At 63.4% G+C, this 51,367-nt stretch carries 48 protein-coding genes and 1 pseudogene (1 of these 49 only partly in view); 23 read left to right on the forward strand and 26 right to left on the reverse strand.

Annotated elements, in window-relative coordinates:
* Both P9272_RS19525 and P9272_RS19530 read left to right on the forward strand, forming a co-directional pair.
* A protein-coding gene (locus P9272_RS19525; protein ID WP_040982459.1) for a hypothetical protein crosses the window boundary here: on the forward strand, positions 1-96 show its 3' portion. 90 nt of this gene lie to the left of the window's left edge; 96 of the gene's 186 nt are visible here — the last part of the coding sequence; the start codon falls outside the window, past its left edge; the stop codon is at positions 94-96.
* A gap of 311 nt (positions 97-407) precedes the next feature.
* A complete protein-coding gene (locus P9272_RS19530; RefSeq protein WP_278161806.1) occupies positions 408-1,373 on the forward strand; it encodes an alpha/beta hydrolase in 966 nt (321 codons plus the stop codon).
* A 1-nt stretch (position 1,374) separates the two neighbouring features.
* Here the strand turns inward: P9272_RS19530 and P9272_RS19535 are convergent, their stop codons facing one another.
* On the reverse strand, positions 1,375-2,274 hold the full coding sequence (locus P9272_RS19535) for a LysR substrate-binding domain-containing protein (RefSeq protein WP_127863404.1): 900 nt from the start codon (positions 2,272-2,274) through the stop codon (positions 1,375-1,377).
* Positions 2,275-2,491: 217 nt separating this feature from the next.
* Between P9272_RS19535 and P9272_RS19540 the strand changes: the two genes are divergently transcribed.
* The 3 genes from P9272_RS19540 (at position 2,492) to P9272_RS19550 (ending at position 4,410) form a co-directional block, all read left to right on the forward strand.
* On the forward strand, positions 2,492-2,677 hold the full coding sequence (locus P9272_RS19540) for a hypothetical protein (RefSeq protein ID WP_128258098.1): 186 nt from the start codon (positions 2,492-2,494) through the stop codon (positions 2,675-2,677).
* Positions 2,678-3,026: 349 nt separating this feature from the next.
* A complete protein-coding gene (locus P9272_RS19545; RefSeq protein WP_108702985.1) occupies positions 3,027-3,161 on the forward strand; it encodes a hypothetical protein in 135 nt (44 codons plus the stop codon).
* Positions 3,162-3,408: 247 nt separating this feature from the next.
* On the forward strand, positions 3,409-4,410 hold the full coding sequence (locus tag P9272_RS19550) for a GlxA family transcriptional regulator (RefSeq protein WP_278161807.1): 1,002 nt from the start codon (positions 3,409-3,411) through the stop codon (positions 4,408-4,410).
* A gap of 20 nt (positions 4,411-4,430) precedes the next feature.
* Here the strand turns inward: P9272_RS19550 and P9272_RS19555 are convergent, their stop codons facing one another.
* The 9 genes from P9272_RS19555 to P9272_RS19595 form a co-directional block, all read right to left on the reverse strand.
* Positions 4,431-5,222, reverse strand: coding sequence for an ABC transporter ATP-binding protein (locus tag P9272_RS19555; RefSeq protein ID WP_278161808.1), 792 nt, complete (start codon positions 5,220-5,222; stop codon positions 4,431-4,433).
* A complete protein-coding gene (locus tag P9272_RS19560; RefSeq protein ID WP_278161809.1) occupies positions 5,219-5,995 on the reverse strand; it encodes an ABC transporter permease in 777 nt (258 codons plus the stop codon). Before P9272_RS19560 ends, P9272_RS19555 begins: the two co-directional genes overlap by 4 nt.
* A 163-nt stretch (positions 5,996-6,158) precedes the next feature.
* A complete protein-coding gene (locus P9272_RS19565) occupies positions 6,159-7,046 on the reverse strand; it encodes an ABC transporter substrate-binding protein (protein WP_278161839.1) in 888 nt (295 codons plus the stop codon).
* 198 nt (positions 7,047-7,244) lie between these two features.
* On the reverse strand, positions 7,245-8,087 hold the full coding sequence (locus P9272_RS19570) for a DUF1194 domain-containing protein (protein WP_128258102.1): 843 nt from the start codon (positions 8,085-8,087) through the stop codon (positions 7,245-7,247).
* A gap of 177 nt (positions 8,088-8,264) precedes the next feature.
* Positions 8,265-9,206 carry a phosphoribosylaminoimidazolesuccinocarboxamide synthase gene (locus P9272_RS19575; protein WP_278161810.1) on the reverse strand — a complete coding sequence of 314 codons (942 nt, stop codon included), beginning with the start codon at positions 9,204-9,206 and terminating at the stop codon, positions 8,265-8,267.
* 59 nt (positions 9,207-9,265) lie between these two features.
* Positions 9,266-10,108, reverse strand: a complete 843-nt coding sequence (locus tag P9272_RS19580) for a site-2 protease family protein (RefSeq protein ID WP_278161811.1) — start codon at positions 10,106-10,108, stop codon at positions 9,266-9,268.
* Positions 10,109-10,230: 122 nt separating this feature from the next.
* A complete protein-coding gene (locus P9272_RS19585; RefSeq protein ID WP_278161812.1) occupies positions 10,231-12,792 on the reverse strand; it encodes an FAD-dependent oxidoreductase in 2,562 nt (853 codons plus the stop codon).
* A gap of 339 nt (positions 12,793-13,131) precedes the next feature.
* The gene (locus P9272_RS19590; RefSeq protein ID WP_042645040.1) at positions 13,132-13,395 is read right to left on the reverse strand and encodes a hypothetical protein; all 264 of its coding nucleotides are present in this window, start codon (positions 13,393-13,395) and stop codon (positions 13,132-13,134) included.
* 361 nt (positions 13,396-13,756) lie between these two features.
* On the reverse strand, positions 13,757-16,246 hold the full coding sequence (locus P9272_RS19595; protein WP_278161813.1) for a mechanosensitive ion channel family protein: 2,490 nt from the start codon (positions 16,244-16,246) through the stop codon (positions 13,757-13,759).
* 193 nt (positions 16,247-16,439) lie between these two features.
* Between P9272_RS19595 and P9272_RS19600 the strand changes: the two genes are divergently transcribed.
* From P9272_RS19600 to P9272_RS19620, 5 genes are all read left to right on the forward strand, one after another.
* Positions 16,440-17,699: a sarcosine oxidase subunit beta gene (locus tag P9272_RS19600; protein ID WP_278161814.1), complete on the forward strand. Its 1,260-nt coding sequence runs from the start codon at positions 16,440-16,442 to the stop codon at positions 17,697-17,699.
* 12 nt (positions 17,700-17,711) lie between these two features.
* A complete protein-coding gene (locus P9272_RS19605) occupies positions 17,712-17,990 on the forward strand; it encodes a sarcosine oxidase subunit delta (protein ID WP_128258108.1) in 279 nt (92 codons plus the stop codon).
* Positions 17,987-20,980 (forward strand): sarcosine oxidase subunit alpha, encoded by a 2,994-nt coding sequence (locus P9272_RS19610; protein WP_278161815.1) that lies wholly within the window; start codon positions 17,987-17,989, stop codon positions 20,978-20,980. The genes P9272_RS19605 and P9272_RS19610 overlap by 4 nt, the downstream gene beginning before the upstream one ends.
* A 7-nt stretch (positions 20,981-20,987) precedes the next feature.
* Entirely contained in the window at positions 20,988-21,575 is a 588-nt protein-coding gene (locus P9272_RS19615; protein ID WP_347404058.1) for a sarcosine oxidase subunit gamma, read from the forward strand.
* Between the two features lie 222 nt (positions 21,576-21,797).
* Positions 21,798-23,180: an MFS transporter gene (locus P9272_RS19620; protein ID WP_278161817.1), complete on the forward strand. Its 1,383-nt coding sequence runs from the start codon at positions 21,798-21,800 to the stop codon at positions 23,178-23,180.
* A 27-nt stretch (positions 23,181-23,207) separates the two neighbouring features.
* Here P9272_RS19620 and P9272_RS19625 read toward each other — a convergent pair whose 3' ends face one another.
* On the reverse strand, positions 23,208-23,912 hold the full coding sequence (locus P9272_RS19625) for a nitroreductase (protein ID WP_128258111.1): 705 nt from the start codon (positions 23,910-23,912) through the stop codon (positions 23,208-23,210).
* Between the two features lie 235 nt (positions 23,913-24,147).
* Here P9272_RS19625 and P9272_RS19630 point away from each other — a divergent pair, with 235 nt between their 5' ends.
* From P9272_RS19630 to P9272_RS19650, 5 genes are read left to right on the forward strand one after another with little or no spacing between them, the layout of a single operon-like run.
* Positions 24,148-24,735, forward strand: a complete 588-nt coding sequence (locus tag P9272_RS19630) for an XRE family transcriptional regulator (protein ID WP_278161818.1) — start codon at positions 24,148-24,150, stop codon at positions 24,733-24,735.
* Between the two features lie 20 nt (positions 24,736-24,755).
* Entirely contained in the window at positions 24,756-27,209 is a 2,454-nt protein-coding gene (locus tag P9272_RS19635; RefSeq protein WP_278161819.1) for an FAD-dependent oxidoreductase, read from the forward strand.
* On the forward strand, positions 27,206-28,105 hold the full coding sequence (locus P9272_RS19640) for a homocysteine S-methyltransferase family protein (RefSeq protein ID WP_278161820.1): 900 nt from the start codon (positions 27,206-27,208) through the stop codon (positions 28,103-28,105). Before P9272_RS19635 ends, P9272_RS19640 begins: the two co-directional genes overlap by 4 nt.
* Positions 28,105-29,286 (forward strand): pyridoxal phosphate-dependent aminotransferase, encoded by a 1,182-nt coding sequence (locus tag P9272_RS19645; protein ID WP_128258114.1) that lies wholly within the window; start codon positions 28,105-28,107, stop codon positions 29,284-29,286. Before P9272_RS19640 ends, P9272_RS19645 begins: the two co-directional genes overlap by 1 nt.
* Positions 29,283-31,730 carry an FAD-dependent oxidoreductase gene (locus tag P9272_RS19650; protein WP_278161821.1) on the forward strand — a complete coding sequence of 816 codons (2,448 nt, stop codon included), beginning with the start codon at positions 29,283-29,285 and terminating at the stop codon, positions 31,728-31,730. Before P9272_RS19645 ends, P9272_RS19650 begins: the two co-directional genes overlap by 4 nt.
* A 45-nt stretch (positions 31,731-31,775) precedes the next feature.
* Here P9272_RS19650 and P9272_RS19655 read toward each other — a convergent pair whose 3' ends face one another.
* Genes P9272_RS19655 through P9272_RS19685 form a run of 7 tightly spaced genes read right to left on the reverse strand, consistent with a single transcriptional unit; the run spans position 31,776 to position 38,358 of the window.
* Complete coding sequence (locus P9272_RS19655; protein ID WP_128258116.1) at positions 31,776-32,363, reverse strand: NAD(P)H-dependent oxidoreductase; 588 nt, start codon at positions 32,361-32,363, stop codon at positions 31,776-31,778.
* Positions 32,363-32,944 (reverse strand): NAD(P)H-dependent oxidoreductase, encoded by a 582-nt coding sequence (locus P9272_RS19660; RefSeq protein WP_278161822.1) that lies wholly within the window; start codon positions 32,942-32,944, stop codon positions 32,363-32,365. The genes P9272_RS19655 and P9272_RS19660 overlap by 1 nt, the downstream gene beginning before the upstream one ends.
* A complete protein-coding gene (locus P9272_RS19665; protein WP_278161840.1) occupies positions 32,944-34,341 on the reverse strand; it encodes an FAD-binding oxidoreductase in 1,398 nt (465 codons plus the stop codon). The genes P9272_RS19660 and P9272_RS19665 overlap by 1 nt, the downstream gene beginning before the upstream one ends.
* Entirely contained in the window at positions 34,341-35,642 is a 1,302-nt protein-coding gene (locus tag P9272_RS19670; protein WP_278161823.1) for a cytosine deaminase, read from the reverse strand. The genes P9272_RS19665 and P9272_RS19670 overlap by 1 nt, the downstream gene beginning before the upstream one ends.
* Positions 35,643-35,678: 36 nt before the next feature.
* Positions 35,679-36,530 (reverse strand): ABC transporter permease, encoded by an 852-nt coding sequence (locus tag P9272_RS19675; protein ID WP_278161824.1) that lies wholly within the window; start codon positions 36,528-36,530, stop codon positions 35,679-35,681.
* Positions 36,517-37,338, reverse strand: coding sequence for an ABC transporter ATP-binding protein (locus tag P9272_RS19680; RefSeq protein WP_278161825.1), 822 nt, complete (start codon positions 37,336-37,338; stop codon positions 36,517-36,519). The genes P9272_RS19675 and P9272_RS19680 overlap by 14 nt, the downstream gene beginning before the upstream one ends.
* A 15-nt stretch (positions 37,339-37,353) precedes the next feature.
* Complete coding sequence (locus P9272_RS19685; RefSeq protein WP_128258265.1) at positions 37,354-38,358, reverse strand: ABC transporter substrate-binding protein; 1,005 nt, start codon at positions 38,356-38,358, stop codon at positions 37,354-37,356.
* Positions 38,359-38,611: 253 nt separating this feature from the next.
* Between P9272_RS19685 and P9272_RS19690 the strand changes: the two genes are divergently transcribed.
* On the forward strand, positions 38,612-38,995 hold the full coding sequence (locus P9272_RS19690; RefSeq protein WP_278161826.1) for a RidA family protein: 384 nt from the start codon (positions 38,612-38,614) through the stop codon (positions 38,993-38,995).
* A gap of 65 nt (positions 38,996-39,060) precedes the next feature.
* Positions 39,061-39,858, forward strand: coding sequence for a creatininase family protein (locus P9272_RS19695; RefSeq protein ID WP_278161827.1), 798 nt, complete (start codon positions 39,061-39,063; stop codon positions 39,856-39,858).
* Between the two features lie 18 nt (positions 39,859-39,876).
* Here the strand turns inward: P9272_RS19695 and P9272_RS19700 are convergent, their stop codons facing one another.
* Both P9272_RS19700 and cobD read right to left on the reverse strand, forming a co-directional pair.
* Entirely contained in the window at positions 39,877-40,386 is a 510-nt protein-coding gene (locus tag P9272_RS19700) for a tyrosine phosphatase family protein (RefSeq protein ID WP_128258123.1), read from the reverse strand.
* A complete protein-coding gene (gene cobD / locus P9272_RS19705; protein ID WP_278161828.1) occupies positions 40,383-41,438 on the reverse strand; it encodes a threonine-phosphate decarboxylase CobD in 1,056 nt (351 codons plus the stop codon). Before cobD ends, P9272_RS19700 begins: the two co-directional genes overlap by 4 nt.
* Between cobD and cbiB the strand changes: the two genes are divergently transcribed.
* Positions 41,437-42,426: an adenosylcobinamide-phosphate synthase CbiB gene (gene cbiB / locus P9272_RS19710; protein ID WP_278161829.1), complete on the forward strand. Its 990-nt coding sequence runs from the start codon at positions 41,437-41,439 to the stop codon at positions 42,424-42,426. The genes cobD and cbiB overlap by 2 nt on opposite strands.
* Here the strand turns inward: cbiB and cobO are convergent.
* From cobO to P9272_RS19725, 3 genes are all read right to left on the reverse strand, one after another.
* Positions 42,423-43,037 carry a cob(I)yrinic acid a,c-diamide adenosyltransferase gene (gene cobO, locus P9272_RS19715; protein WP_027168966.1) on the reverse strand — a complete coding sequence of 205 codons (615 nt, stop codon included), beginning with the start codon at positions 43,035-43,037 and terminating at the stop codon, positions 42,423-42,425. The two genes, cbiB and cobO, sit on opposite strands and share 4 nt — an antisense overlap.
* 1 nt (position 43,038) lies before the next feature.
* Entirely contained in the window at positions 43,039-43,572 is a 534-nt protein-coding gene (gene cobU, locus P9272_RS19720) for a bifunctional adenosylcobinamide kinase/adenosylcobinamide-phosphate guanylyltransferase (protein ID WP_278161830.1), read from the reverse strand.
* Between the two features lie 131 nt (positions 43,573-43,703).
* Positions 43,704-44,390, reverse strand: a complete 687-nt coding sequence (locus P9272_RS19725; RefSeq protein WP_278161831.1) for a gamma-glutamylcyclotransferase — start codon at positions 44,388-44,390, stop codon at positions 43,704-43,706.
* Positions 44,391-44,492: 102 nt separating this feature from the next.
* Here P9272_RS19725 and P9272_RS19730 point away from each other — a divergent pair, with 102 nt between their 5' ends.
* Positions 44,493-44,909, forward strand: a complete 417-nt coding sequence (locus P9272_RS19730) for a Rieske (2Fe-2S) protein (RefSeq protein WP_128258129.1) — start codon at positions 44,493-44,495, stop codon at positions 44,907-44,909.
* Between the two features lie 60 nt (positions 44,910-44,969).
* Here P9272_RS19730 and P9272_RS19735 read toward each other — a convergent pair whose 3' ends face one another.
* Positions 44,970-46,169 carry an MFS transporter gene (locus P9272_RS19735; RefSeq protein WP_278161833.1) on the reverse strand — a complete coding sequence of 400 codons (1,200 nt, stop codon included), beginning with the start codon at positions 46,167-46,169 and terminating at the stop codon, positions 44,970-44,972.
* Positions 46,170-46,397: 228 nt separating this feature from the next.
* On the opposite strand from P9272_RS19735, the gene P9272_RS19740 reads away from it, so the two are divergent.
* Positions 46,398-47,399 (forward strand): DUF1624 domain-containing protein, encoded by a 1,002-nt coding sequence (locus P9272_RS19740; RefSeq protein WP_278161834.1) that lies wholly within the window; start codon positions 46,398-46,400, stop codon positions 47,397-47,399.
* On the forward strand, positions 47,396-47,875 hold the full coding sequence (locus P9272_RS19745) for an isoprenylcysteine carboxylmethyltransferase family protein (protein WP_278161835.1): 480 nt from the start codon (positions 47,396-47,398) through the stop codon (positions 47,873-47,875). Before P9272_RS19740 ends, P9272_RS19745 begins: the two co-directional genes overlap by 4 nt.
* Positions 47,876-48,120: 245 nt before the next feature.
* Here P9272_RS19745 and P9272_RS19750 read toward each other — a convergent pair whose 3' ends face one another.
* Together P9272_RS19750 and mgtE are read right to left on the reverse strand one after the other, a co-directional pair.
* Entirely contained in the window at positions 48,121-48,507 is a 387-nt protein-coding gene (locus P9272_RS19750; RefSeq protein ID WP_027168973.1) for a MerR family DNA-binding transcriptional regulator, read from the reverse strand.
* A gap of 145 nt (positions 48,508-48,652) precedes the next feature.
* On the reverse strand, positions 48,653-50,071 hold the full coding sequence (mgtE, locus tag P9272_RS19755) for a magnesium transporter (RefSeq protein WP_278161836.1): 1,419 nt from the start codon (positions 50,069-50,071) through the stop codon (positions 48,653-48,655).
* A 360-nt stretch (positions 50,072-50,431) separates the two neighbouring features.
* Between mgtE and P9272_RS19760 the strand changes: the two genes are divergently transcribed.
* Positions 50,432-51,103: a response regulator transcription factor gene (locus P9272_RS19760; RefSeq protein ID WP_278161837.1), complete on the forward strand. Its 672-nt coding sequence runs from the start codon at positions 50,432-50,434 to the stop codon at positions 51,101-51,103.
* A gap of 121 nt (positions 51,104-51,224) precedes the next feature.
* Positions 51,225-51,367: pseudogene (locus tag P9272_RS19765) on the forward strand (serine--glyoxylate aminotransferase); the annotation flags it as partial.

Here is a 51,367-nt window from a genome sequence, read left to right on the forward strand (position 1 = left end):
CCGGCGCATGTCCAGAAGGATATCGGCTGGCCGGCCTCACCGCCGAGCGACCCGCAGGCAGCACTGCATAAGCTGCTTCTGGGCACGCCGCGCTGATGACCTTCGCCGACAAATGCAAGCTGCTCGGCAGGCGATGGGGCCGCAACGCGGCCGCGGCGGCTGGTGACACCAAATTGCGCGCAGCGCTGCTGCCGAAGCGGCGCTAAGCAAATTCCAGGAAAAGCGGGCAGCGGCTGGCTTCGGCAACTTCGCCGTGGCCCATCCCGGAATTACTCAGAACAAGGAACCTACAGCACGGGATCACGCCGATGTGCCAGCGTGATTCCTTGACATTTCAAACTGAGGTACAATCTTCGCAGAGCGGGGGGAATTCTCTTAGTCGGCTCCGCCGAAGTTCGTGTATCCGCATGCCCAGTTTGAAAAGCCATCTCGTTTCGTTCGTTCTGCGGCACAGCCGCAAGAAGGCGTTTTCCAGTCCCGAGAACCTACAGCGCTGGATTGCCTACGCCCGCAAGACCGAAGACTATCATCCGCCGGCCTTGCTCAAGTCGCGGCTGGACATCACCGAGACCAAGATCGACGGCTTTCCCGTCTATGAGATTGCTCCGAAAGCGGGCGAACGCCGACGCATGCTTTACATGCATGGCGGGGCCTATGTCTTTCAGATCACCTCCTACCATTGGGGCCTGATCGCCGAGATGGCCGAGCGCCTCGGCTTCGGCATCACCGTGCCGATCTACCCAATTGCGCCCGAGCACGATTTCCACGACATGTTCGGCATGGTCGGCGACGTCTACCGGCGCATGCTCGAAGACACCGAGGCCGAGGACATCGTCTTCATGGGTGATTCCGCCGGCGGGAACATGGCCGTCGTGCTGACCATGATGGCGGCCGAGGAAGGCCTGCCCTCGCCGTCCCGTCACGTGCTGATCTCGCCCGGCCTCGACGTTTCGCTTGCAAATCCTGAAGTCTTCGAGGCCGAACGGCAGGATCCGTGGCTGGGTATTCCGGGTGGGCTGGAAGCGGTGCGGCTCTACAGCGCCGGTTTCGAGCGCTCGGACTGGCACATCAGCCCGCTTTACGGCGACTTATCCGTGCTGCCGAAGACGCTGCTGCTGACCGGTTCACGCGACATGCTGACCCCAGATAATCTCATCTTCGCCGAACGCGCGCGCGCCGTCGGCGTCGAGGTCGACCTGGTTTATGAAGAGGGCATGTTCCATGTCTGGCCACTGATCGAGATGCCCGAGGCGCGGCGCGCTCGCGACAGCATCGTGGCATTCCTCAACATCGCCCCAGAGGCGCGCAAGGCTCGCGCGCGGCGCAGAACGAAAGCTGCTTTCGCGGAGCGCTCGGCGCCGGCGGCCGAATAGCTCAGAACTTGCCGGTTTCGCGGAACAGTTCGAAGGTCGCGCGGATATGGTCGGCGACGGCCTTCACCGGCGCGCTCGCGTCGGGCGCCACCACCATGGCGAGATTGTAGGTGCCGATCTCCGGCATGCCGTCCTTGGCGCCCAGCGAGACCATCTCGTTGCCGAGGAAGGATTTTGGCAGCGGTGCCACCGCGAGGTCGGCCATGATGGCGGCGCGCTGGCCGGCCGTGTGGGCGCTCATATAGGCGATGCGGTAATTGCGGCCCTCGCGACCGAGCGCTTCGAGCGCACCAGCCCGCCAGGCGCAGCCCTCCTCCCACAGCGACACCGGCAAGGGTTCGCGCAAATGCGCACAGCCGCCCTTGGCGCCTGCCCAGACGATCGGCTCGGTCAGCAGCACCTCGGCGCCGATCGCGCTGGTCTTGTAGGAATTTGTGAGCAGCGTGATGTCGAGCGCGCGGTCATCCATGCGCCGGCGCAGATTGATGCTCTGGTCGATGGTGACGTCGACGGCGATCGAGGGATGCGACTGCGCGAAGCGCTTCAGCACATGCGGCAGCACGCGCTCACCATAGTCGTCCGGGGACCCAAGCCGCACCACGCCGACAATATCGGGGATGATGAATTTCGACACCACCTCGCGGTTGATCGACAAAAGCCGGCGCGCATAGCCGAGCAGCATCTCGCCATCCGTGGTCAGCGTCACCGAGCGCGCATCGCGCGCGAAGACGGAACGGCCGAGAATATCCTCCAGCTTCTTGATCTGCATGGAGACGGCCGACGGCGTGCGGAACACTGCGTTGGCGGCGGTGGTGAACGAGCCGGTCTCGGCGATCGCCACGAAGGTGCGCAGCACATCGAGGTCAAGCAGCGGCAAAGGATGGTTGAGCGGGGCGTTCATGGGAGGCGACCTTCAATTTTTCTGATGCAATCCATCATTCCATTTCGTTTGATTGAACATCAGTCCAAGCGCATAGTCAACCTGATCGATGCGGGATGCTGCCAAAAGCAGCCACGAAGCGACTGACACAGTCCTGCAATCGACATGAAATGAAGCTGAAACAGACCTGACTTAACGCAGTGACGGGCGCCTCCCTGCCCGCATAGAGGAGAAAGAAATGTCTATCCTGTCGTCCATCGGTCGGTTTGCGACCGAATTCAGCGCGGCCCGCGCCCGCTACCAGACCGAACGCGCCATCCATGCGTTGCCGATCGAACTGCAGAAGGATATCGGCTGGCCTGAAGCCGCCGACGTCAAGACCGGCTCGCGCTTCGGTGTCGGAAGCTGGGCCGGAGCGAAGTAGTCACGTGTCTATGGAGATCTGAAGGCCTGCCGCGTCAGCTCGGCAGGCCTTTTGCTTGTTCAGGACCTTTGTTTGCATTCAAACGACTTTTCCAGCCATGCCGCCGCTGCATGACGCATATGAACCACTCGCATAGCAGGTTAACAGGTCAGGTAAAGCACTGTAAATAATAGGGAATTGTGGGCACATTGCCCAAAAATGTCGCAAATCATGTCGCTTTTCATGTCAAGCGCTTCGTTTTTGCGATTTAGTTTTCACCGAAGCGAGCCTATATCAGCGCCAGCAAAAACGAGCTGCCCCACTCCTCCAAGCGAAGGCGACCCGTCTGAGCAACCAAATGGAGATGATGATGAAGCTCTTTGCCCGCCTGTTCGCCCGTCGCGAAATGAACTTGACGACCGCTTTGGAGCGTCAGCGTCTCGCCAAGACCATGCCCGGCCAGACCGGCGCCGTGGCCGCTGCCCGTCTCGGCTTTGTTGCCTGAGACAATCCAGGACCGACAAGCCTAATCCAACGCCGCCCGGCTTGCCGGGGCGGCGTTTTCATTTTGGGTCCGGCAGTTGTCGGCCGCGCAGTGACGCCCTGCGGTTGCACCTATTGCCCATTTGCGACCCGTGTCGCAAATTTAATCTTCACTTAGCCGCCTACCCGATTGACAGGAATGGTTTTTCCTGTTGTCGCTATGCTGTTCGCGACATCCTGTTCGCGTCATGGCTGCGTGAGGTTTCACCGTGAATGCCGTAAAGCACCCGATCAAGAGATCGTTTGTATTCTTCCTCGTTCCCGATTTCACGATGATCGCCTTCGCGACGGCGCTCGATCCGCTGAGATCGGCCAACCGGATGCTCGGCTACGAGGCTTATAGCTGGCGCCTGGCAAGCATCGACGGCAAACCGGTTCGCGCCTCGAACGGCGTCGAATGCGCCGTCAACACCTCGCTCGAGGAGGAGCGCAGGAAGATGGCCGGACCCGATCGGCCGAACATGGCGATCGTCTGCAGCGGCATCAATGTCGAACGCTACCACAACAAATCGGCCTTCGCCTGGCTGCGCGAGGAGTATAATCGCGGCGTCGCCGTCGGCGGATTGTGCACTGGCGCGCATATCCTGGCCGCCGCGGGCCTGTTGTCCAACAAGCGCTGCGCCATCCATTGGGAGAACCTTCCAGGCTTCTCCGAGGCCTTCCCGAAAGCCAATGTCTTTGCCGACCTCTTCGAAGTCGACCAGAACGTCTACACCTGCGCCGGCGGCACCGCCGCACTCGACATGATGCTGAAGCTGATCGGTGATGATTTCGACGAGAGCTTGGTCAACCGCGTCTGCGAGCAGGTGCTGACCGACCGAGTGCGCAGCCCGACGGACCGCCAGCGTCTGCCGCTGCGGGCCCGCCTCGGCGTCCAGAACTCCAAGGTGCTCACCATCATTGAACTGATGGAGGCGAACCTCTCCGAGCCGCTGTCGCTGATCGAGATCGCCGACCATGTCGATCTCTCGCGCCGGCAGATCGAGCGCCTGTTCCGCACCGAGATGGGCCGCTCCCCTGCCCGCTACTATCTGGAGATCCGGCTCGACCGCGCCAGGCATCTGCTTATTCAGTCGTCGCTGCCGGTGGTCGAAGTGGCGGTTGCCTGCGGCTTCGTCTCCGCTTCGCATTTCTCCAAATGCTATCGCGAGCTCTATGCCCGCTCGCCTCAGCAGGAGCGCATCGACCGCAAGCAGCTCCTGGCGGCTTAAGCAGGCAGCAACGCAGCCGTCTAAGCTGTCTGGGTCTGCGCCGTCCGCACCGCCTCGATGCGAATGTCTTCCGTGAGCTGTGCCTTGAGCGCAGAGAATTCCGGGCTGGTTTTCAGCGTGTAGTGGCGCGGATGCGGCAGGTCGACCGGCACGTCGGATTTGATGCGACCGGGCCGGGCGCTCATCACGATCACCCGCGACGCCATGAAGATCGCCTCCTCGATGTCGTGGGTGACGAACAGCACCGTCTTCTTGCGCCGCTCCCAGATGCCGAGCAGCAATTCCTGCATCAGACCGCGCGTCTGATTGTCCAGCGCGCCGAACGGCTCGTCGAGCAGCAGGATCGCCGGATCGTTGGCCAAGGCGCGCGCGATCGCGGTGCGCTGCTGCATGCCGCCCGACAATTGCTTCGGCCAATGGTTCTCGAAACCCCTCAGACCGACGAGATCTACATAGGAGGCGACGATCTCGTTGCGCTCCCGCTCGGGCCGGCCTTGCTCGCGCAGGCCGAAGCCGATGTTCTCGGCAACCGTCAGCCAGGGAAAAAGCGTGTAGGACTGGAACACCATGCCGCGGTCCGGCCCCGGCCTAGTGACCGCCTTGCCGTCGAGCAGCACGCGGCCCGTGCTCGGCGCTTCCAGTCCGGCGACGATCCTGAGCAAGGTCGACTTGCCGCAGCCGGACGGCCCCAGGATGGTGATGAAATCGTTGGCGGCGACCGCAAGGTCGACCGGCTGCAGCGCCTGCACTGGCTGCCCGCCCCCGATCCCGGCAAAGGTCCGCGAGACTCCCTCGATCAGAAGCTTGCTCATGCCAGGCTCCACGGATAGAGCCAGCGGTTGAGCGCCTTGAAGGCGAAATCGGACAACAGCCCGATCAGCCCGATGACGATGATGCCGAAGATGATCTGCCCGGTCGCCAGCCGCGACTGGCTGTTGATTATCATATAGCCGATGCCGGACGACGAGCCGATCAGTTCGGCGACGATCACATAGGTCCAAGCCCAGCCGAGCACCAGCCGCAGCGTTTCGGCGATCTCCGGCGCGTTGGCCGGCATGATGACGCGCTTGACGATGCCGTTGTCTGTAGCGCCCAGCGTGTAGGCTGCCTCGACCAAGTCGCGCCGCGTAGCGCCCACTTTCACTGCGACAATCAGAATGATCTGGAAGACCGATCCGACGAAGATCACCAGGAGCTTTTCCAGTTCGCCGATGCCGGCCCACAGGATGAGCAGCGGAATGAAGGCGGACGCCGGCAGGTAGCGCGCAAAGGACACGAACGGCTCGAGGAAGGCTTCGACCGGCTTCCAGGCGCCCATGGCGATGCCGATCGGCACCGCCACGATCGAGGCCAGAACGAAGCCGCCGAAGACGCGCCAGATGGTGATCAATATGTCGAGCCAGAAGCGGTCTTCGACGAGCAGCCGCCAGCCATCCTTGAGCATCGACAGGGGATCGGCGAGAAATATCCGGTTCACATGGCCGCCCAGCGTGATCCACGCCCAGAAGGCCACGAACAGCACGAAGAAGGCGATGCCGAGCACGGTTCGCGTGCCCGGCGCAACGGGGTGCAAGGGACGCAGCATCAGGCCCTGTCCATTGAAGCAATTCCAGGAAGAGCGTGTCGCCGTTTTCCGTCCGGAATTGCGCGGAAATAAAGGTATAGAGCGGTTCGCCGCTTGCGCGAAACGGCGACCCGCTCTCGGAAAGACATCGGCGGCCTTGTGCCGCCGATCGGGTGATGCGCGATCAGTTGGCCACCGCGCTGGTATCGGCAAGCGTCGTCACATCCGGCGCTTCCTTGATGAGTCCCATCTGCAGCAGCAGCTCGGCTGCGGTCTTGGAAAAATCCTGGAACTCCTTGGTGAAGAACTGCTTGTTTTCTTCCTTATCGGCCCATTTCAGGTATTTGGCCGAATCCTCGAACTCCTTGGCCGACTGCTTCACATCTGCGCCCATGATCTCATAGGATTTCTGCGGATCCTTCTTGATCATATCGAGCGCGTCGAAATAGCTGTCGGCGAGCGCCTTGGCGGCATCGGGATTGGCCTTGAGGAAGTCCGGCGTGCAGCCCACCGTATCCATCACCATCGGGTAGTCGAGCGTGGTCGCCAGGATGTGGCCCTGGTCGGCCTTGTCGCGGACCGCCGAAATGAACGGTTCATAGGTGACGGCGGCATCGTTCTGACCGGCCAGGAAGGCCTGTGCCGCCGCGTCCGGCTCCAGATTGACGACGGTGACGTCCTTGGTCGACATGCCGTTCTTGTTAAGCACCCAGGCGAGCAGGAAATAAGGCGACGTTCCGGGCGCCGACGATGCGACATTCTTGCCCTTGAGGTCGGCGACGGTCTTGATGTCGTTGCGCACGACGATGCCGTCGGCGCCATAGGATTTGTCGAGCTGGAAGATCTGCTTGGTGGTTACGCCGCTGGCGTTCCACACCATCCAGGTCTCGACCGTAGTCGCCGCGCACTGCAGGTCGCCGCTGGCAATCGCCAGCGGGCGGCTCGCCTGCGGCACTTTCTTGAGCGTGACGTCGAGCCCGTGCTTTTCGAAAAGCCCGGTCTGCTTGGCCAAAGTCAGCGGCGCGAAGCCGGTCCAGCCGCTGATGCCGATGGTGAGCGAGGTGGCTGCCATCGCGGGCGCGCCGAGCACGGCGCCCGCCGCCAGCGCCGCCGCGAAAATGGTGGTCCTGTTCATTGTGGTTCCCCTTTTCTGTGGTGAGCCCAGATTGTCTCACAGACGCCAAAAGGCTTGTCAATGAAGCAGAAGCTGGACTCGACGATGGTCCAATCCGACGCCGGCCGGTCGACCTGTAGGGGGCTTCTCGATTGCTCACGGCATGCCCCAGCCGCGGTTGCGCCACATCTTCTCGCCCACCAGGCAGTCCGCTGCCCGCCTGTCATCGGCGAGCACGATCGGTGGATGCGCGGCCTCTTCCTCCGCCCATTGCGGCGAAGCCGGACCGGCGAGTTCCAGCACCAGCTTGCGGCGGATCGCTTCGGGAAACTGCGTCCAGTCATTGACCGGGATCATGAAGGCGCCAGGCCCGCCGATGACGCAGTCGCTGTAATAGCGGTCCAGATTTTCGACATCGAAGGCGCCGCTGAAACCGCTGCGCGTCATCAACGGCAGGCCGTTGATGGTGATGCCTTGCTTGACCACCTCATCGCGCGTGAGATCAACTGGCGCGCCCTGGTTGTTGGGCCCGTCGCCGGAAACGTCGATGACGCGCTTCGTCCCCAGGAACCCGCTTTCGGCGAAAAGGTCGCTGCCGAAGCTCAGCGCGCCGGAGATCGAGGTGCGCCGGGCGCTGTCTGGCGGCCGTGCATCGAGCTGCGCCACAACCCTCTCGGCGTCGGCGCGACTGGCTATTACCGTCCACGGCACGATCACCCGCTGCCAGGTCGTGCCCGCCCATTCCACATAGGTGACTGCGATCTTGCCATAAACGCCGTCAGCGATGGCCTTCAGCACATTGTCATGCGTCAGCGCCGCCGCGTAGCCGTGGCGCTGAATCTCCAACTCCGCCGGCGACATGGATAGCGAGACATCGACCGCCAGCACCAATTCGACATCGACTGGTTCGGCGGGAGACGCTGCCGGCGTCAGCCAAAGCGCCAGCGCCAGCGCGGCGCTGCCTGAAAAGATATGCCTTGCGCGGGCATAAGCAGACATGACGGAAGGTTAGAGCAATTCCAGGAAAAGTGTGAGCGGTTTTCCGTCCGGAATTGGGTCAAAACAAAGGGATAGAGCGGCTCGCCGTTTCCGTGAAACAGTGAAACGCTCTAGGTGAAAATCGCCGCGCGCAAAAGCCGGCAATTCCCGGGCGCCGGATCCCGCCGGCGCGCAACCTCAAAAATACCGGGCCAGATTCGAGCGGATGCGTTCCAGCACAGTGGCGCCGGAAAGGTCGGGCACGAATTTCGCGCCAGTGATCGCTTCATAAGCCTGGATATAGACCGCGGAGGCCTGGCTGATGATTTCTTCTGGGATTTGCGGGATCGGATCCTTGTAGGGATCGCACCGCGCCGACACCCATGAGCGGACGAAATCCTTGTCGAAACTCTGCGGCCGCCCGCCGCTTGCAAACGCCCCGTCGTAGCTCGCGGCGATCCAATAACGGCTGCTGTCGGGCGTATGGATTTCGTCCGCAAGTACGATGGTGCCGTCCGGTGCTGTGCCGAATTCATATTTGGTGTCGGCAAGGATCAGGCCGCGTTCGGCGGCGCGCTGCTGGCCACGAGCGAACAACTGCAGCGCATAGCGCGATACCGTATCCCACTGTTCTTGCGTGAGCAGCCCCTGACCGATGATCTCGGCTTCCGACAGGGGCTCGTCATGGCCGCCATGTGCGGCCTTGCTGGTCGGCGTGATGATCGCCTCCGCCAGCTTCTCATTGTCGCGCAGCCCGTCGGGAAAGCTGTGGCCGTAGAAGCTCCTTTCGCCCTTGCGATACTTGGTCAGGATAGAGGTGCTGGTCGTCCCTGCCAGATAGCCGCGCACGACCATTTCGACCGGCAGCATGTCGAGCCGCCTGCCGACGACGACATTGGGGTCGGGATATTCCAGCACGTGGTTGGGACAGATGTCGGCGGTCTCCTCGAACCAGTAGCGCGCCGTCTGGGTGAGGACCTCGCCCTTGAACGGGATCGAGGCAAGGATGATGTCGAATGCGCTCAGACGATCGGTGGCGATGATGATGCGGCGTCCGTCCGGCAGATCGTAATTTTCCCGCACCTTGCCGTGATAGTGATTGGGAAGTTCGGGAATGAAGGCGTCGGACAGGATGCGCATGGGGCGTGTGCTTTCACAGGCTTCTGATCGGGCCACATAAGCCGCTGGCCCCTTGCACATCAAGCTGGATGCTGCGGAACCGGCTTCTTATTGCCGGCAGCGCGAAACGCCCGCCAGTTCGGCCTGAAGGAAGGCGGAAACCACAAAAGAATTCCGGCCACGGCGGCAGGCACAATGACCGCGAAACGCAGGATCGAAAGCACGACGCCGCAGAAGCCGACGATCCGTGTGGCGGTATCCGCGCCGAAACGCGGCGCCAGCAGATGCCGCACGATCGCCCCGCCGTCGAGCGGAAAGGCCGGGAGCAGGTTGAGAATGGCCAGGGCCGCATTCACCAGTGCGCCAAGCCAAAGCGTCCACTCAAGAAATGTGTCCGGTCTCGGCGGCGGCGAACTGAAAAGACCGTCCGGATCGACAGGCAACAAGGGCCGGGCAAGAAGGTAACAGGCAGCGGCAAAGCCCGCCGCCAGGGCGATGTTTACCAACGGCCCGGCGAAGGCAATCCACGCCCAGCCATAGGGCGAAGCCGAGCCGGGCTTGAACCAGGAAATTCCGCCGAACAGGTACAGGTCAATCCGTTGGGTGCCGATGCCGCGCCGTCGCGCTGCCCAGACATGGGCAAGTTCATGCACAAACACCGACAGGAACAGGAGCGCGGCAAATATAACCGTATGTGTCAGGGCGAGCCTGGGATGCCTCGACCATTCATGCAGAAAAGGCAGGACGGCTGTAATGGCAAAGGTCCAGCTGACGTGAACGGGAATGTCCCCCTTCATCGTGAAGACGAATGCGTCGTTTTTCCTGTCCCAGCCGAACCGTTGCAAGCCGCTTCCTCCGCCCGGCGCAACGCTAGAGCAATTCCAGGAAAAGTGTGAGCGGTTTTCCGTCCGGAATTGCGTCAAGACAAAGAGCTGACGCGGTTCGCCGTTTCCTTCAACGGTGAACCGCTCCAGGTGAGAATTTCGGCCCGCACAAAAGCAAAAGGCCGATCGAAGCCGGGCTTTGCATCTTCTGCCTCAGATCCTCAGCTCCTCGGCTTGAGGTTCTCCGGGTCGTAGAGCGGCTTGTAACCGACCCCCGCCACCTCGACCGGATAGGTCTCGCCAAAATACTCGACCTGCAGCTTGCGGCCCTCCTGGCAGTACGCCCAGGGGAGATAGGCAAGCGCGATGTTCTTGCCGATCGTCGGGCCAAAGGCGACCGAGGTGGTGAAGGAACGTCGGCCGAGCTCGTCGACCAGCGTCTCGCCGGTCGCGGGATCCTGCACCGGCATGGTGCCGACCGGATAGCGCGCCACGCCCTTGGAATCGGTGTTCTCGGTCATCACCAGCGTGCACAGCATCGCCGGCTGATGCTCACGGGCGCGATACTCCAGATGCTTGGCCTTGCCGCAGAAGTCGTTCTCCTTGACCTTCGGGCGGGCGAGATCGGCTTCGAGCAGATTATATTCCGTCAAGAGGTCGGCGTTCTGCAGCCTTAGGCTCTTCTCCATCCGGCGCGTGTTGGCATAGGTCTCGACGCCGAACGGCATGACGCCGGTGGAGCGCAGCGCGTCCCACACGGCAAGGCCGTCCTCGTAGCGCATATGCAATTCCCAGCCCTGCTCGCCGACATAGGAAATGCGGAAGGCCGTCACATCCTTGCCGCCGATCCGGATCGGCTTGATTGCGGCGAAGGGGAAATTCTCGGGTGTCAGCCCATTCGGATCCTCGACAACCTTCTGCAGCGTTGTGCGCGCATTCGGCCCCCAGATGCCGATGGTGACGTATTTCTCGGTCACGTCGGTGACGGTGACGTCGAAGCCCTTGTCCTGCGCGGTGCGCTGCATGTAGCGGAAATCGCGCGGGCCGGCATCGGCGCCGTCGATCACACGGCAGCGGTCGGCCATGCGGATCACGGTGAAGTCGGCGCGCACCATGCCTTCCTCGTCGAGGAAGTGGGTGTAGATGCCCTTGCCGATGTTGTTGTCGCCGCCGATCTTGGCCGCGCACAGCCATTCCAGCAGCGCGACATGGTCGGGTCCCTCAACGTCATACATCGAGAAATGCGACAGGTTGACGATGCCGCAATCGTCGCTCATCGCCAGATGCTCGGCATTGGAGACGCGCCAGAAATGACGGTTGTCCCATTCGTTCTCACGCACCGGCACCCGGTTGCCGTATTTCTCCAAAAGGTGCTCATTGGCGGCATAGCCATGGGCGCGTTCCCAGCCGCCCAGTTCCATGAAATAGCCGCCCAGCTCCTTCTCGCGCTCCCAGAACGGCGAGCGGCGGATGTTGCGGCCCTTGGAGAAAGGCTCGCGGGGATGCACCGCCGGATTGTAGACCTTCATCGCCGTCTCGGTGCAGCGATCCCAGATGAACTGTTCCTGCATCTGGTGCGGATAGAAGCGCGAATAGTCGATCTGGTGGTGGTCGATCGACGTGCGGCCGTCGGTCATCCAGTCGGCGATGAGCTTGCCCATGCCCGGACCGTCCTTGACCCAGATGGCGACGGCGTACCACAGGCCCCTCACCTTCTGGCTCTCGCCCATGGACGGACCGCCATCGGTGGTCACCTGCAGCAGACCGTTGAAGGAATGGCCCTCATTGTAACCGAGCTCGCCGAGGATCGGCGTCAGCTCCATGGCGCGCTCCAGCGGCGCCATGATCTGCTCCATGTCGAGATCGCGCTGCGACGGCGACAGCCGCGCTTCATGCTTTTCGAGCAGATCGCGCGGGTGGCAGAGGCGCGGATTGGTCTCCTCGTAATAGCCCCATTCGATCTGCCCGCCCTCGGCGGTCTTTGGATCGCCGGTGTCCCGCATATAGGCCGAGTTGCCCTGGTCGCGCAGCAGCGGCCAGCCGATCTCCTTACCGGTGCCGGCAAACTCGTTGTAGGGGCCGAAGAAGGTGAGCGGATGGTCGATCGGCATGACCGGCAGATCTTCGCCGACCAGCGCCGCGGTGAGCCGGCCCCAGATGCCGGTGCAAACCACGACATAATCGGCTTCGATCGTGCCGCGCTCGGTTACCACGCCCTTGATGCGGCCGTTCTCGACGATCAGCTCCTTGGCCGAAGTGTTGGCGAAGGCCTGCAGCTTGCCGGACGCGACGCCCTGGTCGACCAGCTTACCGGCGACGGTCTGCGAGCGCGGGATGACGAGGCCGGCATCAGGGTCCCAGAGGCCGCCATGCACCAGATGCTCCTCGATCAGCGGAAATTTTTGCTTGATCTCGGCCGGTTCGATGAGGCGAGCGCGGGTGCCGAACGCCTTGGCCGAGGCGATCTTGCGCTTGATTTCGTCCATGCGCGCATCGTCGCCGACGCGGGCAACCTCGAGACCACCGACGCGCGCGTAATGCCCCATCTTCTCGTAGAAATCGATGGAGTAGAGCGTTGTCCAGCAAGACAGGAAATCATGACTGGTCGTGTAGCAGAAGTCCGAGGCATGCGCCGTCGAGCCGATATCGGTCGGGATGCCCGACTTGTCGATGCCGACGATGTCGTCCCAGCCACGCTGGATCAGGTGGTGGGCGACGGACGCGCCGACGATACCGCCCAGGCCGACGATGACGACCTTCGCCTTTTTCGGAAACTCTGCCATTGCCCGCGACTCCAAAGGGATAGACGGGCGCGTTTGCGCCCCTTCGAATGGCGCACAATATGCAGAGGACGACGGCTGTGCTACCGCCTGTTTGCGACACGCCGCAGGTGCGGCGCGACCCGGCACGCCGATCGATCATCCGAGGTGATTTGGTTCAGGCGAAGGCCCAGATGTCCTCGGCCTGGGCCGGGGATGACGCAGCGAACGTAAAATGTCCGGTTGCAAGGCATGGTCATCCGGGTACTTCGGGCGTCATCCTTAAACGTCGGCGACCGGAAACAATAAAAGGCCGGACATTGGCCCGGCCTTTGCCGATCTTACCGCGCAATTCGTGGCGCGTTACTTGATGCGGGCGGTTCCACCCGAAATTTCGACCGTCTCCGAACCGGTCAGCGCTTCGAGGTCACCATTGGGGAGGGTGACGAAGCAGCCGTTTGAGCAGAACTCCACCGTCTCGCCGGCACCGAGCGTCAACTCGCTCTTGGCGCCGCCTTCGGTAACGACCAGGGTCCGCGTCTGAGCGTCCCTGTTGATCGCGCTGGCGGCGAAAGCCGAACCGCCCAAGGCCAGCAAAGCGATGGCGGCAACGACAGACTTCCACATTGCAATTCCGGTGTTTCACACACCGCCTCTGTTCAAATTTGCAAGGCATTCTCGCCCTTTGCATCGGAGCTTATATGAGATGTTACCTGAACCGCAACTGAATGCCGCATTCATGCCACAATCGGTTTCGGCTTCGCAGGCGACGCGACCGAAGGTGTATGAAGGTTCGGGTCAGGCCGTGCCGAAACAGTGGTCTCCGAGTACCGGCCTTCGCCAGCCGTAGCCTTCGTAGAGCGGAGACATTTTTGGGGGCTTCGGTCGGCAAAGGCCGGAGCGGAGCGTTCTTGAAATAACCACGTGAGCACCGGAAGGGCGGGAAACCGCCGTTTGCAGGCTGGCGCCGCCCGAATACCGGTACACCTCAGCCCGGGTCGGGCTTGCGGCCCCTCCGCTTCATCTTGGCGAGCCGCTCCCGCTCGGCCGCGGCTTCCTCCTCCAGCCTTTGGCGCTCGGCGAATTCGGCTTCGATCTTGTCGTCATCGATCGGCCAGGCTTCGTGCTTGTTCGTCTCGACCACTGCGCGCGGCGTCGATGGTATCTCGATGTGTTCGTCCTCGAAGATATCGAAGATGGCGAAACGGATATCGTTCTGAACGACGCTGCTGTTCATGATGTCGGCAACAAAGACGCGAATTTCGAACTCGAGCGCAGCAACCCCGAAATTGGCGAAGAGGACGAACGGCTCGGGATTCTTCAGCACCATCGGATGGGCGCGGGCAATCTCCAGCAGGATGGCATGGACGCGTCTCACGTCGCTGCCATAGGCGACGCCGACCTTGATTTCGAGCCGCCCCAGCTTGTTGCGATGCGTCCAGTTGCCGACCGCGTTGTTGATGAGGTTCGAATTGGGCAGGATCACCGACTGCCGCTGGAAGGTCTCGATCTCGGTGGCCCGCACGCTGATCTTGCGCACCGTGCCGCTGACGTCGCCGGCGACGATCCAGTCGCCGACCTTGAAAGGCCGCTCGGCAAGCAGGATGAGGCCCGAGACGAAATTGGAGACGACATTCTGCAGGCCGAAGCCGATACCCAGCGAAAGGGCGCCGGCAACCAGCGCCAGGTTGGAAAGATCGATGCCGGCCGCCGAGATGCCGACCAGGCCGGCAATCGCCACGCCGGCATAGCCGACGCCGAGGCGGATTGAGTTGCGCACGCCGGCATCGACCTTGCCGCGCGCCATCACCGAGCCATCCAGCCAGCCCTGGAACCAGCGCGTCAGGAAATAGCCGATGAAGAAGACTACGATGCCGCTGAGGATGCCGAGGAACGAGATGGTCACCGATCCGATCGTGACGCCGGTCGCCAGCTTGTAGGCCCAGGCCTCGATATCGCCGGGCTGAAAACCCCACATCAAAAGGATCAGCGGCAGGAAGACCAGCACGATCATCAGGTTGATGGCGATGCTGACCACCAGCCCGAGCTGGTCGAGGGCGGTGTCCTCGTAGCTTGAATTTTCCGAAAGCCATCGCCCGACCGAAGTGTCGGCGAAGCCGCCCTCCTCGCCGATCGCGCGCGCCGAGAGGAAGCCGATATAGGCCGTCACAAGGACGGTCCCGGTCACCACGACCTGGAACGCGACGAAAAGCGCCAGGCCGATATAGCCAAGCAGTGTGGCCGCAATGGTGAACAGGCCAAGCCCCACGGCAATGAAACGGAGCCACGTCGGCCAGGGACGCCACGAACCGTCTTCGGCCCTGAAGGGCTTCAGCAACCCCATCAGGATCAGTATGACTCCGACTATTATCGTCGCGACGACGCTCCTGGCGATCGTCAGCGAAAGTGGCGATCCCATCTTCTCGTTGACGACGGACAGGAAGTAATTCAAGCCGAGCACGAGCGCCATTGCGGTGGTGAGCCAGACGAGCCAGCGAGCTGGGCCCGTCGCGACCGGGATCAGGCGCCAGTTGGGCAGGCGCGGTTCGAGCGCCGCATCGGTCAGCCGGTTGACGCAGAAAGCCATGCCGATCACCGTCAGCAAGGCATTGAGGAACGTGCCGATGTCGCCACGCAGCACATTGTAATAATTGAAGAAGAACACAGCAGAGGCGAAGAAGACGCCGAGCGCCAGGGTCGGCAGCAGCGTCGACCAGAAAGCGACCGACAACCGGCTGAGGTAGGACGGCTCCTCGATGGTTGGGTCGGCTTCGAAGATGCGGCCGAACAAGCGCCTTCCGCCAATCAAGAGCACGGCCGCCAGTGCCAGCGCCATAAGCGTCGCGGCAAGGATCGCCTGGAACTTGAACCTGAGGGCGAAGCTCAGCCAGGACGACACCGCCTTGTAAAGGCCCGTGATCTGGTCATGCGCGTCCGACAGGGCCTGCGGGCTTAGCGCATCATTCAGATCATAATGTTTGGTGATGACGCTGCGGAAAAGCTCGCTGCGCATGACGGCGATCTTGTCGACTAGTCCGTTGACGCGGATCGAAAGATTCTGCGCGCTGGCGACTACGGCGTTTATCTCGGCCTTCTCCGAGGCGAGCGCGCTGCGCTCGTTGCTGACGACCGCTGGCTCGGGAGGCTGCCCCTGAGCCGGCGGCGCGCCGAGCACTTCGGCGCGGTTGTTGATGTCGGTGAGGCGCTGCCGGAATGCCAGCGCGCTGGTCAGCGCCGCTCGCGAGATGTCCTCGAGCTGCAGGCGGATATCGACCAGCCCCGCATCGTCCTCGTCTGAATCGCCCAGTTTCTTTTCCAGCCCGTCCGTCCGGGTCGTAAGGTCCTGGATGACCTTCGTCTGGTCGGCGATGAGCTGCGCCGAGCCGTGGCCGATCGCCTGCGCCAACGCATCGAGCGCCGGCTGTCCGAACACAGCGACGATGACGACCAAGATCAGGCGTAGCAGTCGGAAAAACATGGTTTTGTGGCGACTCGTCGGCCGAAAGATCCCCGAATTTCCGCCCTTGATAAAGACCGGCCTATCGGGCGGCAAGCCGTCCCGATCATGTCGAGCGGAGTCGGCCTGTCGAAAAGCGATGGCGCAATCTTGGCTTTGCGCTTCCCGCCTGCTCTATAGTCTGCCGCCTCGCATCATAAGGACGATAGGAAGAATGGCGGAATATTCAGCCTTTTCGCTGCTCAAGAATGCGCTGGCCGGCAACAAGGATTGGAAACCCGCCTGGCGCAAGCCTGACCCCAAGGCTTCCTACGACGTGATCGTAATCGGCGGCGGCGGCCACGGCCTCTCAACTGCCTATTACCTGGCCAAGGAACACGGCATCACCAATGTCGCCGTGCTGGAAAAAGGCTGGCTCGGCTCAGGCAATGTTGGCCGCAACACTACCGCCGTGCGCTCCAACTATCTGTTGCCGCAGAACACCCGCTTCTACGAGCATTCGATGAAGCTGTGGGAGAACCTTTCGCACGACCTCAACTATAATGTCATGTTCTCCCAGCGCGGCTGCCTGAATCTTGCGCACACGCCTGCCCAGCTCGACGATTATGCGAGGCGCGGCAATGCCATGCGCCATCTCGGCGTCGACGCCAAACTGATGAACGTGGACCAGATCAAGCGACTTGTGCCGGCGCTGGATGTCTCGGCTTCGGCGCGCTTCCCGGTGCTTGGCGGGCTGATGCAGCCGCGCGCGGGCACCGCGCGCCATGACGCCGTCGCTTGGGGTTACGCGCGCGGCGCGGACCGGCGCGGCGTCGACATCATCGAGAATTGCGAGGTCACCGGCTTCCTGCGCGATGGCGGCCGCATCACAGGCGTATCGACGACGCGCGGCGAGATCCGCGCCAAGAAGGTCGCGCTTGCTGTTGCCGGCAGCACCGGCCACGTCATGCAGCTTGCCGGCATTTCGCACATGCCGATCGAAAGTCATGTGCTGCAGGCCTTCGTCTCGGAATCGCTGAAGCCGGTCATCGACACCGTTCTCACCTTCGGCATGGGCCACTTCTACATTTCGCAGTCCGACAAGGGCGGCCTCGTCTATGGCGGCGACCTCGACGGCTACAACAGCTATGCCCAGCGCGGCAGCCTGCCAATCGTCGATGAGGTGATGAGCGAGATGCTGGCGCTGTTCCCGGGTCTCGCCCGGGTGCGCATGCTGCGCTCCTGGGGCGGGCTGTGCGACATGACGATGGACGGATCGCCGATCATCACCACCGGCCCATTGCCGGGAATGTATCTCAATTGCGGCTGGTGCTACGGCGGCTTTAAGGCGACGCCCGCCTCTGGCTGGTGCTTTGCCTACACCATCGCCAAGGACGAGCCGCACGAGTTCAACGCGCCCTTCACGCTCGACCGTTTTTATCGTGGCTTGATCATCGACGACAAAGGCCAGGGCGCGAACCCGCGGCTGCATTAGGGCTGAAAGACAATGCTTATCACCTGTCCCTATTGCGGCCCGCGCGACGTCATCGAATTCACCTACCAGGGTGACGGCAACCGCGAGCGGCCGCAGCCGGCCTCGCAAGATCTCGACGCCTGGAACGCCTATGTCTACGACCGGCTGAATCCGGCTGGCGATCACAACGAGATCTGGCAGCATTCCGGCGGTTGCCGCGCCCATCTGAGGGTCGTGCGCAACACCATCACGCATGAGATCCTGAGCACGGCCTTCGCCCGTGGTGGCCACAAGGCGGAGGGCCGTTCGTGAGCCCGCGCCGCACAGAGACCGGCGGCCGCATCGACCGGCTGCGCACCATCCGCTTCACCTTCGACGGCGCGCCTTACACCGGCCATATCGGCGACACGCTGGCCTCGGCGTTGCTCGCCAACGGCGTGACCCTGTTCGGCCGTTCGTTCAAATACCATCGCCCGCGCGGCCTGCTTTCCGCCGGCGTAGAGGAGCCCAACGCGCTGGTGACGGTGCTGAGCGGCGAAGTGCGCGAACCGAACATTCCGGCCACCATGGTCGAGATCTATGACGGGCTCGTCGCTGTCAGCCAGAACCGCAACCCGTCGCTCGCCTGGGATATCGGCGCCGTCAACCAACTCGGCGGCAAGATCCTGGCGGCCGGCTTCTACTACAAGACCTTCATGGGTCCGGTGTTCGGTCCGCTGAAGGGCACGCGCTTCTGGATGTTCTGCGAACATTTCATCCGCCGCGCCGCCGGCCTGGGCAAGGCAGGCACCGCTCCCGACCCGGCCCGCTACGAGCGCATGAATGCTTTCTGCGACGTGCTGGTGGTCGGCTCCGGTCCGGCCGGCCTGATGGCGGCAAAGGCCGCTGCCGACCAGGGCGCCCGCGTTATCCTCGCCGAGCTCGAAGCCCACTTCGGCGGCTCCGCCAACTGGTCCGGCGAAACCATCGATGGCATGCCTGCCGCCGACTGGGCCCAGCGCACGGTCGGGCAGCTCGAAGGCAACGATAATGTGCGCCTTTTGCCGCGCACCACGGTTTGGGGCTATTACGACGGCAACACGCTCGCCGCGCTGGAACGTGTGACCGACCATAAGGAAGCGGCGGCGAAGGGCGAGCCGCGCCAGCGCTACTGGGCGATCCGCGCGGGCACGGTGGTTCTCGCCACCGGCTCCTTCGAGCGGCCGCTGGTGTTCCCCGGCAACGACAGGCCCGGCGTCATGCTGGCGCATGCGGCGGAACGCTACGCAGTTGAATATGGCGTTCTGCCTGGACAGCGCATCGCGCTCTTCACCAACAATGACAGCGCCTATCGCTCGGCCGTCGCCTTGAAGAAGGCCGGTGCCGCCGTTGTTGCTATCATCGACGTTCGGGGCGACGTTTCGACCGAGATGCGCCGGCTGGCGAGCGAAGCCGAGGCTGAACTGCTTGCCGGTCACGCCGTGGTCGCGACCGAAGGCGGCAAGGCGCTGACCGGCCTCAAGGTGCAGCGCTTCGATGCCATGAGCGGTGCGCTGAGCGGCGACGAACGCAGCATCCATGCCGACAGCCTTCTGATGTCAGGCGGCTGGTCGCCGACCATCCATCTTGCCAGCCAGGCCGGCGCGAAGGCCGAATGGGATCCGGCGAGACAAGCCTTCCTGCCGCCGACGCCGACGCAGCGCTGGATCGGCGCCGGCGCCTTCACCGGGAGTTTTTCGACAGCTGAGGCCATCGCGGAGGGCCGCGCGGCCGGTCTTCAGGCTGCCGGCGGCGCGGCTTCATCCGCTCCCCTGCCTGTCGTCGAGGCGGCTCCGGGCGATCCCGATCCGGCGCCGGTCTTCGAGATCAAGGCCAAGGGCAAGAGCTTCGTCGACTTCCAGCATGACGTCACCGCCGAGGACGTGCGGCTGGCGCACCGCGAGGGCTTCGTTTCAGTCGAGCACCTGAAGCGCTACACCACGCTCGGCATGGCGACCGACCAGGGCAAGAACTCCAATGTGCCGGGCCTCGCCATCATGGCCGAGGCGCTCGGCAAGCCGATCCCCGAAGTCGGGACGACGCGCTTCCGCCCTCCCTACACGGCGGTGTCGATCGGCTCGCTGGCCGCCGAGCGCTTCGGCGACCTCAAACCCGAGCGGCTGACCCCGATGCATGACTGGCACATCGCCAATGGCGCAAGGATGTACTCCGCGGGCCTCTGGTACCGCCCGATGATCTACGGCCTCCCCGGCGAGACGGTCGAGCAGGCCTATGTCCGCGAAGCCAGGGCGACACGCGAAAGCGCTGGCATCGTCGACGTCTCGACGCTGGGCAAGATCGCGGTGCAGGGACCGGACGCGGCCGAGTTCCTCGACCGCGTCTACACCAACATGTTCTCCACGCTTGCGATCGGCAAGGCGCGTTACGGCCTGATGCTGCGCGAGGACGGCCTTGCCTTCGACGACGGCACCACCTGGCGGCTCGGCGAGCAGGAATTCCTGATGACCACCACCACCGCCAACGCCGGCAAGGTGATGCAACATCTGGAATATTTCTTGGACGTCATCTGGCCGGAGCTGAAGGTCACCGTCACCTCCGTCACCGACGAATGGGCGGGTGCGGCGATCGGCGGACCGAACGCGCGCGCCATTCTCGCTTCCTGCGTCGCCGGCACCGCCGTGGACAACGCCACCCTGCCCTTCATGGGCATCGTGCACGGCCGGATCGCCGGCGTGCCGGTGATGATCTGCCGGCTGTCCTTCTCCGGCGAAATGGCGTTCGAGGTCTATTCCGGCGCGGGCTACGGCACCCGGGTATGGGAAGCCTTGATCGAGGCCGGCAAACCTTTCGGCCTTGTCACCTATGGGCTCGAGGCCCTGGGCACGATGCGCATCGAGAAGGGCCATGTCACCGGGGCCGAGATCGACGGCCGCACCACCGCGCGCGATCTTCATCTCGACTGGATGCTGTCGAAGAAGAAGCCCTTCATCGGCTCGGCCATGATGGACCGCGAAGGCCTTATCGCCCCCGACCGGCTTGAGCTCGTCGGGCTCATCGCCCTCGACAACCGGCCGCTCAGCGGCGGCGGACATATCGTCGAGCAACTGGACGAGGCAAATCCGCACGACTCGCTCGGCCACATCACGGCGTGTTGCTATTCGCCGGCGCTGGGCAAATATATAGCCCTGGCCTTGGTGAAGGGAGGCAAGGCGCGTCACGGCACCCGCGCCTTCGTTTCGGACCCACTGCGCAATCGCTTCGGGCCGATCGAAATCGTCTCCAACCATTTCTACGATCCCGACGGGAGCCGCATGCATGGCTGAGCAGCCTTTGCCCGAGCGTCAATCGCCGCTCGAGCCGGACTATCATCCCGGTTCGCATGGCAATTTCGAACATGGCGTCGATGTCATCCTGTCCGAGACGCGGCCGGGCTCGATCCTGCAGCTTGGCGCCTGGCCAGGTGAGGAAAAGCGACTGATCGAGCTTATCCGCAAGGTCACCGGCCCGGCTCTGCCTGACGGCGCTGGCGGCGGCGCAAGCAGCGGCGCCCGCGCCGTTTTCGGCTTCGCGCCGGGGAAATTCACCGTGGTCGACGAAGCCGAAGGACTGGCCGCGACCTTCGCCGGCGTCATCACGCCAGCCATCGGCACGCTCACGGACCTGTCGCATGGCCGCACCGCGATCCGCATCGCCGGCCCGAAGGCCGAATGGGTGATGGCGAAGTTCTTCGCTATCGACTTCGCCTTGCCGGCCTTCCCGCTCGGCGCCGGCCGCTCGACCAACCATCACGACATCTTCGCCCAGATCCAGCGCAGCGGCGCCGACCAGTTCGACATCTATGTCTTCCGCTCCTTCGCGCGGTCGTTCTGGAAGGCCTTGTGCCACGCCAGCGAAGAGGTCGGTTACGAGGTGCAGTAGCCGGTACGGCGGAACCAGGGATTTGGTCCAGCCGCTATCTGGCACTATGGACGGCTACAACTGCCGCTTGAGCGTTGGACCAGCAGCGGCGATAGGTAAGGAATCACGGGCGTTTGCCCAGGCAGACGCCCGCTCAGGCAACCAGTTCGACCATACCCTTCCATGACTGTTGAGACTTCGGCGACGGCCACGACCCGCTTTGCTCCGGCGGAGGGTCCGTCCATGCTGTTGCCGGCAACCGTCGCTTGCGGCGTGTTCATGACCAGCCTGGACCAGAACGTCGTGGTCACCGCGCTGCCCGGCATCGGCGAGAGCCTCGACCGCCCGCCAAGCCAGCTTGGCCTTTTGATCACCGTCTATGTCGCGAGCCTGATCGTCACCATGCCGCTCGGCGGTTGGCTGGCCGACCGCTTCGGGCTGCGCAACGTCTATTGCTTCGCGCTGCTCGTCTTCGCCAGCGCCTCGGCCTTGTGCGGCCTTTCGGAAAACTTCTGGATGCTGGTCGGCTCGCGCGCCCTGCAGGGCTGCGGCGGCGCGCTGATGGGCACCCTTGGCCAGGTCGTGATCCTGTCGAGCTTCCCGCGCGACCGTACGCTCAAGATCAACATGTATATTTCATTGGCCGGCCAGTCAGGGCCGCTGGTCGGGCCACTCGTCGGCGGCGCGCTCACCACCTACGTCTCCTGGCGCTGGATCTTCTATATCAACATCCCGATCGCGCTGACCGCCGCGCTGCTTGCCGCCTCGCTGTTTCCGTCGACGACCAAGCCAGTGCGCACGCCGTTCGATTTTCCGGGCTTCCTGCTCGTCGGCAGCGGCATGGGCCTGCTGGTCTTCGGCATGGACTCGCTTGCCGCCAAGGATACCGCGAGCAGCCTCATCGGTATCGAGCTTGGCCTGGCGATCATCATCCTGACGATTGCCGCCTTCTACTGCCTGCGCGCCCGCAATCCGCTGCTCGACCTCAACCTGCTGCGCATCCGCACCTTCCGCATCTCCTTCCTGACTGGCGGCAGCCTTGACACGGTCGGCCTCAGCTCGGTGGTCTTCCTCCTGCCGCTGATGTTCCAGCTCGGCTTCGGCATGAGCGCAGTTCAGGCCGGCTCCCTGACCTTCGTTGCCGCGATCGGATCCCTGGTCATGCGCTTCTTCATGCCGCGGCTTCTGAACCATTTCGGCTTCAAGCGCGTGCTGGTCACCAACACGCCGATCGTCGCCTTGCTGGTCGCGGGCTTTGCCCTGATGCAGGAGAGCCTGCCGGCCTGGATCGTTCTGGCTTACATCTTCACCTTCGGCGTCTTCCGCTCGGTGCAATGGGCCTCGACCGGCAACCTTTCTTACTCGGATATCGCGCCGGAACAGCTCGCGCGCTTCAGCGCGCTTTATTACATCCTGTGGCAGCTCGCGGTGGCGATCAGCGTCGGCCTCGCCGCCGCGCTGCTCTCGCTGCTTGCCGGCGGCGGCAAGGCTAGTGTCGACGACTATCGCATTCTGTTCGTCGTCGAAGGGCTGATCACGCTTTGCGCGCTGTCGGCCTACTTGCGGTTGACGCCGCAGGACGGCGCGCATGTCAGCGGCCACGGCACCCATATGAGTACTGACTGACAGGCCGAGCCGCGGCCTGCGCCGGCACTATTCCGCGAACGTAACCCAGTCCTCGATTGGCGCGCGGTCGGTGCGAAACTCGTTTTCGGGCTTGGAGGTGTCCTCATAGCCGAGCGCCATGCCGCACACGACGATCTCCTCGTCGGGAATGTTGAGCACCGGTCTGATCTGCCGATGGTAAGGAGCGAAGGCCGCCTGCGGGCAGGTATGCAGCCCCCTGCCCCGCGCCGCGACCATGATGTTCTGCAGGAACATGCCGTAGTCGATCCACGAGCCCTGGTTCAGTCGCCGGTCGATCGTGAAGATCATGCCGACGGGAGCGTCGAAGAAGATGAAGTTGCGGTCGTGCTGCGCTCGCATCTTGTCGACCTCGCGCCGGCCGATGCCCAGCACTCCGTAAAGGCCGAAGCCATTGGCGCGGCGGCGCGTCAGGTAAGGCTCGAAGAACTGGTCGGGATAGTAGCGGTACTCGTCCCATTCCGCCTTTTCGGCGCGAATGCCGGAGTTGAGGATCGCGTCGCTGATGCGTTGCTTGACCTCGCCCTTGGTCACATAGACGCGCCAGGGCTGCATGTTGGTGCCCGACGGCGCGCGCGCGGCGACCGCCAGGATCGCGCGGATCGTATCGTCATCGACCATATCGGGCAGGAAAGCGCGCACCGACCGGCGCGATGTGATCGCCTCATCGACGATCTCCGCATCCGATGCGATCCGGATGTTCTTCTCTAGCATGGGTCGTCCCTCTCGGCATGGCCAGAAACCCGAACCTGGTTTCCTTGACGACCATCCGCAGACTATAAACTAAGACTGGTCTCCGACCGGGCGCCCCACTCGCCGCTCGTGCGCGAGCCTTTGCATCAACCGCCGAAAACGCGCAAGCAAATCTTGTGGCCTATGAAAATCTCCTTGATTTTTTCATAGTTTTACCTTCTCATGAAATTTATTCGGATTTTTTCACGAGAAGCCTTTGAGCTCGACCACGGCCAGATCGGAGCAGGACAATGGCGACCGGCTGCTGGCCGGCGACATCCGCGCGCTGCGCAAGGCCCGCGGCCTCACGCTCTCCGAAATCGCCCTCAAGCTCGGCCGTTCGGTCGGCTGGGTCAGTCAGGTCGAACGCGGCCTTTCTATTCCGTCGGTCGGCGACTTGCGGGCCTTTGCCGATCTCTTCGATGTCCCGATCAGCCTGTTCTTCAGTCATGACGTGCCGGCCGAGGAAGAGCGTGGCGTGATCGTGCGCGCCGGCCGCCGTCGCGTGCTTGGCACAAGCGAATCTGGTCTGGTGGAAGAGCTTCTGTCGCCCGATCTCGGCGGTAGTTTCGAAGTGGTGCGCTCGGTGTTCGCGCCCGGCGCAGAGATGAAGACCGCCGCGCTGCGGCCGACCGAGGAGGCCGGATACATCGCCTCCGGACTGTTCGACATCGAGATAGCGGGCGTCTGGCATCGGCTTGGCGAAGGCGACTCGTTTCGCTTCGAGGGCAAGCCCTATCGCTGGCGCAATCCGGGCACCGAGCCGGCGGTCGTCATCTGGGTGGTTTCGCCGCCGGTATATTGATTGAATTTGAGGAGAAAAACATGGCCGGTTTGCCGACCACGGCACGCGTGGTGATCATCGGAGGCGGTGTCGTCGGCTGCTCATCGCTTTATCATTTGTGCAAGGCGGGCTGGACCGATTGCGTGCTTTTGGAAAAGAACGAGCTGACCTCGGGCTCGACCTGGCATGCCGCCGGCAACGTCCCGACCTTCTCCTCGTCCTGGTCGCTGATGAACATGCAGCGCTATTCGACCGAACTCTACCGGGGCCTGGCCGAGGCCGTCGACTATCCGATGAACTACCATGTCACCGGTTCGCTCCGGCTCGCCCACACCAACGAACGCATGCAGGAATTCCAGCGCGCCAAGGGCATGGGCCGCTACCAGGGTATGGATATCGACGTTGTCGGCCTCAACGAGATCAAGCGACGCTACCCCTTCATCGAGACGCACGAACTGAAAGGCGCGCTCTATGATCCGAGCGACGGCGACATCGACCCGGCGCAACTGACCCAGGCGCTCGCGAAAGGCGCCCGCGACATGGGCGCAAAGATCATCCGCTTCTGCCCGGTCACCGGCGTTCGCCGCGAGAACGGAGAATGGGTGGTCGCCACCCCGCAGGGCGAGATCCGCTGCGAGATAGTCATTAACGCGGCCGGCTACCGCGCCGCCGAGGTCGGAAAGATGTTCGGCCGCGACGTGCCAATGATGGTGATGAGCCACCAGTACATATTGTTCGAGGAGATTCCCGAGCTTGCTGCCTGGACGAAGGAGCAGGGTCACAAATTGCCGCTGCTGCGCGACGTCGACACGTCCTATTACCTGCGCCAGGAAAAGAGCGGCATGAATCTCGGGCCCTATGAGCGCAATTGCCGCGCGCATTGGGCGACCCACAACGATCCGATGCCGGAGGATTTTTCCTTCCAGCTTTTCCCCGATGATCTCGACCGTCTCGAGCATTATCTGGCGGATGCCGTCGCGCGCGTGCCGATCCTCGGCACAGCCGGTCTTTCCAAGGTGATCAACGGCCCGATCCCCTACGCGCCGGACGGCAACCCGCTGATCGGGCCGATGCCCGGCGTGCCGAACGCCTTCGAGGCCTGCGTCTTCACCTTCGGCATCGCGCAAGGCGGCGGCGCCGGCAAGGTGCTGGCCGAATGGGTTACAGAGGGCCAGACCGAATGGGACATGTGGTCCTGCGACCCGCGCCGTTTCACGTCCTTCGCCTCGGCGTCGGACTATTGTGTCGCCAAGGGCATCGAGATCTACGGCAACGAATATGCCATCCAGTTCCCGCGCCATGCTTGGCCTGAGGGGCGCAACCGTAAGCTTTCGCCGCTGCATGAGCGCATCAAGGCGCTGGGCGGCCAGTTCGATGCCTATAATGGCTGGGAGCGCGCGACCTGGTATGCTGGGCCCGGCGATGACACGTCCGAGGAATCCACCCTCACCTTCCGCCGCGACGGGCCATGGCAGCGCGCGGTGCGCGAGGAATGCCTCGCCGTGCGCGACGCCGCCGGTATCCTCGACCTGCCCGGCTTCTCGCGCTTCAACCTCGAAGGTCCGGGCGCGGCCGACTGGCTGTCGCTGCAGGTCACAGGCCTCGTGCCGAAGCCCGGCCGCATCGGCCTCGTCTATTTCGCCGACGACAAGGGCCGCATCGTCACCGAGATGTCGGTCGTGCGCCATGGCGAGGACCAGATGACGCTGATCACCGCGGCGGTGGCGCAGTGGCACGACTTCGAATGGCTGAAGTCGCGCATGCCTGCCGATGCGGCCTTCACGCTGATCGACCGGACGGAGGAATACTCGACCCAGATCCTGGCCGGACCGAATTCGCGGAAAATCCTTGCCGATGTCTGCGGCGCTGACCTGACCCTGCCCTGGCTGACGCATCAGGAAACGAGCATTGCCGGGCGCTGGGCGAAACTGGTCCGCGTCTCCTTTGCCGGCGAGCTCGGCTGGGAAATCCACACCAAAGTCGCCGACACGCTCGCTGTCTTCGACGCCGTCTGGTCAGCCGGCCAGAAGCATGGCCTGAAGCCGTTCGGCATGTATGCGCTGGATTCGCTGCGGCTGGAAAAAGGCTACCGCGCCTGGAAAGGCGACCTTTCGACCGACTATTCGATCCTTCAGGGCGGGCTGGAGCGCTTCGTCAAATGGGACAAGCCCGATTTCCGCGGCAAGGCGGCGCTGCTTAACGAGAAGCAGCAGGGCGTGAAGAAGCGCTTCGTCACGCTGGTCGTCGAGAACCCCGGCGACTGCGACGCGCCCTATATGTCGACGCTCTGGCACGACGGCAGGATCGTCGGCGAGACGACCTCAGGCGGCTGGGGCCACCGCGTCGGCAAGTCGATCGCGCTCGGCATGTTGCGCAGCGATCTCACCGAGCCGGGCACGGCGGTCGAAGTCGAGATTTTCGGCGATCGCTTCAAGGCCGTTGTGCAGAAGGACGAGCCGCTCTGGGATCCTAAGAATGAGAGGTTGCGGGCATGACTTCCGTTATCCTCACCGATGGCGGCATGGGCCAGGAACTGGTTCGCCGCAGCAAATCCGAGCCGACGCCGCTGTGGTCGGCCAGGGTGCTGATCGACGAGCCGGACCTTGTGCGCAACCTGCATGTCGAATTCATCCAGGCGGGTGCTCGTGTCATCACCATAAACACCTATGCGGCAACGCCGGAGCGCCTGGCGCGCGAAGGCGCGGAAGATCTGTTCGAGCCGCTGCAGAAGCGCGGCATCGAACTGGCGAGGCAGGCCCGCGACGAAGCGGGCGACGCCGCGATCGCTGGCTGCCTGTCGCCCTTGTTCGGCAGCTATGCGCCGGCGCTGACCATTTCCTTCGATGAGACGCTCGACATCTATCGCCGCATCGTCGCCGAGCAGACCGACGGTGTTGACCTGTTCCTGTGCGAGACCATGGCGTCCGCCGACGAGGCGCGCGCAGCCGTCACCGCGGCATCCGAAAGCGGCAAGCCGGTATGGGTGTCCTGGACGCTTGCCGACCACGGCGCGCCACGCCTGCGCAGCGGCGAGACCATTGCCGGTGCGGTAGGCGCCCTCGGCGACCTGCCGGTTGCGGCCCGGCTGCTAAACTGCTGCCGGCCCGAAGCCATCTCCGCGGCCTTGCCGGAACTCATCGCGCTCGGCGGACCGGTTGGCGCTTACGCCAATGGCTTCACCTCCGTCGAGGCGCTGAAGCATGGCGGCACCGTCGACGTGCTGCATGCCCGCCACGATCTCGACCCGCAGGCCTATGCCGACCAGGCCATCGGCTGGGTCGAAGCCGGCGCCGGCATCGTCGGCGGCTGCTGCGAGGTCGGCCCCGCTCATATCGCCGCCCTGCGCGACCGGCTCGAGCAGGCCGGCCATCGGATCTCGGGAGTTCAGTGATGCCAAGACCATCGAAGCGCATTACCGCCATCGTTCCTTCGGGCAAGGACGGCTGGGAGGTCCATTCGGCCGCCTGGGCCCGTCAGCAGGCCGGCGAGGACATCATCATGCTGTCGGTCGGCGATCACGACTTCGACACGCCTTCGGAGACGATCGAGGCTTGTGTAAACGCCGTGCGCGGCAGCAACCATCATTATACGCCGCTGCCTGGCCTGCCGCGCCTGCGCAAGGCAATGGCGGCCGCATCCACCGCCTGCACCGGCATCGAAACGGAACCCGACGAGATCATCGCCACCCAAGGCGGTCAGGCAGCGCTTTACGCCGCCGTGCAGACCGTGTTGGACCCTGGCGACCACGCCATCGTCGTAGCGCCCTATTACGCCACCTACCCCAACACATTCAGCGCGGCCGGCGCGGCCTTCACCGTGGTCGAGACGCCTGCCGAGGACGGTTTCCAGCCCCGCGCGGACATGATCCGCGCCGCGCTGAAGCCCAACACCCGGGCCATCCTGATCAACACGCCGAACAACCCGACCGGTGCCGTCTATTCGCGCGAGCGGCTGGAAGAGCTGGCCGCGATTTGCAAAGAGCACGATCTCTGGCTCCTGTCTGACGAGGTCTACTGGACGCTCGGCGGCGGCGAGCACATCTCGCCGCGCTCGCTGCCCGGCATGGCCGAGCGCACGCTGGTCATCAACTCGATGTCGAAAAGTCACGGCATGACGGGATGGCGCATGGGCTGGTTGACCGGCCCGAGAGAGATGATCCGGCTGCTCACCGACCTCAACCTTGTGACGACCTACGGCCTGCCGGCTTTCATCTCGATCGCCTGTGCCGAAGCGCTCGAGAACCACTATGGCGTGAAAGAGATCGCCGAGCGCTATGCGGCGCGGCGTGCCCTGATGCTGGAGGCCATACGCGGCATGAACGACGTCACCGTGCACGGTTCGGAAGGCGGCATGTATGTGATGCTCGATATCTCCGCCATCGAGCCCGATGATGAGAAATTCGCCTGGGGCCTGCTCGACAAGGAGAAGGTCGGCGTCATGCCGGGGTCGAGCTTCGGCGAAGCCGCCGCCGGCCACATCCGCATCAGCCTCTGCCAGCCCGAGCCCACCCTCAAGGAAGCCGCACTTCGCCTGCGCCGCTTCGCTTCCAACTACCGCCGCGAGGCCGCATGACCAGGAGTGTCCCCAGCAAAGCCCGCGCCGTGATCATCGGCGGCGGCGTCTCCGGCTGCTCGGTCGCCTATCACTTGGCGAAGCTCGGCTGGACCGACATCGTGCTGCTCGAACGCAAGCAGCTCACTTGCGGCACCACCTGGCACGCGGCCGGCCTGATCGGCCAATTGCGCGGCTCGCAGAACATGACGCGGCTGGCGAAATACTCCGCCGACCTCTACGTCAAGCTCGAAGCCGAGACCGATGTCGGCACCGGCATGCGCCAGGTCGGCTCGATCACCGTCGCTCTGACCGAGGAACGCAAGCACGAGATCTACAGGCAGGCCTCGCTCGCCCGTGCCTTCGATGTCGACGTGCGTGAGATTTCGCCGAGCGAAGTGAAGGAGATGTATCCACACCTCAATGTCTCCGACGTGGTTGGCGCCGTGCATCTGCCGCTCGACGGCCAGTGCGACCCGGCCAACATCGCCATGGCACTGGCCAAGGGCGCGCGCCAGCGTGGCGCGACAATAATCGAGAACGTCAAGGTCACCAAGGTCCACACGAAGAACTGCCGCGTCTCCGGCGTCTCCTGGGCGCAAGGCGAGGACCAGGGCACGATCGAGACCGACATCGTCATCAACTGCGCCGGCATGTGGGCGCGCGAGCTCGGGCGTCAGAACGGCGTCACCATCCCGCTGCATGCCTGCGAGCATTTCTACCTCGTCACCGAACCTATCCCGGGCCTGTCGCGCCTGCCGGTGCTGCGCGTGCCGGACGAGTGCGCCTATTACAAGGAGGACGCCGGCAAGATGATGCTGGGCGCCTTCGAGCCGGTGGCGAAACCCTGGGGCATGGAAGGAATCCGCGAGGATTTCTGCTTCGATCAACTGCCCGAGGACATGGACCATTTCGAGCCGATCCTCGAAATGGGCGTGAACCGCATGCCGATGCTGGGCACCGCCGGCATCCACACCTTCTTCAACGGTCCCGAGAGTTTCACGCCCGACGATCGCTATTATCTCGGCGAGGCGCCCGAGCTTTCAGGCTACTGGATGGCTACCGGCTATAATTCGATCGGCATCGTCTCGTCGGGCGGCGCCGGCATGGCGCTGGCGCAATGGATCAATGACGGCGAAGCGCCCTTCGACCTTTGGGAGGTCGACATCCGCCGCGCCCAGCCTTTCCAGAAGAACCGCCGCTATCTGAAGGAGCGAGTCTCGGAAACGCTCGGCCTGCTCTATGCCGACCATTTCCCCTACCGCCAGATGGCAACCTCGCGCGGCGTTCGCCGCTCGCCTCTTCATGAGCATCTCAAGGCACGCGGCGCCGTCTTCGGCGAAGTCGCCGGCTGGGAGCGCGCCAATTGGTTTGCCCGCGAAGGCCAGGAGCGCGAATACCGCTATTCCTGGAAGCGGCAGAACTGGTTCGACAACCAGCGCGAGGAACATCTCGCGGTGCGCAACGGCGTCGGCCTGTTCGACATGACCTCCTTCGGCAAGATCCGCGTCGAGGGCCGCGACGCCTGCGCGTTCTTGCAAAGGCTCTGCGCCAACGACATGGACGTCGCGCCGGGCAAGATCGTCTACACGCAGATGCTCAACCAGCGCGGCGGCATCGAGAGCGACCTCACTGTGACGCGACTTTCGGAAACAGCCTATTTCCTGGTCGTGCCAGGCGCCACGCTGCAGCGTGATCTTGCCTGGCTGAGAAAGCATGTGGCCGACGAGTTCGTCGTCATCACCGACGTCACCGCCGCCGAAGCCGTGATCTGCGTGATGGGTCCGGAGGCGCGTAAACTGATCCAGAAGGTCAGCCCGAACGACTTCTCCAACGAAGCCAATCCGTTCGGCACATTCCAGGAGATCGAGATCGGCATGGGGCTGGCCCGCGCCCACCGCGTCACCTATGTCGGCGAGCTTGGCTGGGAGCTCTATGTCTCGACCGAGCAGGCCGCCCATGTCTTCGAGGCGATCACTGAAGCCGGCGCCGATGTGGGCCTGAAACTCTGCGGCCTGCATACGCTCGATTCCTGCCGTATCGAGAAGGCTTTCCGCCATTTCGGCCACGACATCACCGACGAGGACAATGTGCTGGAGGCTGGCCTTGGCTTTGCGGTGAAGACGAGCAAAGCCGGCTTCATCGGCCGCGACGCCGTGCTCAGGAAGAAGGAAGCCGGCCTGTCACGCCGGCTGGTACAGTTCCGCCTGAAGGACCCTCAGCCGTTGCTCTTCCACAACGAAGCGATCCTGCGCGACGGCCGGATTGTCGGCCCGATCACCTCGGGCAATTACGGCCACCATCTCGGTGGCGCGATCGGGCTTGGCTATGTGCCGTGCCAGGGCGAGAGCGAGGCGGATGTGCTGGGCTCATCCTACGAGGTGGAAATCGCCGGCGAGCGCTTCGCCGCGGAAGCATCGCTGAAGCCGATGTACGACCCGAAGGCGGAGCGCGTGAAGATGTAGCGCGGCTCTCCCTCCTTCCCTTGCAAAGGGAGAAGGAAAGGCGCTTCAAAACCTTTCCAGCTTCGCCCGCACCTTCCCCAAAAATGCCGCCCGGCTCTTCGGCGTCGACGAATCCATCAGATAGTGCGCCAGGAAGAAGGTCTTGCAGCGCGTGGCGCACAACGCCCGCATGCCGCGCAGGATGGTCTTGCGGCCCGGCTGGCCTACGACCACGCTCCACCAGGTCGGAGCGCCGCAGGTGGTGATGACGCCGACCTTGGTGACATGCCGCATCAGCGACGTTATTCGCCCTTTGCCGGCCGGCAACTTGAAAGCGATGTCGGCGGCCCAGACCCGGTCAAACCAGCCCTTCAGCATCGCTGGCAGCCCGTACCACCAGGTCGGATAGATGAAGAGGATCGCCTCGGCCCATTGCAGATGCTCGAAATGCGGTTCGAGTGCCGGATCCTCAGGCGCGCGGTCGTTATAGGAGCGCCGCTCCTCGCAGCTCATCACTGGATTGAAGTTCTCGGCGTAGAGGTCGAGCAGCCGCACGTCCCAGCCTCTCCGCGTCAAGACCTCCACCGCCGTGCCGCGGATCGCCGCGCAGTAGCTTTCCGGCACCGGATGGCAATAGACCACCAGCACGCGCATCAGAATTGATCCATGCTGACCGCGACCTTTGCCATGAACGCGTTGCGCGTCTCGTCGGTCGAAAGGTTCATCGAATAATGCGCGAGGTAGGAGACGGGAGCGCCGGGCTTGATGGTGGCCCGCAGCATGCGCTTGACGATCTTGCGCGGCGGGTCGCCCATCAGCATGGCGCGAAAGCGGCTGCCGCCATAGGTGGTCACGGCGGCGAGCTTGCGGATGTTGTGCAGCGTCGGCCGTACCTTACCGTCGACCAGCTTGAACGACACGCCGGGCAGGAAGACACGGTCGAAAAAACCTTTCAGGATCGCCGGATAGCCGTAATTCCAGACCGGGAAGGACAGCACCAGCGCCTCGGCCTTGCGTAGCCTTTCGACATAGCCGGCGACGGCGTCGGCCGGGCCGCGCGGATCGTGGTAGCCGAGCCGCTCAGTCCGCGTCAGCCGCGGGTCAAAATCCTCGGCATAGAGATCGCAATCGTCGACGGCATGGCCAGCCGCCGCGAGCCGCTCGACGATCGTCCGGTGCAGCCCGGCATTGAAGCTGGTCTCCACCGGATGGGCGTAAAGCACGAGGATGTTCATCAACCCGCCTTTTGCAGGCCCTTGAACAGAAAGGGCTTGCCCGAGCGGTAGTCGTAGGCGGGATTCTCCCAGGCGATCATCTTGCCGGGATTGAGCAGTCCTTGCGGATCGGTCTCGCGCTTGAAGGCAAGCTGCACATCATCCGTGCGCTTCATGCCGCCCTCTTCCAGCGTGTAGCGGTGTGGGTTGAAGATCCAGCAGCCATTGTCCTCATGGATGCGGATGATCTCGTTGAGCCGCTCTTCCGTGGTGTAGCGCACCAGCGGCAGGCCGGCGGCGCCGATCGCGCCATCGAAGCGGATGAACTCCAGATGCGCCGGCACCTCGTCGCCGAAGCGCTCGACCATCGCCTTGACGTGGGCGAGATGATCCGGCGACGGATAGCGTGCCTGCAGATAGGTGATCGTCGGATCGACCCGGATGGCGCGCAACGTCGTATGGTTCCAGGTGAGCTCATAGGCCGGCGGCAGCCCTTTGAGATCGGCCTCCCTGTCGGCCCGGAACACGATCTCGCCCCTGGTGCTGCGGACAAGGGCGACGAAGGCGTCCATTGCATGCGGCGCGATCATGCACACCACGATGCTCTGCTCGCGCCGGAAGAATTTCTGGTGCCGCTTAAAATAATCGTAGGGAATGGGCGCGGCGATCGGCGTGATCAGCTTCGCCAATATCCCGTCCTGGACGGCGAGGTCGTTGCCGAAACCGGCCGCATCCATGAAATCGTCAAAGCCGACAATGACGTCGATCCAGTCGTAGGAAGCGGTCAGCGGCATCTCGACTTCGGTGATGATGCCGTTGGTGCCATAGGCATGCATGACCTTGAGCACCTCCTCGCCGGTGAGGTCCATCACGCGCGGCTCGGCTTCCATTGTCACGGTCCGCAGCCGGATGACGTTGCCGAGGTCGCGCAACCCGCCCCAGCGGATCGAACCGACGCCGCCCGAGCCCCCGGCGACGAAGCCTCCGATCGAGGCTGTGTTGTAGGTCGAGGGTGACATGCGCAGCTCCTGGCCGGAATGCGCCCGCGTCGCCTTGTCGATCTCGGCCAGCACCGCGCCCGGGCCGGTCACCACGCGCCCCGGCGCGATCGACTTGATGTCGTTCATCTCGGCGAGGTTGAGCACCACACCGCCCGACAGCGGCATCGCCTGCCCATAATTGCCGGTGCCACTGCCGCGCGGCGTCACTGGGACGCCGTGCCTGTGGCACGCCGCAAGCACGCGGATCACCTCATCCTCATTCTTCGGCGTGACGATGAGATCGCCTTTGACATGATCGAGCTGCGCCTTCAGCACCGGGCTGTACCAGTAGAAGTCGCGGCTCTTCTGCTGGACGATGGCCGGGTGGTCGTCGATCTTGATCCCGTCGAGATCGCGCTTCAGCGCTGCGATATCCATCATCCCACCATCAATTCGTCGAGTTCGGCATAGTCGGGCAGTTGGCGTTCGATTGCTCTGCCCTCGCGCACCACGATGCGATCCGATTCGGGCCGCGACAGCAATTCGGTCCAGCTCCGTCCTTTGAATACGATGAAGTCGGCGCTGCCACCGGCAGTGAGCACGCCGTCGCCGTCAAGCCGCATCACCTCCGCCGGTGTCGCCGCCACGGCCTTTGGCCAGTCGCCGACCGGATGGTCCAAATGCAGGATACGCGTCGCCATGCGGTAGACTTCGAGCATGTCGAGATCGCCATAGGCGTAGAACGGGTCGCGCGTGTTGTCGGAGGCGACCGCCACCTTGATGCCGCGCGCCCTCATCTCATGCAGCAGCGTCACGCCGCGCCAGCGCGGGGTGGTGTGATTGTTGCGCCGGTCCTGCAGATAAAGATTGCACATCGGCAGCGACACCACTGCAAGCCGCGCCTTCGCCACCTTATCCAGCGTGTCGAGAACCTCGAGGTCCGGCTGCCGCGCCAGCGAGCAGCAATGGCCGACCAGGATATTGCCCTCAAAACCGTTCCAAAGCGAGGCTTCGGCGATCTTCTTCAGGGAGATCGCCGCGACGTCGTCGGTCTCGTCGGCGTGGAAGTCGAGATCGAGCCCGTGCTTGATCGCCCGCCCGAACACCTGATCGAGCAGTTCCTCGAGATCGGGCACCATATAGGTGACGACGCCGAGTACGCCCTTGGCGGCGGCGACGCGTTTGGCCAGCCGCTCGAACCAGGCTTTGTCGCGCACGCCTTCGATGCCGAGCAGGCAGGCGGCCTGCAGGTCGATCCTGCCGCGCCATTTTTCGCGCATGGCTTCGAACACCGGCCAGGAGATCTCTTCTTGCGGCGGCACGCTGTCGAGGTGGGTGCGGACCGCCTTGGTGCCGTGCGCATAGGCCGAGCGCAGCGAGAAATCCATGCGTCGCGCGACATCCTCGGCGCTCCAGCGCGCGCTGCGGTCGGCGCCGGTGGCGTTGAGCGCGCCCATGAAGGTGCCGTCCGGATTGGGCTTTCGCGGCCAGATATGGCCCTTGTCGATATGGGTATGACAGTCGACGAAACACGGCAGCACGATCCGGCCGGCAAGGTCGATCGCATCGGCCGGTGCGTTGGATTTGCCGCGCGCTGCAATGCTCGAAATCTTGCCGCCGGCAACGGATATATCGGCAAGAGCGAAACCATCAGCGTCGTAACTTGTGGCAAGCCCGGGCGTCAGCGAACGGTGAAGGCGGGCATTGGCAAGCTGGTACGAACCAGAGGCGGGTATCAAAATCTGGTCCTCTTCGCGATTTTCCCTGCTAACACTCTAGTGCTCCTGCTTGAGCGCGCTCTCGTGCCAGCGGCGCAGGATCAGATACGACACCAGAGACAGCACCAGGAAGATAAGGATGCCGGTGAGCGAGATCAGGATCAGCGCCGCGAACAGGCGCGGCGCGTTGAGCCGGTAGCCGGCCTCGATGATGCGCGAGGCAAGCCCGGACGACTGCCCTTGCGCGCCAGCGACGAATTCCGCCACCACCGCGCCGATCAGCGACAGGCCGCCGGCGATCTTCAGCCCACCGAGGAAATAGGGCATCGCCGCCGGCAGGCGCAGATAGCGCAATTGCTGCCAGCGCGTCGCGCCGTTGAGCTTGAACAGGTCGCGCAGGTTTCGGTCGACGGAGTTCAGCCCGAGCGTGGTGTTGGACAGGATCGGGAAGAAGGCGACGATCCATGCGCAGAGCAGCAGTTTGACGGTCTGGTTGTCCACATAGATGTTGATCAGCGGGAAGATCGCCACGATCGGCGTCACCTGCAGCACGATGGCGAAGGGGAAGAACGACATCTCCACCCATTTCGACTGCGCGAACAGCACCGCCAGCCCGACGCCGCCGATCACGGCGAGCAGCAGGCTAAGGCAGGTTATCCTGAGGGTCACCAGGAGCGAGGAGAACAACAGGCCGGCATCATTGTGCAGCGTCTGCAGCACCACGCCCGGCCGCGGCAGGATGTATTGCGGGATCTCGTTCCAGACGCAGATGCGGTCCCACAGCACGATCGCCAGCACCATGATCGCCAGCGGCAGCACCCATTTGCCGATGCGCTCAAGACGTTCCTGGCGGGCGCGTCGCGCCTCTTCCGGATCGAGCTTCAGCGCGGTGTCGTCAACGACCGTCATGGTGCGATCCCGCGGTTGAGTTGATGGCGTCGACCAGCACGTCCGAGGCCTGTCGGCAAAGCGCGGCGTAGGCGGGTGAGGTCCGGAACACCTCGTCGCGCGGATAAGGCGCGCTGATGGCGAGCTCGCCGAAAACGCGGCCCGGCCGCGCGGCCATGACGACGACGCGGCTGGACAGGAACACGCTTTCGAAGACGCTGTGGGTGACGAAGACGACCGTGAAACGCTCGTCCTGCCACAGTTCCAGAAGATCGTTGTTGAGCTTGAAGCGGGTGATCTCGTCGAGCGCCGCGAAGGGCTCGTCCATCAGAAGGATGCGCGGCTTGGTCACCATGACCCTGGCGATCGAGACGCGCATCTTCATGCCGCCGGAAAGTTCGCGCGGCACGGCATTCTCGAAGCCGGTGAGATGGACGCGCGACAGCATCTCCATCACCGCCGGCGCCGCCTTGGCCCGCGACACGCCCTTGAGCCTCAGCGGCAGCCAGACATTGTCGAAGACGTTCGCCCAAGGCAGCAGCGTCGGCTCCTGGAAGACGAAGCCGATGTTCGAGCGGTCGATCGAGCCGCGCCAGTCGAGCTGGCCTGAGGTCGGCGTCGACAGGCCGGCGATCAGCCTGAGCGCCGTCGACTTGCCGCAGCCGGACGGGCCGAGCAGGCTCAGGAAATCGCCCTCGCGGATCGCGAGATCGACCTTGCTCAGCGCAGTCACGCCGTTGGAAAAGATCTTGCCGACGTTTCGCAACGAAAGCAGCATCGGGGCTTCGTCCGATGCCGCCGGCGTCTCAGCCACTTTCTCCTGGATCATCTCAGGCAGGCCGCCTTACTTCTTCAGCTCCAGCCCGACGCCCTTGTTGATGAAAGCCAGCGTGTAGGCCTTCTTGATGTCGATGCCCGGCTGCGCGACCTTGGCCTTGACCATCTTGTCATAAAAGCTCTGGATGCGCGCGTCGGTCATGGCGCCGATGCCGAGCTTTTCCGAATCGCCGGAATCGACCACGCCGAACTTCTTCAACTGCTCGATCGAGAACGCGATCTGCTCATCCGTCATGTCCGGATTGTCCTTCTTGATCAAGTCGTTGGCGGCCTTGTTGTCGCCGTAGAGATAATTGTACCAGCCCTTTGCCGAGCCATCGACGAAGCACTGCACCACCTCCGGCCGCTTATCGATCGTATCCTGCATCACCTCGACCGTCGTCGCATAGGTATCCCAACCATAATCGGCGAGCAGGAACTGGTTCGGCACGAAGCCGCCCGCCTTCTGCACCGCGAACGGCTCGGACGTGACATAGCCCTGCTGGATCGACTTCTTGTTGGCAATGAAGGGCGCCGGGTTGAAGGTGTAAGGAACGCGCTTGGCAGCATCGAAGCCGAGCTCGGTCACCATCCACTGGAAGAAGGTCTGCGCGCCCTCGTCGCCGAGGATGTACTGGTCGGCGTTCTTCAGGTCCTCCCATTTGTCCAGCCCCTGCCCCGGCTGGGACATGATGACCTGCGGGTCCTTCTGGAAATCGGCGGCGACGACGCGCATCGGAATGCCCTGCTGCACGGCATCGAAGGCCGACAGCAGATTGCCGCCCATATAGAAATCGATCTTGCCGGCGAGTAGCATGGGCCGGCCGCTGACCTGCGGGCCGCCCTGCATGATGGTGACGTCGAGGCCGCAGGCAGCGTAGGTGCCGTCGGCAACGGCCTGATAGTAGCCGCCATGTTCCGGCTCGGCCAGCCAGTTGGTGCCGAACGTCACTTTCTCGTTCGCACTCGCCGCCAGCGTGCTCGCGGCAAGCAGGGCGAAAGCACCCGCCAGGATCTTCTCTTTTCCGACCATAAACATCACCCTCTCTTGGCCCGGGCGCGCAACGCGCTGGGCTCGACACCATTGATTCAAGAAGCAAGACACATGCCACCGCCTGGGCCGCCTGCTCGCGCCACAGTCATTGCCGAGACCGGACGGGTCATGCTGTACGCGAGGCATCGTGCCTATTTTTTGGACGCCTGTCCATAATCGCCTGGGCGGCATGCACGGCATCTTGAATGTTTCATGAATCCGCCACTAGGCTGTCTGCGGACAGGAGAATGCAATGCTCAAATACCTCGCTCCCAAATCGATCAAGCCCCCTTTCGCCCGCTACAGCCACGGCGTCGAAATACCCGCCGGAAAGCGCCTGGTGCTATGTTCCGGCCAGCTGGGCATCAGTCCGGACGATGCCGTGCCGGAGGATGCCGGAGCCCAGACGGAGCTTTGCTTCAAGAACATAGCCGCGATCCTCAGCGAAGCCGGCCTGACGCTGAACGACATCGTGCGCATCAACGCTTTCGTCACCGATCGTGGCCATCTGCAGCCCTATATGGACGTTCGCAACCGGCTCTTTTCCGATCCGGCGCCGGCCTCCACGCTGATGATCGTCTCCGGCTTCGCCCGCCCGGAATTCAAGGTCGAGGTGGAGGTTTTGGCAGCAGGATAGCATTGCCCGGAACGCCCGCGCCCTTTAGACCTCCAAGCCGAACAGCAGACCATCGGGAGACAAAAGTGACGACAAGACGTGTGTGGTGGGGCGATTACCGGACGACCGAATATGCCTCGATAGACGCGGAAGCGACGATCGCCGTGCTGCCGTTGGCGGCGATCGAGCAGCATGGTCCGCATCTGCCGGTCTCGACCGACACCTCGATCATGATGGGCATGCTTGAGACGGTGATCGCGCGCCTGCCCGACGATCTGGACATCCGCATCCTGCCGGTGCAGGCGGTCGGCAAGTCGAACGAGCACCTGCATGCGCCGGGAACGCTCACCTTGTCGGCCACGACTTTGGTGGATGCCTGGACCGAGCTTGGCCTGTCGATCGCGCGCGCCGGGGTCAGGAAACTGATCATCGTCAACTCGCATGGCGGCAATGAAGAGATCATGGGCATCATTTCGCGCGAATTGCGTGTGTGCGCCAAAATGCTGTCGGTGAAGACGAGCTGGCAGCGCTTCGGCCGCCCGGCCGGCATGTATACCGAGTTGGAGGACCGTCACGGCATCCATGGCGGTGATGTCGAGACCTCGCTGATGCTGCACTTCCGGCCCGACCTCGTCGACATGAGCAAGGCGGACAATTTTGTCTCCAATGTCGGCCGCGCCGAAAAAGAATTCGCCCTGCTGCGCCACACCGGCACACATGCCTTCGCCTGGATCGCCAGCGACCTCAACCCGAACGGCGTGGTCGGCGATGCAAGTATCGCCACCGCCGAGAAAGGTCGGCTCACCGCCGAGCATCAGGCAGACGGTTTTATCAGTCTGGTCAGGGATGTGCGTAAGGCCAATCTTACCGAATGGCTGTCGTAGCGTGCGTCCGCTGCGATTCTAAGCTTCGATCCCCAATTCGAAGGGGACTCCTTCAAACGCATCGGCGCCCCGGCCGATCGCCTCGATCGCCGCGATCATGCGGCCATCCCGCTGAAGCAGCGCGTCGGCAACTGCGATTAGCCGTGGATTGGGTGTCGCCGTCGGCGATAGAAAGCGAAGCGTGTGGGCGAGTTCCATCTCGTCGCGCCGCGGCGCCAGCGCGGCGGCGATGATGTAGGCCGATGCGGTCGAACGGCTGACGCCGGCATAGCAATGCACGACCAGCGGCTTTACCCGATCCCAGCGGTAGGCGAAGTCGAGCAAGGCCCGCACATGCTCCTCGCCGGGCATCGTCATGCCTTCCTGCGCCACGGCGATGTCGTGCATGACGAGATGCAGGTGGTTTTCCGCCAGGATCGAGGCCGGGCGGATCACTTCAGTGCCGGCAGCAAGCAGTGACAGCAAGCGCTGCGCGCCGGTCCTCGCCACAGTCTCGTCGACCTTCGACAGCGAACAGACATGGATCATCGTCCGATCTCCTTCGACGCATCCTTACGCCGTGCGGCCCAGGCGGCAAGCGCGCTTTCGAGGCGCTGCCATTCTGGTTCGCTGCCAGGCAAACCAATGCGCAACACTCCGGGCCGCTCGGCGAAATGGCGCACCAGCACGCCATCCTCGCCGAGCGCCGAAAACAGGCTTGGGGCCTCGGCAAATGACAAGTAGCGGAACAGACTGGTGCCGCGGACGACAGGAACGTCGAATCGGCCAAGCAACGCGTCGAGCCGGGCGGCGTCCTGTCCCAGGCGTTGCCGCATCGCGGCCTGCCATTTCGTATCCGACAGCGCGCGGATGCCATATTCGAGCGCCGGGCCCGCAACCGCCCAGGGGCCCAGCTGCGCGTCCAGCCGCTCGGTCGTCAGTTGATCGGCGAGCGCGAAGCCAAGCCGAACACCGGCGAGACCAAAAAACTTGCCGAACGAGCGCAGCACGACAATGCCGCCCTCAACGACATCGCCGGCCAGGCTGTGTTCAATCGGGCCGGCATCCATGAAAGCCTCGTCGACGACCAGCAGCCCGCCCTTGGCGCGAAGCCAAGCGGCAAGCTCTAGCAGGCGCGCCTTTTCGATCACCCGTCCGTCCGGATTGTTGGGATTCACCAGCACCGCAAGGTCCGCGTCGGCCAGCTCGTCGAAATCGCCGACTTCCGCGACCGCATGGCCGGCTATGGCCGCGGCGCGGGCATGTTCGGCATAGGTCGGGCCGAGCACCAGCGCCTTGCCGGGCCGCAGCAGAGACGCCACGCGCGGCAGCAGAATCTGCGTGCCGGGCGCGGCCGCAACATACGCCGCCGACGGCGCGCCATAGGTCGCAGCCGCAATTTCGGCCAATTCGCGCAGTTGTGCTGCCTCCGGCAATCGGGTCAGGGCGGTGGCGGGCAGTTCGAAAAGCGGATAGGAGTGCGGGTTGATACCTGTCGAGAGGTCCACGAAAGGTTGTGGGGCATGAGGAAAAAGCGCGCTTGCCCGGCCAAGGCTGCCGCCATGATCAACCGCTGCGATCGCGCCGCTTAGAAGCTTCATGTCTGTCCTGATCGCTTTCCTGTCACTCGCCGTCGAACGTGCCCTCGGCTATCCGGACTGGCTGTTCAACGCCATCGGCCATCCGGTAACCTGGATCGGCAGGCTGATATCCTTTCTCGATCGCCGGCTCAACCGCGCAACAGATTCCGACGCAATCCGTCGCCGCCGGGGTGTGCGGGCGTTGCTCATTATTTTGCTGGTGCCTGGCCTTATCGGCCTAGCGCTGCACGTTCTGCTCTGGCTGATCTTCCCGACGGGCTTGGTCGTCGCTGCCGTCCTCGGTTCCTCGCTTTTTTCGCAGAAGAGTCTCGCCGAGCATGTCGAGGAGGTCGCGGACGCGCTAGAGACCGGCGGTCTGACGCTCGGCCGCATCGCCGTCTCACGCATTGTCGGCCGGGATCCTGAAAAGTTGGACAAGGCAGGCGTCGCCCGCGCGGCGATCGAAAGCCTGGCCGAGAATTTCTCCGACGGGATCGTCGCGCCCGCCTTCTGGACCGGCATCGGTGGTCTCGCCGGCGGCGCGGCTTACAAGGCGGCCAACACCGCCGATTCCATGATCGGCCACCGCACGCCGAAACACGAAGCCTTTGGCCGCGCGGCCGCCCGCTTCGACGATCTGATCAACCTGCCAGCATCGCGGCTGACCGGCCTGCTCATCGTGCTGGCGTCCTTTCTGGTCCCGGGCGCCGATCCGCGCGCCGCCTGGCAAGTCATGCGGCGCGATGCCAGGAAACACCGCTCGCCCAATGCCGGCTGGCCGGAAGCCGCAATGGCAGGCGCGCTGGGGCTTTCCCTCGCCGGACCGCGCAGCTATGGCGGCGAGGTCGTTGAGGATGCCTTCATGGGCGAAGGCGGTCGCCGCGAGGCCGAAAGCACCGATATCCGCCGGGCGTTGAAGCTCTATCGCATGGCGGACTGGCTGCTGCTCGGCCTTTTCGCGGTCGTCTCGGCGGTGGTGATCTACCTGACCATCTTGATCAGCGGCTAAAATTCAATTCCCTGCTGCGCCTTCACCCCGGCCGAGAAATGGTGCTTCGTCAGTCCCATCTCCGTGACGAGATCGGCCGCCTCGACGAGCAGCGGCTTGGCGTTGCGGCCGGTGACGATCACATGCAGATCATCGCGACGTGCCTTCAGCGCCGCGACCACTTTTTCCAGGTCGAGATAATCATAGCGCAGCGCGATGTTGAGCTCATCGAGTACCACGAGGCTGATCGACGGATCGGCCATGAGCTCCAGCGCCTTGGCCCAGGCGGCTTCGGCGGCGGCGATATCGCGCTTCAGGTCCTGCGTCTCCCAGGTGAAGCCCTCGCCCATCGCATGCCATACGACGCGATCTCCGAACGCTGCAAAGGCGTCCTTCTCGCCGGTATGCCATTTGCCCTTGATGAACTGCACGACACCGACGCGCTTGCCGTAGCCCAGCATCCTCAGCGCCAGGCCGAAGGCGGCGGTGGTCTTGCCCTTGCCCGGCCCGGTGTTGACGATCAGCAGGCCTTTCTCGATGGTCTTGCCGGCTACCTCGGCATCCTGCACCGCCTTGCGCTTGGCCATCTTGGCGCGATGGCGCTCGGCGTCCTTTTCCTCGATTTCAGCCATGTCATTTCACCTTGAGCGGCAGCCCCGCCACCATCATGAGAACGCTGTCGGCCACCGCCGCGACCTGCTGGTTGAGGCGGCCGGCGGCATCGCGGAACCGGCGCGCCAGCGCGTTCTCGGGCACGATGCCCAGCCCGACTTCGTTGGAAACCACGAACCACGGGCCGCGCGGTAGCGACAGCACATCCGCCAACTGCCGGCATTCAGCTTCGATATTGTTTTCGGCCAGCATGTGGTTGGTGAGCCAGAGCGTCAGGCAATCAATCAGCACCGGCTGGTGATTGGGCAAGGCTACAATCGCGCCAACCAGGTCGAGCGGCGCATCGACGGTGACCCACCCTTCGCCACGCCGCGACCAATGCAGCGCAATGCGCTCGCGCATCTCGTCGTCATAAGCCTGAGCCGTGGCGATGTAGGTCCAGGGCGACGGATGAGCGGTCGTCAGACTCTCGGCAAGAGAACTCTTGCCCGAGCGCGCGCCGCCGAGGATGAAAGTCAATTTGCGAGCTGCACTAGCGGCCGTCGCGCCGGTCATTTCCTGGCCTTCACCTTGGATGAACAATGTCGCGGCTATCGGGCCGACGGCGCGACTTTAGGCAGAAGCCCTCCTGCCAGCAAAGCAAATTCCGCCACCGTTCGGCGCGATTGCGGCATGGCTCACGACCCCTACGCGCCGGCGATCCGGGCCGCGACGAGCTGCTGCAACCGCCATAGATGCGTATCGTGGATGCCGCGCTGCTCGAGATTCTTCACGGTATTGTAGAGATAATCGGCGCCCGAGCCCCAGTGGCCGCAGGAGGTCGCGAGCCTCTCGACAACCTCCTCCTCGCTCAAGGGGCCGGCATAGGTAGTCCCTTGCCGGTTGATGACGAAGGCCAGCGCACGCATCGGACCGCCATCGCTCATCATGTTGATCAGGCGCGGATGATAGCTGGTCGGCTTCAGCGTCACCTCGCGCCGCAGAAGCCTGTCGAGTTGCTCGCGTCTGTCGCCGTCGCCGAGCCGAAAGGCGACGCCCTTGCACTGTCCACCGCGGTCCAGCGCCATCATCAGGCCCGGGCTTTCCTTGGTCCCGCGCCAGCGTGTCATCTTCATGCAGAAGGATCTGTGCCAGCCGCGCAGCAGGGCCACCCGCTCCTCGACATGCTCGATCTCGGGCTTCCAGATCAGAGAGCCGTAGCCAAACAGCCAAAGCGGTTCGTTGGCGGGTAGCTGTGACTCCAGCGTACGCGCCATTGCGTCATAGTCCGCGTCACCCAGATGCGCGGCGTCAGGGTCGGGCCCGCTGTCCTCGACCGTGCGAAAACAGCGGGCGACCAGTTCCTCGGTGAGCGACATCGTTCTCGGCAACATGCGTTCGACCTTAAAGTCCTCCCGTGGCCGCCACAATGCGCGGAGCCGGCATATGACAACAGCGTTGCCCGGGTGTCGGCTGTCCTCACCTGGGAGAAGCCGATGCAGCCCAATCCGAGCGAACGCGATCCCTACTACGGCCTGACCAGCCTCCAGCCGACCTTGCCGTCGGCCGCCTGTTGGGATGCCGACGCCTACCGGCGCGATCTGGAGGCCATCTGGTACCGAAGCTGGCTGATGGTCTGCCGCGAGGCCGATCTCGCCGAGCCGCTTGCCTTCCGCTCGGTCCGCATCGGCTCGCAGGAGATCGTCGTGCTGCGCGACGAGACCGGCGCCTTGCGCGCCTTCCACAACACCTGTCGGCATCGCGGCTCGCAGCTTTGCCAGGAAAGCGCCGGGCGGCTGAAGGCCAGGCTGCTGACATGGCCCTACCACGCTTGGTCCTATTCGTTGCTGGGCGATCTCGTGCGCGTCCCAAGAAGGGCCTGCGCTCGATGCGCCACGAGGCCGGCGTGCTGATGCCGGAAGAATACGACCTGCACCGCTTTCACGATTGGGTGCGCGAACGCCACGCGGCGCTCAAAACGCCTTCGGCAGATAGCGCCAGGTGACGAAGCCGCAAAAGGCGGCCAGGATGCCGAGCGTGACGAACACCGACCCAAGGCCGAAGAAGGTGAGCACGACCGAATAGACGAGCGGGGGCGTCAGCTCCGAGAAGTCGAGATAGGTGCGATAGACGGCCGCCATCTGCGCCTTCTCGTAGGAACGCACCGAGCGCATGAAGACGGTCGAGCCGAGTGCGTCGAGCGCGATGGTGAACAACGCGCCGAACAGCAGCAAAGCGGCTGTGAGCAATGGCGCGGCCTCGCCGACGCCGCCCGCCGCGAACAGCATGGCGGCCATGGCGAAATAGGCGAAAGTCATGACCCGGCGCCCGCCGAAGCGCTTGCCGGCCCTGCCCCAGAAGATCGCCACGAACAACAGCGCGTTGCCGGCCGAAACCAGCAAGCCGCCGGCAAGCTTACCCTCGCCGGCGATCACCATGAACAGCGGGCCATAGACGAAAAACGTCGTCCAGAAGCAGGAGCGGCCGAAGGCGATCAGCCAGGCAAGCCTGAGCCTCGGCTGCTTCAGGAAGCGGCCGATATTGGCGACCGGATTGGCCGGACGTGACTTGCCGGGACGAATCGACTGGTTGTCGCTCAACCGGTAGAACCAGAAGAGGCAAAGCAGCGCGAACGCAAAAACCACGACCGCGCCATGCGCGGCATAGATGCCGAAATGCGTGTAAAGGAAGATGCCGAGCGTCGGCCCGCCGGTCCAGGCAAACATCGACCACGCCATGCGCAGCGATTCCGCCTGCATGAAGTCGGTCTTGCGGATATGATCCATGATGTAGAGGTTGAGCGTGATCGACAGCGCGCTCGCCCCCATGACGCGGCAGAGCATGCCGGCGATCTGTCCGGGCAGCGTGTGGGTGACGAAGAAGGCGGAGCCGATCGCCAGCAACGCGCAGCCGGCCGTGTAGACCCAGCGCCGCGCGAAGCGGCGGATCAGCATCGGCATGAACAGCGTGACCGAAAGACCCATCAGCGACACGATGGTGTATAGGATCGAGACGATCCGCTCATTGTGCAGGATTTCGTAGGCCTGGATCGGGATCACGCTGGAGATCGTGGCGCGTGCGAAGGATTCCACCGCATAGAGCGAGGCGAAGGTGCGCGCATCCGCCGGCCTCAGGGCCGGAAGCCAGATCGGATGGCGCACATGGGTGGACATCGGCCCTCCGAAACGTGAATCACGCGCAGAATCTGGCCGGACCGGCCGACGGCCGGTAGCAGGAAACCGACCACAGGGGGCCGAAAAGCGAAGCCTGCCAAAGCCTTTCCGCCTCTGGCCTAAAGCAAAATTTCATGGCTGCCATGAAACGCATTGATGGCCGACTGCTTCTGTCGTCGGCTTGAACCATGATAGTCGTTTGGCACGACTGAATCGGATTGCCAGACGATGAGCCTTCAAACGACGAGCGAACCCGTTCAGGACGCGCCCAAGCAAGGCCGCATCGCAGTCTTCGATATCCTGCGCGGCGTCGCGCTGATTGCGATGGCAAGCTATCACTTCACCTGGGACCTCGAAAATTTCGGCTACACGTCGCCCGGCCTCACCGCTTTCGGCTGGTGGAAGTTCTACGCGCGCTGCATTGCCTCGACCTTCCTGTTCCTGGTCGGCGTCAGCCTCTTCCTCGCGCATGGCCGCCAGATCCGCTGGCCAAGCTTCTGGAAGCGCTTCGCGATGGTCGCCATGGCGGCGGTCGCCATTTCGACTGTCACTTATTTCGTCACGCCGGACGGTTTCATCTTCTTCGGCATCTTGCACGAGATCGCGCTGGCGAGCCTTGTCGGTCTTGCCTTTCTGAGGCTGCCTTGGCTGCTGACGGCGATCATTGCCGCGGCAGTCATTGCAGCGCCCTACTATCTACGGTCGGAATTCTTCGATCATCCGGCGCTATGGTGGGTGGGCCTTTCCGCCACCAACCCACGTTCCAACGACTATGTGCCACTCTTTCCCTGGTTCGGCGCAGTGCTTGCGGGCATCGCCGCGGTGAAGCTGGCTTCCTCGTCCGGGCTTCTTGCCCGACTGGGCACATGGATGCCCGGACCCTGGTCAAAACCCCTGACTTTCATCGGCCGCCACAGCCTCGCCTTCTACCTCATCCACCAGCCGCTTCTGTTCGGCTCGGTCTGGCTGTTCTCGCTGGTCATGCCCGCTGCCCCTCAGGACAAGGAAGCCGGCTTCCTGCCGGCCTGCCAAGTGCAGTGCGAACAGCAGCGCGACAGCAAGTTCTGTACGAGCTATTGTGGCTGCATGCTGGACACGCTGAAGGGCGAAGGATCTCTCGAAAAGCTCTACGCCAACGACCAGTCCAGCATCTGGAAATCGCATCTGGCCGATCTTGCGGAAACCTGCACCGCCGCGACCGAGGATCAGATACAGGGAGGGCAGCAATGACGGGCACCGCAAAGCCCAGACACGGGATGATTCCCTGGCCGCCGGTAATCTATGTCGTGGCGATCGCGGCGAGCGTCGTCCTCGGCATATTGTACCCGCTGCCCTGGATCAGCGACATCTTCGGCGATCTCCTGTTCGGCGTCGGCTGGGTAGCGCTGTTCGGCGTCGCCATGCTCTGGATCACAGCCATCCGTGCCATGTTCAGGGCCAGGACAACGCTCGACCCCAATGCCGAGCCCGACCATCTGGTGACTTCCGGTCCCTTCGGCGTCACCCGCAATCCGATGTATCTCGCCAACACGCTGCTGCTGATCGGCGTCGCCTTCGTCACCGGCATCGCCTGGTTCCTGATCTTTGCCTTCCTCGCCGCCTTCGCGACGCAGAAGCTGGCGATCGAGAAGGAGGAAAAGATTCTGGCGGCGAAATTCGGCAAGAAATATCGCGACTATGCAAAAAGGGTGCGGCGCTGGATCTGAGGTTGCTTCCTGAGTGGCCTGGCGATTAGCCTGAACGTTGGGAACGTCGTCATCCTCGGGTTTGACCCGAGGATCCATGCCGTGACCTGTGTCATAGAGCGCAACGGAGCAGAATTCTGCAATCGTTGCAACGCCTTAGCGTCACGGCATGGATCCCGGGGTGTGCGCGCGTAGCTTCGCTCCTTGCTTCGCCTTAGGATGACGAAATTCAGGAGGCTCTAGCCAACCGCCACTGGCAGTCATGCCTATGTGTTCACGCCCAGTTCCGCCAGCCGCTCCACGCAGGACTCTTCGGCCTGGTCAAGCTCGGCCAGTGTCTCCTCCAGGTCGCGCCGCTTCTGGCGCAGGTCCTCGCGTTTTTCCTCGATGCGCTTGATCATCAGCTTGAGCTGGCCGACCTCGCCGGGCGGCTCCTTGTACATCTGGATGATCTCGCGGATCTCGTTGATCGAGAAGCCGAGCCTTTTTCCCCGCATGATCTGGCGGATAAGATGCCGGTCGGACGGCCGGAACAGCCGCGTGCGACCGCGTCTCACCGGCTGCACCAGCCCTTCGTCTTCGTAAAAACGCAACGTCCGCGTCGACACGTCGAATTCGCGTGTCAGCTCGGTGATCGTATAATATTCCCGCATTCCCACTCCCAAGCCCGAGCATCGCCGCTTCAAGCGTCGCCCTTCCCTCCGGTGATACCCATGCAGCGCCGGATTCGGCACCTTGACCCCCGCAGCAACCTCGCACGGCATTTACGTAAAAGTCAATTAAAGCGGCCCCCTTGGTTTAGGGCGCTCTAAACCACCAAGTCGCCAACCCCAGAAAGGCAAAGAAGCCGACGCAATCGGTCACCGTGGTGACGAAGACCGCGGAGGCCACCGCCGGATCGATCTTCAAGCGATCGAGCACCAGCGGGATGAGGATTCCGGCAAGCGCGGCGGCAAACATGTTGATGATCATCGCCGCCGCGATGATGCCGCCCAGGTTGGGGTCGCGGAACCAGAATCCGGCGACCATGCCGATCAGCACCGCAAAGACGACGCCGTTGATGAGGCCGACGCCGAGCTCGCGGCGGATGATGCGCGCGGCGTTGTAGATATCGAGGTCCCTGGTCGCCAGCGCGCGCACGGTAACGGTCATGGTCTGCGAGCCGGCATTGCCGCTCATGCCGGCGACGATCGGCATCAGCACGGCAAGCGCCACGATATGCTCGATCGTGTTATCGAACAGGCCGATCACCGACGCGGCGAGAAAGGCTGTCAAAAGGTTCACCAGCAGCCAAGGCACGCGCGAGCGCGAGGTGGCGAGCACGGTGTCGGACAGTTCTTCGTCGCCGACGCCGCCCATGCGCAGAAGGTCCTCTTCCGCCTCCTCCTGGATGACATCGACCACGTCATCGATGGTCAGCACGCCGACCAGCCGCCCGTTCTCGTCGACGACCGCGGCGGAGAGCAAATTGTACTGCTCGAACTCGCGCGCCGCCTCTTCCTGGTCCATCGTGGCCGGGATCGCGTGCAGCGTCTCATGCATCACGTCCTCGACCTTGACCGCGCGCCTGGTGCGCAGGATCTGGTCGAGATCGATGGCGCCGAGCAGCTTGAAGCTCGGATCGATAACGAATATCTGGCTGAAGCGCTCGGGGAGGTTCTTGTCCTCGCGCATGTAGTCGATGGTCTGTCCGATCGTCCAGAATGGCGGCACGGCGACGAACTCGGTCTGCATGCGCCGGCCGGCGGTCTCTTCCGGATAGTCGAGCGCGCGCCTCAGCCTGATGCGCTCGGTGAAGGGCAGTTGCGACAGGATCTCGTCCTGGTCTTCCTTCTCGAGGTCCTGGAGAATGTAGACGGCGTCGTCGGAATCGAGCTCCTGCACCGCCTGCGCGATCTGTGCGTTGGGCAAATTGTCGACGATGTCGAGGCGGATCGCCTCGTCGACCTCGGTCAGCGCGGAGAAATCGAAATCGGAGCCGAGCAACTCGACCAGCGCCCGGCGCTGTTCGGGGTGAAGCGCCTCCAGCACGTCGCCGAGCTCCGACTGGTGCAGGTCGTCGACTTCGCGCTTGAGGGTGATCGTGTCGCGGTCGGCGATCGCCGCCCCGATCTGCGCAAGAAAGGAGGCGCGCACGGCGCCGTCCTCGCCATAGATGTCGGCGTGATGCTCCTCGGTGGGCGCGGCGTCGGTCGTCTGTCTGTCCTGGCGTTCCACCAGCGCCTCCCGCAACGAGGAATCCCGAAATGAGGTCTAGTGCATGATCCCGAAAAGTGGAAACCGCTTTTCGGGAAATCCAAACCTGTGCGGCAGATAGCGCGGCCACAGGATTCGTCTTGCAAAGATGTCGCTCTAGCGCGCGGAATAGCCAAGGAAATGTGACGGTCGCCTTCGCCTCGCAACCTCTTGGCAGCAACGCGCGGCGCCTGCGGCGCGGCTGTGACAATCGCTTCAGCCGGCGCGACAGCGCATGTCGCTGGGGAAAGAGCACCCCTTCGCCATTGAGGCAGAATTGTCATGATGCAGGGTCCAGCAAGGGTCCGCGCATCCCCTAACGGTCGAGGACAAACGCTGCCCTTGAACACCAAGTCTGGAAACACGAGCGATGGAACTGTCTCGCGGCGCGTTCGCGTGGTCGTGGCCGAGCGCAATCCTTTCGTCGTCTCGGCGCTCCGTGAAATGCTGGAATGCGACGGCCGCTTCGATTTGCTCGGTGCCGTGCATAGCGGCGCACAATTCCTCAATATGGCTGCCGCCACGCAGTTCGATGTCGCCGTCGTCGGCTGGAAGCTTGCCGACATGGACGGCGCCGACGTGCTTACTGAAGTTCAGAGCCGTGAGCTTGGCGTGCGTATCACGATCTTTTCCAACGACCACGACATCGGCATCCTCAAGCAATGCGTGCGCCTAGGCGCTCAAGGGTATTGCTTCCAGTTCGACGATCCGCCGGTGATCTTCGAAACGATCCTGGCGGTCGCGCATGGCCGCATCTGCATCCCCTACATCGACATCAACAAAGTCAACGACACGCCGTTGTCCCGGCTCACCGTGCGCGAGCGCGAGTTGCTGGCGGTGCTGTCCGACGGCTGGACCAATCTGCAGATCGCCACGCGTACAGGGATTTCCGAGAACACGGTGAAATATCACCTGAAGAATCTCTACGACAAGCTGGACGTTCGCAACCGCGCAATGGCCGTCGCGCTCTATTCAAGCGAGAAACAACGCACGTCCAAATCCCCTGTCGGGTAGGCCGATCGGGTAGGTTCGTCCTACCCGCAAGAGCCAACAACTTACCCGGCAAGGTGTTGTTGGCGAGCCTCGCCAAGACGAAACTTCCTCCACATCCAGAACGATCGGAGGAATTTCACGCATGGCTGGGTTCACGCATCTATTCATCCCGGGACCCACCAATATTCCCGAGCAAGTCCGGCAGGCCATGAACCTGCCGATGGAAGATATGCGCGCCTCTTCCTTCCCTAACCTGACGCTGCCGCTGTTCGAGGATATCAAGCG

It is taken from the genome of Mesorhizobium sp. WSM4976, from assembly GCF_029625685.1.
GTDB lineage: Bacteria > Pseudomonadota > Alphaproteobacteria > Rhizobiales > Rhizobiaceae > Mesorhizobium.

Coding starts and splice junctions, on each gene's coding strand:
- P9272_RS19680 (WP_278161825.1), bottom strand. CDS start 37,338: ATGATCCAGGAGAAAGTGGCTGAGACGCCGGCGGCATCGGACGAAGCC.
- P9272_RS19620 (WP_278161817.1), top strand. CDS start 21,798: ATGCTGTTGCCGGCAACCGTCGCTTGCGGCGTGTTCATGACCAGCCTG.
- P9272_RS19595 (WP_278161813.1), bottom strand. CDS start 16,246: ATGTTTTTCCGACTGCTACGCCTGATCTTGGTCGTCATCGTCGCTGTG.
- P9272_RS19590 (WP_042645040.1), bottom strand. CDS start 13,395: ATGTGGAAGTCTGTCGTTGCCGCCATCGCTTTGCTGGCCTTGGGCGGT.
- P9272_RS19535 (WP_127863404.1), bottom strand. CDS start 2,274: ATGAACGCCCCGCTCAACCATCCTTTGCCGCTGCTTGACCTCGATGTG.
- P9272_RS19735 (WP_278161833.1), bottom strand. CDS start 46,169: ATGTCCACCCATGTGCGCCATCCGATCTGGCTTCCGGCCCTGAGGCCG.
- P9272_RS19665 (WP_278161840.1), bottom strand. CDS start 34,341: ATGGATATCGCAGCGCTGAAGCGCGATCTCGACGGGATCAAGATCGAC.
- P9272_RS19545 (WP_108702985.1), top strand. CDS start 3,027: ATGAAGCTCTTTGCCCGCCTGTTCGCCCGTCGCGAAATGAACTTGACG.
- P9272_RS19700 (WP_128258123.1), bottom strand. CDS start 40,386: ATGATCCATGTCTGTTCGCTGTCGAAGGTCGACGAGACTGTGGCGAGG.
- P9272_RS19635 (WP_278161819.1), top strand. CDS start 24,756: ATGGCCGGTTTGCCGACCACGGCACGCGTGGTGATCATCGGAGGCGGT.
- P9272_RS19530 (WP_278161806.1), top strand. CDS start 408: ATGCCCAGTTTGAAAAGCCATCTCGTTTCGTTCGTTCTGCGGCACAGC.
- P9272_RS19640 (WP_278161820.1), top strand. CDS start 27,206: ATGACTTCCGTTATCCTCACCGATGGCGGCATGGGCCAGGAACTGGTT.
- P9272_RS19725 (WP_278161831.1), bottom strand. CDS start 44,390: ATGTTGCCGAGAACGATGTCGCTCACCGAGGAACTGGTCGCCCGCTGT.
- P9272_RS19540 (WP_128258098.1), top strand. CDS start 2,492: ATGTCTATCCTGTCGTCCATCGGTCGGTTTGCGACCGAATTCAGCGCG.
- P9272_RS19690 (WP_278161826.1), top strand. CDS start 38,612: ATGCTCAAATACCTCGCTCCCAAATCGATCAAGCCCCCTTTCGCCCGC.
- P9272_RS19685 (WP_128258265.1), bottom strand. CDS start 38,358: ATGGTCGGAAAAGAGAAGATCCTGGCGGGTGCTTTCGCCCTGCTTGCC.
- P9272_RS19675 (WP_278161824.1), bottom strand. CDS start 36,530: ATGACGGTCGTTGACGACACCGCGCTGAAGCTCGATCCGGAAGAGGCG.
- P9272_RS19560 (WP_278161809.1), bottom strand. CDS start 5,995: ATGCTGCGTCCCTTGCACCCCGTTGCGCCGGGCACGCGAACCGTGCTC.
- cobD (WP_278161828.1), bottom strand. CDS start 41,438: ATGAAGCTTCTAAGCGGCGCGATCGCAGCGGTTGATCATGGCGGCAGC.
- P9272_RS19645 (WP_128258114.1), top strand. CDS start 28,105: ATGCCAAGACCATCGAAGCGCATTACCGCCATCGTTCCTTCGGGCAAG.
- P9272_RS19570 (WP_128258102.1), bottom strand. CDS start 8,087: ATGTCTGCTTATGCCCGCGCAAGGCATATCTTTTCAGGCAGCGCCGCG.
- P9272_RS19555 (WP_278161808.1), bottom strand. CDS start 5,222: ATGAGCAAGCTTCTGATCGAGGGAGTCTCGCGGACCTTTGCCGGGATC.
- P9272_RS19585 (WP_278161812.1), bottom strand. CDS start 12,792: ATGGCAGAGTTTCCGAAAAAGGCGAAGGTCGTCATCGTCGGCCTGGGC.
- P9272_RS19600 (WP_278161814.1), top strand. CDS start 16,440: ATGGCGGAATATTCAGCCTTTTCGCTGCTCAAGAATGCGCTGGCCGGC.
- P9272_RS19650 (WP_278161821.1), top strand. CDS start 29,283: ATGACCAGGAGTGTCCCCAGCAAAGCCCGCGCCGTGATCATCGGCGGC.
- P9272_RS19565 (WP_278161839.1), bottom strand. CDS start 7,046: ATGGCAGCCACCTCGCTCACCATCGGCATCAGCGGCTGGACCGGCTTC.
- cobU (WP_278161830.1), bottom strand. CDS start 43,572: ATGACCGGCGCGACGGCCGCTAGTGCAGCTCGCAAATTGACTTTCATC.
- P9272_RS19575 (WP_278161810.1), bottom strand. CDS start 9,206: ATGCGCATCCTGTCCGACGCCTTCATTCCCGAACTTCCCAATCACTAT.
- cbiB (WP_278161829.1), top strand. CDS start 41,437: ATGTCTGTCCTGATCGCTTTCCTGTCACTCGCCGTCGAACGTGCCCTC.
- P9272_RS19740 (WP_278161834.1), top strand. CDS start 46,398: ATGAGCCTTCAAACGACGAGCGAACCCGTTCAGGACGCGCCCAAGCAA.
- P9272_RS19750 (WP_027168973.1), bottom strand. CDS start 48,507: ATGCGGGAATATTATACGATCACCGAGCTGACACGCGAATTCGACGTG.
- P9272_RS19745 (WP_278161835.1), top strand. CDS start 47,396: ATGACGGGCACCGCAAAGCCCAGACACGGGATGATTCCCTGGCCGCCG.
- cobO (WP_027168966.1), bottom strand. CDS start 43,037: ATGGCTGAAATCGAGGAAAAGGACGCCGAGCGCCATCGCGCCAAGATG.
- P9272_RS19605 (WP_128258108.1), top strand. CDS start 17,712: ATGCTTATCACCTGTCCCTATTGCGGCCCGCGCGACGTCATCGAATTC.
- P9272_RS19660 (WP_278161822.1), bottom strand. CDS start 32,944: ATGAACATCCTCGTGCTTTACGCCCATCCGGTGGAGACCAGCTTCAAT.
- P9272_RS19655 (WP_128258116.1), bottom strand. CDS start 32,363: ATGCGCGTGCTGGTGGTCTATTGCCATCCGGTGCCGGAAAGCTACTGC.
- P9272_RS19625 (WP_128258111.1), bottom strand. CDS start 23,912: ATGCTAGAGAAGAACATCCGGATCGCATCGGATGCGGAGATCGTCGAT.
- P9272_RS19730 (WP_128258129.1), top strand. CDS start 44,493: ATGCAGCCCAATCCGAGCGAACGCGATCCCTACTACGGCCTGACCAGC.